At 40.9% G+C, this 57,671-nt stretch carries 51 protein-coding genes (2 of these 51 only partly in view); 17 read left to right on the top strand and 34 right to left on the bottom strand.

Annotation, left to right across the window (positions count from 1 at the left end; genetic code table 11):
- Both MTF66_RS13795 and fadR read right to left on the bottom strand, forming a co-directional pair.
- Positions 1–356, bottom strand: partial view of a peroxiredoxin C gene (locus tag MTF66_RS13795; protein WP_054561886.1) — the 5' portion only. 250 nt of this gene lie to the left of the window's left edge; 356 of the gene's 606 nt are visible here — the first part of the coding sequence; it begins with the start codon at positions 354–356; its stop codon lies off the left edge, out of view.
- A 284-nt stretch (positions 357–640) separates the two neighbouring features.
- The gene (fadR, locus tag MTF66_RS13790; RefSeq protein ID WP_054561887.1) at positions 641–1,354 is read right to left on the bottom strand and encodes a fatty acid metabolism transcriptional regulator FadR; all 714 of its coding nucleotides are present in this window, start codon (positions 1,352–1,354) and stop codon (positions 641–643) included.
- 233 nt (positions 1,355–1,587) lie between these two features.
- Between fadR and nhaB the strand changes: the two genes are divergently transcribed.
- The gene (gene nhaB / locus MTF66_RS13785; RefSeq protein WP_054561888.1) at positions 1,588–3,168 is read left to right on the top strand and encodes a sodium/proton antiporter NhaB; all 1,581 of its coding nucleotides are present in this window, start codon (positions 1,588–1,590) and stop codon (positions 3,166–3,168) included.
- A gap of 73 nt (positions 3,169–3,241) precedes the next feature.
- Here nhaB and tyrA read toward each other — a convergent pair whose 3' ends face one another.
- From tyrA to ffh, 6 genes are all read right to left on the bottom strand, one after another.
- On the bottom strand, positions 3,242–4,375 hold the full coding sequence (gene tyrA / locus MTF66_RS13780) for a bifunctional chorismate mutase/prephenate dehydrogenase (protein WP_248527480.1): 1,134 nt from the start codon (positions 4,373–4,375) through the stop codon (positions 3,242–3,244).
- 258 nt (positions 4,376–4,633) lie between these two features.
- Positions 4,634–4,993, bottom strand: a complete 360-nt coding sequence (gene rplS, locus MTF66_RS13775) for a 50S ribosomal protein L19 (RefSeq protein ID WP_054551733.1) — start codon at positions 4,991–4,993, stop codon at positions 4,634–4,636.
- Between the two features lie 33 nt (positions 4,994–5,026).
- Positions 5,027–5,794 carry a tRNA (guanosine(37)-N1)-methyltransferase TrmD gene (gene trmD, locus MTF66_RS13770; RefSeq protein ID WP_054551734.1) on the bottom strand — a complete coding sequence of 256 codons (768 nt, stop codon included), beginning with the start codon at positions 5,792–5,794 and terminating at the stop codon, positions 5,027–5,029.
- The gene (gene rimM / locus MTF66_RS13765; protein ID WP_054561890.1) at positions 5,794–6,327 is read right to left on the bottom strand and encodes a ribosome maturation factor RimM; all 534 of its coding nucleotides are present in this window, start codon (positions 6,325–6,327) and stop codon (positions 5,794–5,796) included. The genes trmD and rimM overlap by 1 nt, the downstream gene beginning before the upstream one ends.
- Positions 6,328–6,344: 17 nt before the next feature.
- Positions 6,345–6,593: a 30S ribosomal protein S16 gene (gene rpsP / locus MTF66_RS13760; protein WP_054551736.1), complete on the bottom strand. Its 249-nt coding sequence runs from the start codon at positions 6,591–6,593 to the stop codon at positions 6,345–6,347.
- A gap of 240 nt (positions 6,594–6,833) precedes the next feature.
- The gene (ffh, locus tag MTF66_RS13755) at positions 6,834–8,210 is read right to left on the bottom strand and encodes a signal recognition particle protein (RefSeq protein WP_054551737.1); all 1,377 of its coding nucleotides are present in this window, start codon (positions 8,208–8,210) and stop codon (positions 6,834–6,836) included.
- A 243-nt stretch (positions 8,211–8,453) separates the two neighbouring features.
- Here ffh and MTF66_RS13750 point away from each other — a divergent pair, with 243 nt between their 5' ends.
- From MTF66_RS13750 to MTF66_RS13740, 3 genes are all read left to right on the top strand, one after another.
- Positions 8,454–9,257: an inner membrane protein YpjD gene (locus MTF66_RS13750; RefSeq protein ID WP_054551738.1), complete on the top strand. Its 804-nt coding sequence runs from the start codon at positions 8,454–8,456 to the stop codon at positions 9,255–9,257.
- 61 nt (positions 9,258–9,318) lie between these two features.
- A complete protein-coding gene (locus MTF66_RS13745; protein ID WP_130051057.1) occupies positions 9,319–10,587 on the top strand; it encodes an HlyC/CorC family transporter in 1,269 nt (422 codons plus the stop codon).
- A gap of 167 nt (positions 10,588–10,754) precedes the next feature.
- Positions 10,755–11,594 carry a mechanosensitive ion channel family protein gene (locus MTF66_RS13740; protein ID WP_054561892.1) on the top strand — a complete coding sequence of 280 codons (840 nt, stop codon included), beginning with the start codon at positions 10,755–10,757 and terminating at the stop codon, positions 11,592–11,594.
- A gap of 44 nt (positions 11,595–11,638) precedes the next feature.
- Here the strand turns inward: MTF66_RS13740 and MTF66_RS13735 are convergent, their stop codons facing one another.
- Positions 11,639–12,247, bottom strand: a complete 609-nt coding sequence (locus tag MTF66_RS13735) for a hypothetical protein (RefSeq protein WP_054551741.1) — start codon at positions 12,245–12,247, stop codon at positions 11,639–11,641.
- Between the two features lie 137 nt (positions 12,248–12,384).
- Positions 12,385–13,959, bottom strand: coding sequence for a glutamate--cysteine ligase (gshA, locus tag MTF66_RS13730; RefSeq protein WP_248527479.1), 1,575 nt, complete (start codon positions 13,957–13,959; stop codon positions 12,385–12,387).
- Positions 13,960–14,351: 392 nt separating this feature from the next.
- Between gshA and MTF66_RS13725 the strand changes: the two genes are divergently transcribed.
- Positions 14,352–15,899, top strand: coding sequence for a PAS domain-containing methyl-accepting chemotaxis protein (locus tag MTF66_RS13725; protein WP_248527478.1), 1,548 nt, complete (start codon positions 14,352–14,354; stop codon positions 15,897–15,899).
- 59 nt (positions 15,900–15,958) lie between these two features.
- On the opposite strand, the gene clpB is transcribed toward MTF66_RS13725, so the two are convergent.
- The 3 genes from clpB to rluD all read right to left on the bottom strand — a co-directional run bounded on the left by clpB (position 15,959) and on the right by rluD (position 20,339).
- Positions 15,959–18,535 carry an ATP-dependent chaperone ClpB gene (gene clpB / locus MTF66_RS13720; RefSeq protein WP_063530032.1) on the bottom strand — a complete coding sequence of 859 codons (2,577 nt, stop codon included), beginning with the start codon at positions 18,533–18,535 and terminating at the stop codon, positions 15,959–15,961.
- A gap of 98 nt (positions 18,536–18,633) precedes the next feature.
- Positions 18,634–19,356: a peptidoglycan editing factor PgeF gene (gene pgeF / locus MTF66_RS13715; protein WP_248527477.1), complete on the bottom strand. Its 723-nt coding sequence runs from the start codon at positions 19,354–19,356 to the stop codon at positions 18,634–18,636.
- A 5-nt stretch (positions 19,357–19,361) separates the two neighbouring features.
- A complete protein-coding gene (gene rluD / locus MTF66_RS13710; protein ID WP_058585463.1) occupies positions 19,362–20,339 on the bottom strand; it encodes a 23S rRNA pseudouridine(1911/1915/1917) synthase RluD in 978 nt (325 codons plus the stop codon).
- A gap of 129 nt (positions 20,340–20,468) precedes the next feature.
- On the opposite strand from rluD, the gene MTF66_RS13705 reads away from it, so the two are divergent.
- A complete protein-coding gene (locus MTF66_RS13705) occupies positions 20,469–21,227 on the top strand; it encodes an outer membrane protein assembly factor BamD (RefSeq protein WP_054561898.1) in 759 nt (252 codons plus the stop codon).
- Between the two features lie 210 nt (positions 21,228–21,437).
- Here the strand turns inward: MTF66_RS13705 and MTF66_RS13700 are convergent, their stop codons facing one another.
- Positions 21,438–21,776: a P-II family nitrogen regulator gene (locus MTF66_RS13700; RefSeq protein ID WP_054551748.1), complete on the bottom strand. Its 339-nt coding sequence runs from the start codon at positions 21,774–21,776 to the stop codon at positions 21,438–21,440.
- A 138-nt stretch (positions 21,777–21,914) separates the two neighbouring features.
- Between MTF66_RS13700 and MTF66_RS13695 the strand changes: the two genes are divergently transcribed.
- Entirely contained in the window at positions 21,915–22,463 is a 549-nt protein-coding gene (locus MTF66_RS13695; protein ID WP_248527476.1) for a GspH/FimT family pseudopilin, read from the top strand.
- A gap of 72 nt (positions 22,464–22,535) precedes the next feature.
- Positions 22,536–23,075, top strand: a complete 540-nt coding sequence (locus tag MTF66_RS13690; protein WP_058585465.1) for a GspH/FimT family protein — start codon at positions 22,536–22,538, stop codon at positions 23,073–23,075.
- A 6-nt stretch (positions 23,076–23,081) separates the two neighbouring features.
- On the opposite strand, the gene MTF66_RS13685 is transcribed toward MTF66_RS13690, so the two are convergent.
- The 15 genes from MTF66_RS13685 to murJ all read right to left on the bottom strand — a co-directional run bounded on the left by MTF66_RS13685 (position 23,082) and on the right by murJ (position 42,165).
- Positions 23,082–23,507, bottom strand: coding sequence for a type IV pilin protein (locus tag MTF66_RS13685; RefSeq protein ID WP_058585466.1), 426 nt, complete (start codon positions 23,505–23,507; stop codon positions 23,082–23,084).
- Between the two features lie 152 nt (positions 23,508–23,659).
- Complete coding sequence (locus MTF66_RS13680) at positions 23,660–26,863, bottom strand: pilus assembly protein (RefSeq protein ID WP_248527475.1); 3,204 nt, start codon at positions 26,861–26,863, stop codon at positions 23,660–23,662.
- A gap of 12 nt (positions 26,864–26,875) precedes the next feature.
- Entirely contained in the window at positions 26,876–27,388 is a 513-nt protein-coding gene (locus MTF66_RS13675) for a pilus assembly protein PilX (RefSeq protein WP_248527474.1), read from the bottom strand.
- 447 nt (positions 27,389–27,835) lie between these two features.
- Complete coding sequence (locus tag MTF66_RS13670) at positions 27,836–30,874, bottom strand: PilC/PilY family type IV pilus protein (protein ID WP_248527473.1); 3,039 nt, start codon at positions 30,872–30,874, stop codon at positions 27,836–27,838.
- Between the two features lie 15 nt (positions 30,875–30,889).
- On the bottom strand, positions 30,890–31,372 hold the full coding sequence (locus tag MTF66_RS13665) for a hypothetical protein (RefSeq protein ID WP_058585470.1): 483 nt from the start codon (positions 31,370–31,372) through the stop codon (positions 30,890–30,892).
- Positions 31,360–32,349: a PilW family protein gene (locus tag MTF66_RS13660; RefSeq protein ID WP_248527472.1), complete on the bottom strand. Its 990-nt coding sequence runs from the start codon at positions 32,347–32,349 to the stop codon at positions 31,360–31,362. The genes MTF66_RS13665 and MTF66_RS13660 overlap by 13 nt, the downstream gene beginning before the upstream one ends.
- Before the next feature lies 1 nt (position 32,350).
- Positions 32,351–32,905, bottom strand: a complete 555-nt coding sequence (gene pilV / locus MTF66_RS13655) for a type IV pilus modification protein PilV (protein ID WP_062564361.1) — start codon at positions 32,903–32,905, stop codon at positions 32,351–32,353.
- A gap of 181 nt (positions 32,906–33,086) precedes the next feature.
- Positions 33,087–33,797 (bottom strand): LytTR family DNA-binding domain-containing protein, encoded by a 711-nt coding sequence (locus tag MTF66_RS13650; protein ID WP_282454101.1) that lies wholly within the window; start codon positions 33,795–33,797, stop codon positions 33,087–33,089.
- Positions 33,794–34,819 (bottom strand): sensor histidine kinase, encoded by a 1,026-nt coding sequence (locus MTF66_RS13645; protein ID WP_248527471.1) that lies wholly within the window; start codon positions 34,817–34,819, stop codon positions 33,794–33,796. The genes MTF66_RS13650 and MTF66_RS13645 overlap by 4 nt, the downstream gene beginning before the upstream one ends.
- A gap of 38 nt (positions 34,820–34,857) precedes the next feature.
- The gene (ispH, locus tag MTF66_RS13640) at positions 34,858–35,787 is read right to left on the bottom strand and encodes a 4-hydroxy-3-methylbut-2-enyl diphosphate reductase (RefSeq protein ID WP_062564284.1); all 930 of its coding nucleotides are present in this window, start codon (positions 35,785–35,787) and stop codon (positions 34,858–34,860) included.
- On the bottom strand, positions 35,787–36,227 hold the full coding sequence (gene fkpB, locus MTF66_RS13635) for an FKBP-type peptidyl-prolyl cis-trans isomerase (protein ID WP_058585475.1): 441 nt from the start codon (positions 36,225–36,227) through the stop codon (positions 35,787–35,789). Before fkpB ends, ispH begins: the two co-directional genes overlap by 1 nt.
- Entirely contained in the window at positions 36,224–36,724 is a 501-nt protein-coding gene (lspA, locus tag MTF66_RS13630; RefSeq protein WP_054561910.1) for a signal peptidase II, read from the bottom strand. The genes fkpB and lspA overlap by 4 nt, the downstream gene beginning before the upstream one ends.
- A 9-nt stretch (positions 36,725–36,733) precedes the next feature.
- On the bottom strand, positions 36,734–39,559 hold the full coding sequence (gene ileS, locus MTF66_RS13625) for an isoleucine--tRNA ligase (protein ID WP_248527470.1): 2,826 nt from the start codon (positions 39,557–39,559) through the stop codon (positions 36,734–36,736).
- 25 nt (positions 39,560–39,584) lie between these two features.
- The gene (gene ribF / locus MTF66_RS13620) at positions 39,585–40,511 is read right to left on the bottom strand and encodes a bifunctional riboflavin kinase/FAD synthetase (RefSeq protein ID WP_054561912.1); all 927 of its coding nucleotides are present in this window, start codon (positions 40,509–40,511) and stop codon (positions 39,585–39,587) included.
- A 73-nt stretch (positions 40,512–40,584) separates the two neighbouring features.
- A complete protein-coding gene (murJ, locus tag MTF66_RS13615) occupies positions 40,585–42,165 on the bottom strand; it encodes a murein biosynthesis integral membrane protein MurJ (protein ID WP_308199987.1) in 1,581 nt (526 codons plus the stop codon).
- Between the two features lie 243 nt (positions 42,166–42,408).
- On the opposite strand from murJ, the gene rpsT reads away from it, so the two are divergent.
- Positions 42,409–42,669: a 30S ribosomal protein S20 gene (gene rpsT / locus MTF66_RS13610; protein ID WP_054561913.1), complete on the top strand. Its 261-nt coding sequence runs from the start codon at positions 42,409–42,411 to the stop codon at positions 42,667–42,669.
- A gap of 95 nt (positions 42,670–42,764) precedes the next feature.
- Here the strand turns inward: rpsT and MTF66_RS13605 are convergent, their stop codons facing one another.
- Positions 42,765–43,148 carry a response regulator gene (locus MTF66_RS13605; RefSeq protein WP_054561914.1) on the bottom strand — a complete coding sequence of 128 codons (384 nt, stop codon included), beginning with the start codon at positions 43,146–43,148 and terminating at the stop codon, positions 42,765–42,767.
- Positions 43,149–43,298: 150 nt separating this feature from the next.
- Here MTF66_RS13605 and MTF66_RS13600 point away from each other — a divergent pair, with 150 nt between their 5' ends.
- The 3 genes from MTF66_RS13600 to smrA all read left to right on the top strand — a co-directional run bounded on the left by MTF66_RS13600 (position 43,299) and on the right by smrA (position 45,060).
- Complete coding sequence (locus MTF66_RS13600) at positions 43,299–43,742, top strand: hypothetical protein (RefSeq protein WP_248527469.1); 444 nt, start codon at positions 43,299–43,301, stop codon at positions 43,740–43,742.
- 100 nt (positions 43,743–43,842) lie between these two features.
- Entirely contained in the window at positions 43,843–44,088 is a 246-nt protein-coding gene (locus tag MTF66_RS13595; RefSeq protein ID WP_054551958.1) for a hypothetical protein, read from the top strand.
- A 390-nt stretch (positions 44,089–44,478) separates the two neighbouring features.
- On the top strand, positions 44,479–45,060 hold the full coding sequence (gene smrA, locus MTF66_RS13590) for a DNA endonuclease SmrA (protein ID WP_054561916.1): 582 nt from the start codon (positions 44,479–44,481) through the stop codon (positions 45,058–45,060).
- 62 nt (positions 45,061–45,122) lie between these two features.
- Here smrA and MTF66_RS38515 read toward each other — a convergent pair whose 3' ends face one another.
- Together MTF66_RS38515 and MTF66_RS13585 are read right to left on the bottom strand one after the other, a co-directional pair.
- Positions 45,123–45,257 (bottom strand): hypothetical protein, encoded by a 135-nt coding sequence (locus MTF66_RS38515; protein WP_258535966.1) that lies wholly within the window; start codon positions 45,255–45,257, stop codon positions 45,123–45,125.
- 97 nt (positions 45,258–45,354) lie between these two features.
- Entirely contained in the window at positions 45,355–46,275 is a 921-nt protein-coding gene (locus MTF66_RS13585; protein ID WP_248527468.1) for a glyoxylate/hydroxypyruvate reductase A, read from the bottom strand.
- Positions 46,276–46,398: 123 nt separating this feature from the next.
- On the opposite strand from MTF66_RS13585, the gene MTF66_RS13580 reads away from it, so the two are divergent.
- Entirely contained in the window at positions 46,399–48,117 is a 1,719-nt protein-coding gene (locus MTF66_RS13580) for a lysophospholipid acyltransferase family protein (RefSeq protein ID WP_062564279.1), read from the top strand.
- Positions 48,118–48,170: 53 nt separating this feature from the next.
- Here the strand turns inward: MTF66_RS13580 and dapE are convergent, their stop codons facing one another.
- Together dapE and MTF66_RS13570 are read right to left on the bottom strand one after the other, a co-directional pair.
- Positions 48,171–49,349, bottom strand: coding sequence for a succinyl-diaminopimelate desuccinylase (gene dapE / locus MTF66_RS13575; RefSeq protein WP_248527467.1), 1,179 nt, complete (start codon positions 49,347–49,349; stop codon positions 48,171–48,173).
- Between the two features lie 70 nt (positions 49,350–49,419).
- A complete protein-coding gene (locus tag MTF66_RS13570) occupies positions 49,420–50,838 on the bottom strand; it encodes an MATE family efflux transporter (RefSeq protein ID WP_248527466.1) in 1,419 nt (472 codons plus the stop codon).
- Positions 50,839–51,073: 235 nt separating this feature from the next.
- Between MTF66_RS13570 and MTF66_RS13565 the strand changes: the two genes are divergently transcribed.
- The 4 genes from MTF66_RS13565 to MTF66_RS13550 all read left to right on the top strand — a co-directional run.
- Positions 51,074–51,727: an OmpW family protein gene (locus tag MTF66_RS13565; protein WP_054561921.1), complete on the top strand. Its 654-nt coding sequence runs from the start codon at positions 51,074–51,076 to the stop codon at positions 51,725–51,727.
- A 333-nt stretch (positions 51,728–52,060) separates the two neighbouring features.
- Positions 52,061–54,274, top strand: a complete 2,214-nt coding sequence (locus MTF66_RS13560; RefSeq protein ID WP_248527465.1) for a CapA family protein — start codon at positions 52,061–52,063, stop codon at positions 54,272–54,274.
- Positions 54,275–54,283: 9 nt separating this feature from the next.
- Entirely contained in the window at positions 54,284–56,176 is a 1,893-nt protein-coding gene (locus MTF66_RS13555; protein ID WP_248527464.1) for a hypothetical protein, read from the top strand.
- A protein-coding gene (locus tag MTF66_RS13550) for a poly-gamma-glutamate biosynthesis protein PgsC/CapC (RefSeq protein ID WP_248527463.1) crosses the window boundary here: on the top strand, positions 56,176–57,671 show its 5' end (the start). The gene runs 1,618 nt beyond the window's last position; only the first 1,496 of its 3,114 coding nucleotides appear in the window; it begins with the start codon at positions 56,176–56,178; the stop codon falls past the right edge of the window. Before MTF66_RS13555 ends, MTF66_RS13550 begins: the two co-directional genes overlap by 1 nt.

Genomic DNA, 57,671 nt, shown 5'->3' with positions numbered 1-57,671 from the left:
TGCTCAACGTCGTATGCTTGACAGATTTCGTGTTTAACGTCTGCAACTAGTGCATATTTAACTTGACCAATACCACCGTCAGCAACGGCAGTGTTACGCCATGCATTGTGTGAGAATTGTGAATCGATAGAAACACCGATTACTTCAACGCCACGCTTTTGGAACTCTTCAAAACGCTTGTCGAAAGCGATTAGCTCTGAAGGACAAACGAAAGTGAAGTCTAACGGGTAAAAGAAGATAACTGCTTTTTTACCTTTGATAGTTTCTTTTAGGTTGAAGTTTTCAACGATTTCACCGTTACCAAGAACAGCTGCTGCAGTAAAGTCTGGTGCCTGACGGCCAACTAATACACCCATTTTTATCTCCAAATATTTGAGTTTATTTCCAATTGCCTATGCAATACTCACTTAGATATGGTTACTAAAAATCAAAAACCAAGAGTAAGTATTGATAATTTGCAAGATAGTTTAATGAGGTTACAGACAAATGAACAATCGAAAAAAACGATATGCTTAATCGGAAAAATTGATTCGCAATAAACGGGGTTTGAGATAACTCTATATTAGTGTGCAAATTGACCCACAGAACACAAAAAACCCAGCTTTTAGCTGGGTTCTTAAATGAATATCAATACAGACGCTTAGTCCATAATATCTTCTGGCATATCACCACGGATTTGCTGCCAGATTTCACCTGTTTGATGACCATATTTACGCATCATAGAAATCGCACCGTCATGCTCACGACGCTCAGCAAGCTCTGTTAGGTCTTTATAAAACTGACGCGCTAATTCACGGGTACGAGAATCAGAGAAGTAATGGCAGCCAATTTTTGAGTAGAAACCTTTAAAACCATTTAAGATAAGTACATAGATACGATTATTACCTGCTACTGCTAATTCATGGTGAACTTTATAATCGTAATCAGCAAATGCTTGAGCACTGTCTTCAAGTTCTTCACTTTGCGATAAAATTTCAATTACACGCTCTGGGGCAAGTTTAATAGCCGCACGGGTATAAATTGCGCTGATATTAGTGCGAGCAGAAAGTAATTGGTCTGTAAGCTCTGGCATTTTGTCTTCATCAAGACGTGCTAGCGTCTCTAGAATGTTAAGACCCGAGGTTTCCCAGAAGTTATTTACACGGGTAGGTTTACCGTGTTGAATCGTTAGCCAGCCATCACGGGCTAGACGCTGAAGTACTTCACGTAAGGTTGTACGTGTTACACCAATCAGCTCTGACAATTCACGTTCAGCAGGAAGAATTGAGCCAGGCGGAAAGTCACCATTCCAAATAGATTCAACAATGTATTCTTCAGCAAAACCTGCTGGGCTTTTCGCTTTAAAAATTCTCATCCAATTTCCACTTGAGTTAGCAACTACTTTTACCGCATTTGGTGTTCAACTCACTGATTGTACCAGATGATCAGCAACTAACAAGTAAACTAACTCCGCAGTGCATAAAAATCTGTAAAATCTCGATAAATAAATGACCTTTTGGATTAAAAGTACACCAAATAACAATACTTTCGGTATATTCAATTTCCAAATATTAACAATAACAACCAGCACTATTAAAAGGTACGGCCATGCAGCAGCGCGTTTTACCAGCAATATTTAAAAATTTTTTGGGGACTTCACCACAATGGTATAAATACACCATTATTGCGTTTTTATTAATCAACCCGGTGTTATTTCAACTTAACCCTTACCTGGCAGGATGGGTGTTAGTGCTAGAGTTTATTTTTACACTCGCCATGGCACTTAAATGTTACCCGCTACAACCGGGAGGCTTATTAGCAATTGAGGCCTTATTTATCGGCATGACAACCGCAGGCCAAGTTGAACATGAAATAGTGCAAAATATCGATGTGATCCTGTTACTTATCTTTATGGTTGCCGGCATCTATTTTATGAAAGACTTGCTTTTGTATATCTTCACAAAGCTGGTTGTTTCGGTGCGAAGTAAAACCGTATTGTCGCTGTCGTTCACGATTGCTGCGGCTTTTTTATCTGCTTTCTTAGATGCGTTAACGGTGATGGCCGTTGTTATTGCCGTTGCGATGGGCTTTTACAGTATTTACCACAAGGTTGCATCAGGAAAAGACTCTAGCAGCGAGCATGATATTAATGACGATAACCAAGTTCGCCCTGTGAATCGTCAAGAGCTTGAAGAGTTTCGTGCTTTTCTTCGTAACTTATTAATGCATGCATCAATTGGTACTGCCTTAGGCGGTGTTTGTACCATGGTAGGCGAGCCACAGAACTTGATCATTGCTGAGCGTGCTGGCTGGTTATTTGGCGAATTTTTCTTCCGAATGTTGCCTATTACTTTACCCGTTATGATTGCTGGTATTGCCACTACTTTCTTACTCGAAAAAACTAAAGCCTTTGGTTACGGCGCAAAACTCCCTGCCCCCATCCACACGATTTTATCGGATCATGCTAAAAAGCTTGAGAAAAAACGCACCACACGCGACAAAGTGAACTTAGCGATTCAAGCTTTCATTGCTGTTTGGTTGATCATAGGTTTAGCCCTTCACTTAGCCACTGTTGGTTTAATTGGTTTGTCTGTAATTATTTTTGCCACAGCCAGTGCTGGTATTATTGAAGAGCACCAATTAGGTAAAGCATTTGAAGAAGCCCTACCATTCACAGCATTACTTTGCGTATTCTTCTCAATTGTTGCAGTTATTATCGACCAGCACCTATTTACACCTGTGATCGCATGGGTACTTACCTTTGAAGGTCAGCTGCAACTAGTGATGTTCTTTATTGCCAACGGTATTCTGTCGATGGTCAGCGATAACGTTTTCGTGGGGACTGTGTATATCAATGAAGTGGCTGCTGCGTTACAGGCAGGTCAAATTACCCGTGATCAATTTGACCTATTAGCGGTGGCAATTAACACAGGTACTAATTTACCAAGTGTAGCGACTCCTAATGGACAAGCTGCCTTCTTATTCTTGCTTACATCAACATTAGCCCCTGTGTTAAGACTATCTTATGGACGCATGGTATACATGGCGCTACCTTATACCATAGTGTTGACAATTGTTGGCTTGAGCATGACCTTATTCAGCCTTTCAGATATGACTGACTTGCTGTATCAATGGGGCTTAATCAATCACCACAGCGGTGCGTTACCTGGCTCATTAGGTGGTCATTAAAACGATTATTTGCAACAAAAAAGCCCGCTTGATGCGGGCTTTTTTGATAGTTTTTTTGCTAGATAAGAGCTGTTTAATCAAGCACTTTCGCGTCGTTTGCTTTATTGAGTAAGCTGCGACTTTGCGTTAAGAAGTGCGCTGTCGCATCCGAGAAATATTCTTTCGCATCAGCAAATGCGGCAATCAATGATGCTTTATCCCCAGCTTTTAGCTTTTCGAGCGTGTCTGCAAAAGTATCTTGGTAGTTGGCAAGCAGTGCTTCTACATCGTCGAATTGCGCAAGCATGATGTCAGAGTAAAGCTCTGGAGATTGAGCAAATAAGCGCCCTACCATCATTAACTCTAATTGATAAATGGGTGATGAGCAGCTTCGAAGCTCTGCAAGAGTATGGCTTTGCTTGGCAAGAAACTGGCCGTATACAAAGGTTGTTAAGTGGCGCATAACCTGAATGATCTGCATTGCTTCATCGTGTTTTTTAGCATCCATCTCAACCACTTGGCAGCCCCAAACTTGTAGTTGCGCCATTAACCCTTTAGCCACTTCATGATCTCGCCCTTCACACACGACGACCGTTTGCTTTACCCAATGTGAAATATCTGGGCCAAACATGGGGTGTAAACCAACTACAGGGCCGCTATGAGCCGCCATAAGTGCTTTTAAAGGTTTTTGCTTAACAGAGGTAATATCAACCAGCAAACAGTCATCATCAAGTGTTGGTAACGCTGCGACGACTTGCTCAAGCGCATTAATTGGCACACTGACAAGAACTAATTTTGCCCCTTTTAATATCGTTTCACTTTGTGCTTGCTGTGCTTTATCTAAAATACGCACTTCATAACCTGAACGAGTAAACTGTTGTGCAAATAGCTGACCCATTGCACCTTCACCACCAACAATTACAATGGGTGATAACTGAGGCGCAACACAAGCAAGGCTACCTTGCTGATTCTGATAGGCTTCACGCATCATACGGCGCAGGATGTCCTCAACTAATTCAGGGTTAACCCCTTGTGCGATTGCTTCTTGACGACGTGCCGCGAGTAAATCAGCCTCGCGATCTGGGGCATGTAATGGTGCACCGATTTGTTGCTTAATTGCGCCTATTTTTTCTGTAATCCCATTACGCTTTGCCAGTAATGCCACCAATTGCGCATCACATTCATCTATTCCTGCTCTTAAATCAGCTAGATCATTTACTGTTACCACGTTACTACACCTCAAACCATAAAAACGTAAATATTTATATACAAAAAAGTAAAGCTTTTAATACAAATTATATTAACAGGATAACAGCCAAAGCACAAAGCCCTAACGTGCATGTAGCATAGCTCATAAAGGGATAACAGATAATTTAGAAGGGAGTATTTCTCAGGGGGAGGGAAATTTTTTTGTGCTATAAAAACCAAAACGGGTTGCAACCTAAGGCTGCAACCCGTTTTATTTTGCGTTGTAAAACAGCGCGTATTAGTTAAGTTTTTCTCTAATACGTGCAGATTTACCAGAACGCTCACGTAGATAGTAAAGTTTCGCACGGCGAACTGCACCGCGACGTTTAACTGAGATACTATCGATAAGAGGGCTGTGCGTTTGGAATACACGCTCAACACCTTCACCGCTCGAGATTTTACGAACTGTGAATGCTGAGTGAAGACCACGATTACGCTTAGCGATTACAACACCTTCAAAGGCCTGTAGACGCTCTTTGTTACCTTCTTTTACACGTACCTGTACAACTACTGTATCACCAGCGCCGAATGCTGGTACGTCTGTTTTAAGCTGCTCTTCTTCAAGCGCTTTAATAATATTTTGGTTTACTTTTGCCATTATATTTCTCACTTTCCTAGGTGTAACTGTCTTCTAGCCACAAGCTTGTTGGTACTCTTGCTGAAATTCAGCAAGGAGTGCCGCTTGCTCCTCAGTCAGAGCTAGGTTATGCAACAAGTCAGGACGACGAAGCCAAGTTCTACCAAGTGATTGCTTTGTGCGCCACTTAGCGATTTCTTGGTGGTTTCCGCTGAGTAATACAGCAGGCACCTGTTTATCATCCAATGTCTCTGGCCGTGTATAGTGAGGACAATCAAGCAAGCCATTCGAAAATGAATCCTGCTCAGCTGACTGGTTATGACCTAACACCCCTGGTACTAATCGTGCTACTGCATCAATTAGCGTCATCGCGGGTAGTTCACCACCACTTAAAATAAAATCACCAATTGACCATTCTTCGTCAACGTATGATTCTATGATTCGCTCATCTATACCTTCATAGCGACCTGCAATTAAAATCAGCTTTTCTGATTGTGCAAGCTCGCTTGCACCTTGCTGATCTAATTTGCGCCCTTGCGGGGACATATAAATTACTTTTGCACCATCACCTGCCGCTTTTTTGGCGTCAAGGATAGCTTGTTTCAATGGTTCAACCATCATTAACATGCCAGGACCGCCCCCGTAAGGACGATCATCCACAGTTCTATGCTTATCAGTAGCATAGTCACGTGGGTTCCAACAGTTAAAGTCGATTAGACCATTTTTAACTGCGCGACCTGTTACCCCTTGGGTGGTAATCGCATCAAACATGTCCGGGAAAAGGCTTATCACCCCTACCCATAGCGAACTCGTTTGTGACATTAAAACCCTGGGTCCCAGTCTACGGTAATTTCTCTTGCATCATGTTTAACTTCTTTAATAACAGAATCTGTTAAGAAAGGAATTAAACGCTCTGCTTGGCCAAATGCATCTTTTTTGTTTGCTTTCACAACCAAAACGTCATTTGACCCTGTCTCCATTAGGTCATCAACAGTGCCTAAGTTATAACCTTTATCAGTTACAACAGACATGCCGATCAGATCTCGCCAATAGAATTCACCTTGCGGTAATTCTGGTAGCTGCGCTGCATCTACTGAGATTTCTGCATTGGTTAAAGCCATTGCTTCGTCTCGGTCGTTTACTTGCGCAACTTTAGCGATAAAGCCTTTGTTGTGGCGACGCCAGTCGACCACTTCTAAGGTCTGCCATTTACCTTGTTGCCCTATCAACCATGGGCTGAAATCGAAGATCCCTTCGGGATCATCAGTAAATGAATGCACCTTAAGCCAGCCCTTTATACCATACGGGGCACCGAGCTTTCCTACTGTAATATACGAGGTGTTCTCTTGACTCATGGTTACTCTTACGCCTATTAAGCCGCTTTACGAGCGTCTTTAACTAACTTAGCTACGCGATCTGAAAGAGATGCGCCTTGACCTACCCAGTGATCAACACGAGATAAATCTAAACGTACTTTTTCTTCCTGACCAGAAGCGATTGGGTTAAAGAAACCTACTTTCTCGATGAAGCGACCGTCACGCGAGAAACGGCTATCCGCAACCACAATTTGATAGAAAGGGCGTTTTTTAGCGCCACCACGTTGCAAACGAATAGTTACCATACCGTCCTCTACATTAGATTGACTGTTTTCATTAATAAGATTTACTCCCCAGTACGGGAAGCTGGGGAATTGTACGAGTTTTTTGCAACATTGCAAGTAAGAACTGCTGCAAAATGTAAGTTTAGTTGATTAAACACTGATCTGGGCTTTAAATCTTACATGCAGCTAACAACTACGCATAAATTATCTACAAAAAAAGGAGCTATATGCTCCTTTTTATACACTTAATAGACAGCACTATTAAAATTTAGGGCCGCCACCCATCATACCTGGTGGTAACATGCCTTTCATGCCGCGCATCATTTTCTTCATGCCACCTTTGCCTTTCATCTTCTTCATCATCTTCTGCATTTGCGTAAATTGCTTAAGCAGTTTATTGATTTCTTGGACCTGAGTGCCAGAACCTGCAGCAATACGTTTTTTACGTGAGCCTTTGATGATTTCAGGACGGGCACGCTCTTTTGGCGTCATAGAGTTGATGATGGCTTCCATTTGTACGAAAGTTTTATCACCCATCTGGCCTTTTACAGCGTCTGGTAGGTTTTGCATGCCTGGCAGCTTATCAAGCATCGACATCATACCGCCCATGTTCTTCATCTGACGAAGTTGCTCAGCAAAGTCATCTAATGTGAAACCATCACCTTTAAATACTTTTTCGGCAACTTTAGCAGCTTTCTCTTTATCTACTTTCATTTCGACTTCTTCGATTAATGAAAGTACATCACCCATACCTAGGATACGAGAAGCAATACGGTCAGGGTGGAATGGTTCAAGAGCATCAGTGCGCTCACCCACACCCATAAACTTAATTGGCTTACCGGTAATATGACGAATCGATAATGCAGCACCACCACGGGCATCACCATCGGTCTTGGTTAAGATCACACCACTTAAAGGAAGCGCCTCATCAAATGCTTTTGCAGTGTTTGCCGCATCTTGACCTGTCATCGCATCAACAACGAATAAGGTCTCGATTGGGTTAATCGCGCTGTGAAGTGCTTTGATCTCGTCCATCATGTCGTTATCGACGTGTAAACGACCTGCGGTATCAACTAATACCACATCAATGAATTTCTTCTTCGCGTGCGAAATCGCATTGTTTGCGATATCAACCGGCTTTTGTGAAATGTCACTTGGGAAGAACTCAACACCTACTTCATCAGCCAGTGTTTCAAGCTGTTTGATTGCTGCCGGACGATAAACGTCGGCACTCACAACTAATACAGACTTCTTTTTACGCTCTTTTAAGAATTTAGCTAGTTTACCAACACTGGTCGTTTTACCAGCACCTTGTAAACCCGCCATCATCACCACCGCTGGCGGCTGTGCATTAAGGCTTAGCTCTTCGTTAGCTTCACCCATGGCTTTTTCAAGTTCTTCACGAACAATCTTAATAAAGACTTGGCCTGGGCTTAAGCTTTTTGTTACTTCAACACCTACGGCGCGTTCTTTAACTTGCTTAACGAACTCACGAACAACCGGTAATGCAACGTCCGCTTCCAAAAATGCCATGCGGACTTCGCGTAATGTATCTTTTATATTGTCTTCAGTTAGGCGTCCGCGGCCACTGATATTTTTTAAGGTTTTACCTAAGCGTTCTTGGAGATTCTCAAACATGTAAAGGTTCCGATAAAACGTGTTGCACCTGCAATGTACATAAATCAAACAAGTTTGGCGACAATACAGGCAATATTAAAATTTAATTCCTAGCAGTATACCGTAAATGGTGGTCGACAATACAGTGTTCAAGTGTGCAGTTTGAGTTTCTTTTTACAAACTCTATGCTTTTGCCTTGCTATAAAATACAATGGCATCAAAGAGACAAGGATTTATCGATATAAATTAAGTGGCCAAAACACGATGATTATTAGTTTAACTATTATTGCTAGTTTGTTTTATGTGTTAGCAACGTCACATGTGCTATCACGCCTTTTTCACAAACAAGGTCCAAGCCAAAAACTCACAGTCATTCTTAGCACTGTGGCTATCCTTGCTCATATGCTATTACTGGTTAATTCAGTTTTTCGTGCTGACGGCCAAGATTTAAGTATCGTCAACGTTGCCTTATTAACCTGTTGGGTCATTGTGGTGTCGGTGACTGCTGTGTCTCTCAAATTCCCCGCGACTTTATTGTTGCCAGTTGTTTATGGTTTTGCAGCCTTACTGACCCTTGCCAGCTTGTTTATACCGCATCATGTGATTTTGCAATCAATCGATGTCGAGCTTGGTTTAGTTACTCACATATCGTTATCACTGCTAGCCTATTGTGTTTTGATAATCTCAACACTTTATGCGGTCCAGTTCTACTTTATTGATAAGCGCCTCAAACGCAAAGACTTGGCAATTGTACACAGCCACCTCCCTCCTTTAATGGTGGTTGAGCGTCAGCTTTATCAATTACTCACGCTGGGTACTATCTTACTGACTTTTGCTCTCCTTTCTGGGTTTATCTTCTTAGAGGGAATGTTTGCCAGCGAGTTTATCCATAAAACGGTTTTATCGTTAATTGCTTGGCTAATTTTCACCGTGGTCACTGTAGGTCACTTACGCCAAGGCTGGCGTGGTAAGCCTGTGGTATTTTCGATCATGATAGCCGCTTTTATCTTGTCACTTGCTTATTTTGGCAGCCGTTTCATCCAAGAAGTGGTTCTAAATAAGTTTTAACTTGACTCAGCAAGCTGTCTCTAGCTTAATATGCACTGATTTATAAAAAAAGGATCCATCCTTGGACGACATATCGACTAGTACCCTGTTTATTATATTGGGATTATTGATACTTATTTCTGCTTATTTTTCTGGTTCTGAAACTGGAATTATGTCAATCAACCGTATTCGCCTGCGTCATCTTGCTAAAGAAGACCATCGTGCAGCGAAGCGCGTCAGCAAACTATTAAGTCGCCCTGACAGACTCATTGGTCTGATCTTAATTGGTAATAACCTTGTAAATATCGCTGCAGCACAGGTTGCAACGATTATTGGTATTCGTTTGTATGGTGATCTCGGTATCGCTATTGCAACCGGCGCGCTAACGCTGGTTGTTTTAATCTTTGCCGAAGTAACGCCAAAAACACTTGCTGCGCTATACCCAGAGAAGGTTGCTTTTCCAAGCTCAATTGTGCTCAAAGGCCTATTGAAAATCCTTTTCCCGTTTGTGGTTATCGTAAACTGGATGACCAACGGCATGTTACGCTTGTTTGGTATTACTACCGCACAAATTGAAGAGCACAGCTTAAGTAAAGAAGAACTAAAAACTGTGGTGAACGAATCAGGTGCACTATTACCTGCTCGCCACCAAAGCATGCTCACTTCAATTTTAGATTTAGAGCAAGTCACTGTTGAAGATATCATGATCCCACGCAACGAAATTGTTGCTATTGATATCAATGACGATTGGAAGCTTATCAGCCGCCAGCTTACTCATGCACAGCACACCCGAGTACTGTTGTATCGTGACCAAATTGATGATGCTGTTGGCTTTATTCACTCACGTGATGCACTGCGCCTATTAACTAAAGAGCAGTTTGATAAACCATCACTACTGCGTGCGGTACGTGAAATCTACTTTATTCCTGAAGGCACATCACTGAACACGCAACTACTTAAGTTCCAGCAATCAAAAGAACGTATTGGCTTAGTTGTTGATGAGTATGGTGATATTCAAGGTCTAGTAACACTTGAAGATATTCTTGAAGAAGTGGTGGGCGATTTCACTACAACGCAAACGCGTACACCGAGTGAAGAAGTAACAGAGCAAGATGATGGCTCAGTACTTGTTGATGGCGGTGCCAATATTCGTGATTTAAATAAAGAAATGGGTTGGGAGCTACCGATTGATGGCCCGAAAACGCTAAGTGGTTTAATTGTTGAATACTTAGAGGACATCCCAGACTCAAACCTAAGTTTACGTATTGCCGGATACCCTATTGAAGTTATCGAGATAAAAGAGAATATGGTTAAGTTAGTTAAAGTTATTCCAAGTAAACGCACAGAATAATTTTCTATACCACCTAAACAAAAAAGGAGTAGCTTGCTACTCCTTTTTTGTTACTTATAGCTGAATTACCTCTGAAGATTCACATTTTATTAGCTATCCCGCACAACCAAACACGAATTCCTCTACTATTATTTTCTTTTGCATATATTGATATAAAAGGGAAAATAATGGACGAAATATCAATCGAGAAAATCTATAACCAAGCTATCGAATTGCTGATGCTTTACGGGCCAAAGTTTATTCTAGCAATACTGGTTTTAATTATAGGTTGGTGGTTAATTGGTAGAATTGCCAATATGGCCGAAAAATCAATGAATAAGGTCAAGTTTGAGGTTGGCCTTACGCACTTTTTAGTCTCCTTTATCTCGGTCATTTTAAAAGTACTGTTGCTGATATCTGTTGCTTCTATGATTGGTATAGAAACCACATCGTTTATCGCAATGCTTGGTGCTGCTGGCCTTGCGGTGGGCATGGCACTTCAAGGTAGCCTTGCTAACTTTGCAGGTGGCGTGCTTATTCTGTTCTTTAAGCCTTTTAAAGTTGGCGATGTAATCGAAGCGCAAGGCTACATGGGTACAGTTGTTGAGATACAAATTTTTGTCACTGTTTTACTCACCTACGACAATGAAAAAATCATTATCCCAAATGGCACGCTCTCAAATGGCTGCGTTAAGAATAAGTTTTCAGAGCCAACACACCGCGTAGCTATCGAATTTGGTATCAGCTATGGCGATAATGTTCATAAAGCCCGTGATGTGCTTATGAGCGTGCTTAATGACTATGATTTGATACTAAAAGATATAGAAGATAAAAAACCATCGGTTCATGTTAGTCAGCACGGTGAAAGCCATATTGGCATGTTGGTATGGGCATGGGTTGAGTCTGATAACTACTGGCCAGTGTATTTTGGCTTATACGAACGCGTTAAAATTGCCTTTGACGCCGCTGATATCACTATTCCATTCCCGCAAAGGGATGTTCACATTCACCAGTTCCCTGGTAAATAGCTAACAAAAAGCCCGCTAATTGATGCGGGCTTTCTATTTATGCATTAACTAAATAAGCGTTCAAACCAGTTTTTGTCTAAATCAGCTTCACACTTTTTAAGTTGTGCGCCATAGCGGCTAGCTCGATGTTTAACTTTATTAGCAACGCTCATTAGCCATTTTTTACTTTTATAAGTGCCTCGCTTATAGCCGCCCCACCCTTCGTGGTAATTTAGGTACTGCGCGTAGGCGTCCCATTTCGATATACCATTTACTTTATGAGTTTTGTAAACGAACCAAGCCATAAAGTCGATAGCATCATCAAAATCATCTCTGTCTGCACCGCTGTTACCTGTTTCGCGAATGTAATCTGACCATGTTGGGGTTTTCGCTTGAGAGTAGCCATATGCAGAGCTAGCACGTCCGATTGGAATTACCCATAAGAAGTATTCCATTGGTGGCGCTGCATCATGGCGGAATGAGCTTTCTTGATACATCATGCTCATTAGCACATGTTTTGGCGAACCCCATTTTTCTTGTGCATCACGAGCATCGTAATACCAGTCAGGTTTTTCTTCAAAAATCTTACATATATCATGAGGTTGCTCAGGGGGAGCCGTTGCACAACCAGCCAAAGATGCGGCCAGCGATAAAATAATTATACTTTTTTTCATTTTTTTTATGGATCTCGCTGAACTTTTTCTCATCAGGTCAGTCTGAACTTATGAATGCAGCAGTATAGCATTGTTTCATCCCTGAAGAATCTTTGACGCAGCCTCCCTAGGCTGCGTTTTTTTATGCCTTCACAATACTAAGCTTTAGCAAAATAGTCATCTAAAAATGCAGTGAAAGATACACTGTCTGCTGCTTTAACTTCACGCTCTTTAAGTACAGAGTCAGTCGCTTGCTTTGCCAAAAATGCTTGATCATAAAATTGGTAATCAGCATCAAGGTGGCTTTGCTTGTACTGCTGTGCAAGTGCTAAAGCGAAATGACCATTATCTTGGTTCTCTTTTGCCAGCGCACTAACATATTTGCCAGAGAAAGTTTTACTTGGATTGTTCACCCAAGTTGCAAGCTCAGCAATGGTTTCGCTGTAATAACTCACGCCATATGCATTATCCATGTAACGGGCAACTTCAGATAGCTGAGTAAAAATTGTCTCAGCCCAATCAGTTAGACGCACCATCTCACCCTGCTTGTTAAGCAAAAGTTCTGGATCTCGACCTTCATTGACAACAGCATCAAGGTTAGTGGTGCTTAATTTTTGCTCTTGCCAATCCATTTCTGGCGAGTCATTCAATAAACAATAGGTTAAGAATACGTCTAAGAAACGAATTTGCTGTAAATCGATACCCGTTTCACTAAACGGGTTGACATCAAGCGCACGTACTTCGATGTATTCTATACCGCCGCGTAGTAATGCATCGGTTGGTGTTTCGCCCGATGCTGCATTGCGCTTAGGACGAATTGGCGAGTAAAACTCGTTTTCGATTTGCAGAATATTTTTGTTCAACTGCTTTGGCTCAGCACTCGTGTAGTCATCTATATGACCATAAATATCTGATGGTGTATGAATCGCTTCTTTTAAGCCTGCTACATATTCTTCTAGAGAGTTATACATAACACGTAAAGACGATTGTGCACTGTTAGTGTAACCAAGATCACCTAAACGCAGCGCGGTACCCACTTCTAAATAAAGAGTACCCTTACCTAATTTTTTAAATGGTAAATCAGTTTCGCGCCCTTGCAAAAATGAACTACACAATGCAGGTGATGCGCCAAATAAAAAGCTGATCAACCAAAGCTCACGCTTAAAGTTACGAATAAGCCCTAAATAGCCAGTTGAAATAGACTCAGCTAATGTGCCTTGGTTACCGTTTAAGCTATATAGGCTTTGCCATAAGCTCTCAGGAAAAGAGATATTGAAATGCACACCAGCAATGGCCTGCATCATGCTGCCATAACGATTTTTTAAGCCTTCACGATAAAGTGTTTTCATGCGGCCAATGTTTGAGTCACCAAACTGTGCGAGTACAATGTCATCTTGATGTTCAATAAAGCATGGCATACTAATAGGCCATAAGAGCTCATCGCCCATCTGCGATAAGGTGAACTTTTGCAAGTCTTTTAGCTGTGCGAGTGTTTGCTCTGCAGACGTACTAACTGGAGTGATAAATTCTAAAAGTGATTCTGAAAAATCAGTGGTGACATGATCATTCGTTAAAGCGCTACCCACGCCTTGTGGATGACCTTGCTGTGAGATAACACCACTTGGTTTAATCCTTAATGCTTCTCGCTCGATACCACGTTGAATCCCATTAATTGCGTTAGGAAATTGTGCCGTTAACGCTTCTAGCGTTTTATTTAAATCATGTTTTATCAAAAATGCTTCCTCGAGCCGCGTGGCTGTAATCCTAAGTGTATGGGGGCAAAAAACAATTACTCAAGAGAGAAAAATAACTTTCATTATGTACCCCTACACTTGAAGTTCAATCTTGCCATTGTGAGTCACAATATACAATTGCTTTGGTGGCACTTCATTGTTGCTTAAACGGTTAAAAATACAATTTAGGCTTTTTTCTTGAGGATGTTAGACCTTTTAACTAATATAAAAGACTGAGGCTAAACATAATAATTCAGGCAAGATATTGTTTTAGATCAAAGGGAAGATGAAATTATTAAAAGTTTCACAGTTAACACTACACCCCCTCTTCCCTTACATTTTTCTGAGACTATAATCCGCACACCATAAAAAAGTATATTTCGAGGACTCATATGCGTCGTGGGCAAGAAATCGTCAATCAAGAAGTGACATACTCAGATAACCAAGAGCTTGTCTCTACCACAGATTTACGCGGTGTAATCACATACGTAAATAAGGAATTTTGTACTATAGCAGGTTACACCGAAGAAGAGCTTCTCGGAAAAAATCATAATATTGTACGCCACCCTGATATGCCTAAAGCGGCATTTAAAGAGATGTGGGAAAAACTTAAAGAGGGCCACTCTTGGCGTGGCATGGTAAAAAACCTCTGTAAAGATGGTCGCTACTATTGGGTCGATGCGTTCGTTACGCCTATTTATGAGCATGGCCAGCTAGTTGGCTATCAATCAGTGCGTACCAAGCCATCTGAGCAATTAAAAACCCGTGCGATGACACTGTACACTAAAATTAATGATGGAAAATCAATCTCATCATTTCGTGAGAATGTTTCACTCAGACAAATAATGTCTGCGATTTTATTGGTTGCAGGTATTGCTGGGTTAGCTGTGGCCGCCTCATGGATGGTTGCTTTAGTCGCATGTGTCCTTGTAGCATTACTTTTTGCGCTAAATTATGACGAACTTGTAGTTACGCCAAGTCACTTAAAGCAGCAACGTGCAGAGTTTGATTCAGTCTCACGTTATGTATATTCAGGCTCTCATCCATTTAGTATTGCTGCCTATAATCAGCAAATGTTGTTCGCTAAGCTTAGAACTGTGTTGGGTCGCATGAAAGACTCTACTTACTCATTCAAAGACATTGCTACCAACTTAGATAAACAATCGTCACTAACCGAGCAAGGTATTGCTGCACAAGGCCAACGTTTAAGTGATATTGCTACGGCAATGACACAAATGAGTGCAACTATCGGCGAGATTTCAGCTAATACCCATCACACTGCTGATAAGGTTAAAACCACTTACCAAAGCTGTAACGATATCAAACTGCATATTGAAGATAATAGCAGCATGGTGACTGATCTAGCTAACCAAGTAGAGCAAGCAGCCACTACCGCTAATTCTCTTGCTAGTGAAGCCGACAAAATAGGCCAAGTAATGAGTGAGATTGAAGGCATTGCTGAACAAACAAACTTATTAGCGCTGAATGCAGCAATTGAGGCAGCACGTGCAGGTGAGCATGGCCGTGGTTTTGCGGTTGTTGCAGATGAAGTACGCGCACTTTCTTCACGTACTCAAAATGCGACAGCACAAATTCATAGCTCAATTAAAGAGATCCAAGATACGTTATTTAGCTGGTCTAAAGTGATGCAATCAACTAAAGCGCAAGCAGATAGCTGTGTTGATACGACTGCTCACACTCAAACTGAGCTTGCGAGCATCTTCGCACAAATTGATGAAATATCAGGCCTTGCGACTGAAATTTCGACGGCTGCTGAGGAACAACAAGTTGTTAGCACCGATATACGCGAAAATGTAGAAAGCATTAAAGGACACAGCGAAGAGAACTTAAAGCTTAGCTACAACGTGGCTAAAGATGCAGCGGGGCTTGTAGAAGGCTCACGCAAAGTTAACGATATGCTGTTAACTTTTAAAGTTTAAACTTAACTGATACAAAAAAGCCGCATCATAATTGATGCGGCTTTTGTTTTTAGGGCTAATTAACGACTCGAGAAAACAAGTCCATTCTCATCAGCATCAATATGGATGATGGCACCTGGTTGGTAATCGCCACCGAGCAGGCGCTGTGCTAATGGGTTTTCAATGGTATGTTGAATAGCACGTTTTAAAGGCCTTGCCCCATACACAGGATCAAAACCACTTTCAGCGATGCGGTCTAAAGCTGCATCCGTGACTTCAAGAATGTAGCCTTTTTCAGTTAATCGCTCACGTAGCTTACTTAACTGAATGTCAGCAATTTCCTTAATGTGCTCATTAGCAAGTGGATGGAATACCACGGTTTCGTCGATTCGGTTAATAAACTCAGGACGGAACTGACTGACTAATACGCCCATCACTTTTTCTTTTAACGTCGCATAATCATTTGAACCTGCTTGCTCTTGGATAATATCTGAACCCAAGTTAGAGGTCATGATGATCACCGTATTTTTAAAATCAACGGTACGTCCCTGACCATCCGTTAAGCGGCCATCATCAAGAACTTGCAGTAAGATGTTAAATACATCAGGGTGCGCTTTTTCGACTTCATCCAATAAAATGACGGAATACGGACGACGGCGTACCGCTTCAGTTAAATAGCCACCCTCTTCATAGCCAACATAACCTGGAGGTGCACCGACTAAACGTGCCACCGAATGTTTCTCCATAAACTCCGACATATCAATGCGCACCATGGCATCTTCAGTGTCAAACATGAAGCTGGCTAGTGCTTTGGTCAGCTCAGTTTTACCCACCCCTGTTGGGCCTAAGAATAAGAATGAGCCGATTGGGCGATTTGGATCAGCAAGCCCTGCGCGAGAACGACGAATTGCATTTGCAACAGCTACAACAGCTTCATCTTGACCAATCACTTTGTGGTGTAATTGATCTTCCATTTGCAGTAGCTTTTCACGTTCGCCTTGCAGCATTTTCGATACCGGAATACCTGTCCAACGCGATAAAATCTCCGCGATTTCGTCTTCACCCACTTGGTTTTTAAGCAAGCTCATTTCTTGCATTTCAGCTTGTGAAGCAAGGTCGAGTTTGCGCTCAAGTTCAGGGATACGACCATATTGCAGTTCAGACATACGCTGTAAATCGCTGGCACGGCGTGCCACGTCTAAATCAAGGCGTGCCTGCTCAAGCTCTGCTTTGATAACTTGCGTGCCTTGCAGTGAGGCCTTCTCAGCATTCCACACTTCATCTAGTTCGCGGTATTGCGCTTCAAGTTCAGTGATCAGCTCTTGCATTTCGGTGCGACGCTTTTGACTTGCTTCGTCTTTTTCTTTCGCCAGTGCATTGTCTTCCAGTTTTAACTGAATAATACGACGTTCTAGCTTATCTAGAGACTCTGGTTTTGAGTCAATTTGCAAACGAATTGAAGAACCTGCTTCGTCAATTAAATCTATTGCCTTATCTGGTAATTGGCGATCGCTGATGTAACGGTGCGATAACTGCGCCGCGGCAACAATGGCCGGATCGGTAATATCAACCGAGTGATGCAGCTCATAACGCTCTTTTAAACCACGTAAAATCGCAATGGTGTCTTCAACCGATGGTTCATCAACAAACACCTTTTGGAAACGACGCTCAAGTGCCGCATCTTTTTCGATGTATTGACGATACTCATCAAGGGTTGTGGCACCCACGCAATGTAACTCACCACGGGCAAGTGCAGGCTTTAACATATTACCCGCATCCATTGCACCGTCTGTTTTACCTGCGCCTACCATAGTATGGATTTCATCAATAAAGAGGATGACTTGGCCTTCTTCTTTGGCAAGCTCATTCAATACTGATTTTAAACGCTCTTCAAATTCACCACGGTATTTTGCGCCAGCAACCAAAGCACCTAAATCGAGCGATAATACGCGCTTGTTTTTTAAGCCTTCAGGTACTTCACCATTGATAATACGTTGTGCAAGGCCCTCAGCAATCGCTGTTTTACCTACACCTGGCTCACCAATTAACACCGGATTATTTTTAGTGCGTCGTTGTAATACTTGGATAGTACGACGAATTTCGTCATCACGACCAATGACTGGGTCAAGCTTACCTTGCTCTGCTCGCTCAGTTAAATCGATGGTGAATTTTTTTAATGCCTGACGAGTTTCTTCAGCATTTGGGTCTTCTACTTTTTGGCCACCACGAATGGCTTCAATTGCAGATTCAATCTTGCTAGAAGTAATATTCAACGCTTTAAAAATGTCGCCTAATGGGCCTTTATCATCACACGCGGCAAGAACAAACAACTCACTCGAAATGAATTTATCTTTTCGTTTTTGAGCATATTTATCACATAAATTAATTAACGAAATCAGGTTATTTGACAGCTGAACATCGCCACCAATACCTTCAACTTTAAACAGTTTTTCGATTTCTTGGGATAACTTAGTATTTAACTCATCAGCACTGACACCTGCTTGTGCAAGTAGCGCACGCACACTTGAACCATTTTGCTGAAGCAATGAATACATTAAATGCACAGGCTCAATAAATTGATGATCGCGCCCAAGTGCTAATGACTGCGCATCTGAAAGCGCAGATTGAAATTTACTTGTAAATCTATCTAAACGCATAAGGGTTTACCTATTAAAAAATCTAATTGCTTAATTAATGGGTATGCTTAGTGATTTGTTCAAGTAAAAGAAGAAAATTTAATCGCAAAAAAGGCGTATTAATTGCGCCAGATCAAGCTCGCCATACGGCCTGTTTGTCCGTCGCGGCGATAAGAGAAAAACTGTGATTTTTCAGTGACGGTGCAGTGCTCACCACCATACATTTTGACCACACCTAATTGTGCCAATTGCTGGCGTGCTAGTAAGTAGATATCAGCCATGTATTTTTCGTGCTTGGCTGTAAAGGCTTGTTGATGCACAGGGTTTTGCGAACAAAAACACTCTTTTACTTCTTGCCCGACTTCAAATTGCAAAGGACCAATAGCTGGGCCTAACCAAGCAATAATATCGCTTGCTGGCGCTTGAAAGTGCGAAACCGTGTTTGCCAATATACCTTTCGCTAAACCACGCCAGCCACCATGAACAGCAGCGACTTCATCCCCTGAACTCGAGCAAAGTAATACCGGCAAACAGTCTGCGGTCATTATCGCCAGCGGCTGCTTTACTAAACGGGTGTAAAGCGCATCAGCAGAGCGTAGTTCGCTTAAATCAGAGTGCTCATCAATCACGACTACATCGCTGCTATGTGTTTGGTTTAACCACACAGCAGGATTAGGCAGCTGATTTGTAAGTAAGGCGCGATTTGCAAGCACGGCTTGCTCATCATCACCAACATGTAAACCCACATTAAAACTATCAAAGGGTGCAACCGAAACACCGCCCTGTCGGGTGGTACTCAGTGCGCTAACAGAGTTTGGGGCAGTCCATGCTGGTGTGATCATAACGCTTAAAACTCGATATTTGGGTTTGCTTTAGTATCAGCGCGTAAAGCTTCTGTCATAGCTGCCATATCATCTGGAATTGGCGCTTGCCAAGTCATTAGCTCACCAGTGATTGGGTGCGCAATTGATAGCTTAACAGCATGCAATGCTTGGCGTTTAAAGTCGCGTAGCATTTGAAACAGCTCAGGTGTAGCACCTTTTGGCGGGCGCGGACGACCACCATACAGTTGATCGCCAACTAATGGATGGTTTAAATAAGCCATGTGTACACGAATTTGGTGAGTACGACCTGTTTCTAGGCGTAAACGTAGGCGTGTATGTGCACGGAATTTTTCTGCAACACGATAATGCGTAACTGCTGGTTTGCCCATTTCATGCACGGCCATGTGAGTACGTTTTGTCGCATGGCGACCAATTGGTTTTTCAACCATGCCACCTGCTGTCATTGTGCCATTACAAATTGCTTCGTATTCACGGGTGAAGTTTTCACGCTTTTGTAAAGCAGAAACTAAATGAGTTTGTGCCGGAATTGTTTTCGCCACCACCATTAAACCTGTGGTGTCTTTATCTAGACGATGCACAATACCTGCACGAGGCACATTAATGATGTCAGGATAATGATGTAGCAAAGCATTTAATACCGTGCCATCTGGGTTACCCGCCCCTGGATGTACTACTAATCCCATAGGTTTATTGATCACCAAAATATCATCGTCTTCATAAACGATGTTTAATTTGATATTTTGTGCCTCGTATTCACGAGGGGCTTCGATGGTTGTTTCTACACTCACCACTTCGCCACCGAGTAGTTTTTCGCGCGGTGTGTTTAATATTTCGCCGTTTACAGTGATTTTATCATCCAAAATCCACGTTTTTATACGTGAACGAGAATAATCAGGGAACAATTGCGCTAATACTTGGTCTAGACGTTTACCGCCAAGGTCAATTGGAACCTCGGCTTGGAGAGAAATTTGCTCTGACATTAGTAACTTTACCCAATTTACCAGTGCAAGCTGTGCTCGACTGGGTTAGAATCGCTTTAATATAATACGTATAGTTTACTCGGTTTTCCTCACTTGGCCTAGCCGAAGACATCGAAGGTAAGAAATAAAATGATAAATAAAATAGGGAAACGTGCGTTCGCCATAGTTTTTTCAGTATCTGTACTTGGCTTAGGTGCCTGTTCATCAGCACCAGATCAAGAAGATATCCAACGCGTTCCTAATAAATCTGCGCAAGCTTTATACGAAGATGCAAAACAAACATTAGATTCAGGCTTGTATGCTCGTGCAATTGAGCTATTAAGTGCTATTGATTCTCGCTACCCTTTTGGTCCTTTATCAAAACAAGTACAAATGGACTTAGTGTTTGCGCATTATCAAGCAGGTAATACTGAACAAGCACTAGCAACTATCGACCGTTTTATTCGTTTAAACCCAAACCACAAAGACTTAGACTACATGTACTATATGCGTGGCTTGGTAAATATCAAAGCGGATGAAAACGCATTCCAAGAATATTTCGGTGTGGACCGTGCCGACAGAGATGCAAACCGTACTCGTGTCGCATTTACTGATTTATCAACGCTTTTAAAACGTTTTCCTAATAGTGCCTACGCACCAGAAGCGAAAAAACGTTTAGTGTGGCTACTGAATAAAATGGCACGCTACGAGTTAAAAGTTGCTGAATACTACTATGAGCGTGAGGCATACCTTGCTGCTGCAAACCGTGGTAAATATGTGGTTGAGCACTACTCACAAAGCAGCTACCTTGATCAAGCACTAGAGATCATGGAAAAAAGCTACAACAAACTTGGCTTACCTGAGCTAAGTGAACACGCTAAAGCGACGCGAGAAGCTAACAAGCGTTAAAATAGACTAATAGCAAAAAAGGCGCCTTAGGCGCCTTTTTTAATGTTTGCGATCGAATATACCCAAACCAACCCTATGGGCGCTCACAGGCACTTACTCTCATCGTTGTTACTTCTTAAAAGGGACTACCATTCTTGCAAAGTAACGCCTTGGTATTAAGCACCTGTGAAACGCTGAATTCTGCATCTTGAGGTGGCTTGGGTATACTAATTAAATCGCATCTTCATCTTCTTCGGCAGTACGAATACGTACAACACGCTCAACATCAGTGACAAAGATTTTACCGTCACCAATTTTACCTGTTTGCGATGTTTTAACGATAACATCGATAGCACGGTCAACATCTTCGTCGCTTAATACGATATCTAGTTTCACTTTAGGTAAAAAGTCCACCATGTACTCAGCACCGCGATAAAGCTCGGTGTGCCCTTTTTGACGGCCAAAGCCTTTTACTTCGCTTACCGTCATACCTGTGATGCCCACATCTGATAATGCTTCGCGTACATCATCAAGCTTAAATGGTTTAATAATTGCTTCGATTTTTTTCATTTTCGGGTTACTTATTATTTCTCTATTGCCTCGATTTTAGACAATCCCATTGCTGATGGCAAACAAAGCTATGAATTACGGTGATTAAATCAGCAATCATGATATTATTAAACAAAGTGATTCAAAATAGAGACAACAATGAAATCATTACAACGGGGTTTTACATTATTAGAGCTGATGGTCACGCTTGCCATTGTTGGTATCGTTGCTCTAATAGCACTATGGGATAGCTCAGACATGCTTGAAAATGATCGAGCTGAGAGCTACTTATTAGAGTTAAAACGCACACTTAGTTTTGCTCGCGCAAAAGCAACAAGTAGTGATGCAATTATTGTTGTGTGTAGTGGTAATACCAACAGTATCGAAACCAATATACGCACTCGTTGTTTATTTAATTGGGATAATGGTAGTGTATTTGTATTTTTTGATTCAAACCAAAATGGTGTTTACAACCCAAAGGTTGGCGATATCATTTTAAGAGTCATGGAAGAAGTGCCTGAGAACAGTCAGTTAAATTTCACTGGCGATAACTTTATCACATTTGATACCAGCGGTATGCTCACTTCAGATCCAGGAAAATTCACTTATTGCCCTTCAAAAGCTGATAACGATAATAACAAACAACTAGAAGTGTCTGCCTCAGGGACTGCTTTATATATTGGTACTACGACAGATGTCTGTAATTAAGCTTAGTAAATTGACAGCCCCCACTCTCGAATTATAGTTAAATAAACAGTCGCAAATTTGGAGTCTTCAAGGATGAAGGCATTTACAACTCTGCGCAGCCTCAATGGGGCGACGTTAATTGAAAGCCTCTTAGTGCTATCAATTTTATCACTCCTGCTGCATATCGCTTTATTTGAATATAAGCCACTTCTGGCTACAAACCGTTTAGAAAGCAACATGCAAACGGTGAAAAGAGCGCTGCAGTTTACTCGCCTAAAAGCGCAAACAAATGATGCCTATGTCACCTTCTGCGCCTTAAAACACAACAGATGCAACAAAGCTATATGGCACAAATCGTTAACCGTTTTTGTAGACAGAGGCGTGCTAGGTGTATTTGAAAGTGGTGATACTAAACTAATGGAAATCGAAGCTATAAGTAAGTTTGACATGCTAACATACCCGCGTCGTGCAGTTACGTTTAGTCCAGCGGGTATGCCGATGGGATTAGGCAATGGTACATTTATCTACTGCCCAGAATACATAAAAGCAAGCCTCAAAGGGCTTGCAATTAGAGTCAGCCCGATAGGCCGAGTTAGATTAATTGATACAGATAGATGTCAAACTGATAATTAATAAAGCTTATTTACCCCAACAGGTGCTTGAGTCAGCAGAACCTGTTGACGTTTTTAAACCTGTATCAGAAATAGACAATGTTTCACATTCAGCATCTTGTAATGGTGGGCCAGATTTAGGTGTTGCCTTAAATGTAAATGTACCTGCATCATTATCTACCTTTACACTAATGGTATAAAAGTTACTTTCTGTTGTCGTAGAAACACCTAAATCAGCAATTGTGCTTGTATATTCTCGGTTATCGACAAAGTATTGCTCTTGTTTATTAGCTGCATCTAATAACGAAGTAATTGCCTCAGTTCGAGCGGTACGTTTTACGTGCTCAAAATAACTAGGAATAGCAATGCTAGCGATGATCCCCAAGATAGCTACGGTAATCATCAACTCGATTAGCGTAAAACCGTTATGACTCTTTGTTCTTATAAAGTTCATTTTTTAAAAACCTATATAACTGTTTTTAGAGGAATTACCTCTATTTTTTCTTATCTTAGATGGCTGACAATAATTATGCAATTAAGGCGGGTACTTAAATAGCTACCATATGCTCTGCCTAAACATGTAAGGCAGAGCATTCACTTAGTGCTTTATTGGCTATTATCGTTTCGCTCTTGCTTATAAATGAAAGTTTGTTGTGTTTTAAAGCCAAAACCAATAGGCACTGCATCACTAACAAGTTTAATTTTACCATCTTCAATAACTAAACCTGGGCCTTGGATCTCCTGTACTTTCAGTGGATTTTGCTCACCTTTGATACCTGGACCAATGGTTAAAAACTGGCTTTGCTCTTTAACCTTTTCATCTGTGTTGTCATCACAATAACCATCGCTATTACCATCAACACAGCTGTCACCTACACCGAAATAAAGTTGAGGAGTATCAGGAACATCATTCGAGGTAGTAAATTTCAAGCTGTCATACACTTTTGTACCGTAATGTAAGTGGAAAGCGTATAAACTTCCTGAACCACCAGTTAGTGAGCACTGATTCGCTGTTTCTGTAGATGAAGCTGGTGTATAGGTTGTGAAATAAGCGACACCACCGATGACTGTACTTGCTGCAAGGGACTTTTCACCTGCAGAAGCTAAATTGTAATACCAACCGTGATACTCACCTAACTCAATTTCTAAGTCAGTAAATTTATCCACGTCGTCCAGAGCATTTCCAAATGGATCAGAATCCATATTCATCAAGTCTGCTTGTGTAATTGCTGCTGGTACATCACTACCAAGGAATGGCTGAGTTACAGTATTGATATCACGGATCATGAATAGCTGATCGTTAGTAACAGTGCCCGTTGGTTTAGAGCGGTTACCACTACCTATTAGCACAGCATCAAATGGCGTATCAATTCGTGTAGTCACTGTTTCACCATTGACGGCCGTTTCTGATACTTTGCTGAACATAGTTCTAGCAATCAAAGGTTTATAGAAAAAGCGGCGATCTTGGGTTGAAAGTGCACTCCCTAAGCTTGCTAATTTAAAATGTGTCCATGGGTTTTCTGAATCTGTGGGGCTGTCAGAAGGCATATCAACACGCCACACATCACCGCCTGTATCCGTTGCATACAGCCTATCAATATAACCATCATAGTCAGAATCTAAGATACTAATATCTGACGCAATACTATGCTTACCTAAAAAGCCATTCTCACTCGGCGTTAATGCCCACACTTTTTTGCCCGTTTGCGCGTCAACAATAAAAATACCACGTCCATGGGTATCATCTGTACGAATAACATTGTCTTTGTTTGTATCGTAACCCGCACCAAAAATAAGCACGGGCCTGTCTTTATAACCATCTAGATTCACATACGTCACTGTAGGTTTAGACCAAGTTTGCCCTAATTCTTTAAAGTCACCTGTGCCACCTACAATTGGTTGATCCCACAGTAAACTTGGCGAGTCTGGGTTAGTTACGTCGAGTCCGTAGTAGTAATTTCCACCGCGTCTTAAGCCAAAGAATGCCCAAACTCGGTCTGAGCCATTTACTACTCCATCACTATTTTTATCATCAAAGAATACAGAGATTGGCCCGTCAACACCATAAACCTTGGTATCTGCTTGGTTATCACGAAGCGGCTTTATTATTTTATACACGCTTTTAGGAATAAACGCCCAGCTTTCACTTAATACATCATTTTTATCTTGGAACATGTGCAAGTAACCAGCATTAGTGCCTATTAAAACTCGGATATCATCATTACCATAATCAATTGTTACAGGTTTTGAATGCAGAGGATCACCGAAAATATCTTTTCGGGGATCAGATGTGGATCCATCTTTGTCCTCGTCATAAACATCGATGCCTCTTGACCATTTAACGGTATCAACCAACTCGGTTTTATCAATATCAAAATAAACTGCAGCCTTTTGATTACTACCGTATTCGCGAGCTAAAGCGTATGCCCAAAAATTAATTAATCGGCCGCCTGAAGCATCAGTGTAAACTTTACGACTATCTAAACCTGATAGAAATAAGTTAACTCCTCCGAGTTCAACAGAATTACCATCTGCAGTCTCACCGCTCGGTAACCAAAAGGTTTTTGCATCTTTATCGATTAACCCATCTTCATTTAAAGCAGGTTTACCACCCTTATCGATTATCTGATCGCCAGATACTTTTAGCTTTTTCAGATTTCCGCGCCAACGGGCCCCTGTTTTTGGATAAAACATCGCATAATAAATTGATTCGCGACTACGAGTTTGGTCTACGTTATTACTTGCTACAGAGGGGGCTGTAAACGTATCGTTCACTTCTCGAATTTGAGTAATCGTATTTTTAAGGGCTTCAGAAAGTTGCTCTGCAGTATTGGCATGTAGGTACTTACCACCACCCTCAGCTGCTGTTTCTGATAGTAAGCGCTTACCATTGTCACTCATACCAGAACCAAAACCTATGGTATAGACACGACCTGTTTCGTGGATGTCTGTCGTCGTTGGCCTTAAATCAACTTCAACATCTTCAGTACCGTGAATGATTTTTGCGAGCTTATGTAAGTAAACACCAGCGATTTTATCATCACTTGATAGAGAGCTACCAAAATACGACTTGTGTAACGCGCTAATATTAGAGTCTTGTTCATTATCAGAGCCAGCTGATGGGTCACCATCTGTCATATAGATAATGTTAACTGAGTTATCACAGCGCTTTATTTCTTCTGAATTATCAAACGGGGAAATGTATGAGCTGTTATAAGCAATGCGGGGTTCATCCCAACAAACATACCTCCACCCCCTGTTATAGCGCCATTCACATACCTCCTCCATATATGTACTTGTTTCGGTCTTCTCTATGGACGTATCACGTAGTGCGGCATTAACTTTTTCACCGTAGAAAAGACTTTGCCCTGTTATATAAAGGTAGGCTTCCCATAGTGTTTCAGTCAGTGGTGTCCCGCCATCGGCTGGCAGCCCCGCAATTGTGGTTTTTAAGGCTGATATTTCTGAACCAATGCCTGCAAGCACATAGCCACCATTGGTACTGTTAAAACGCATTAAGCCAAAATCAATGTCATCGTTACCATCAACCAGTTTAGTAATAGCATCCTGGGCAACGCCTAAACGGCTATCACTACATAAAATATAACCACGTGAGTAACCACAACTGTTACCGGAACTAGTCGAAAAAGCCATACTACCTGAGGTATCGAAAACGATAAGAACACGAGGCTTTTCATCTAGATTGGCATTGTGATTGACATATAATTCAATATCTTCCGCGTGACCCAAAAAACTAAATACTGCTAAAGAAGTTAGCAGTATAAGCTGAGTTATTTTTTCTAAATTCATCACTTTTCTCCACTAACCACCGGTATTGAGGCTAGCCATTTCTTGGGCAACGCCTGTGCTGATCGTTAAGGTATGTTTACTTTTAGTGCCATAAGTAATAGTGGTATCTACTTGGACCATGTTACATGACACACCGGCGGTAAAGTTAAATTTACGTGGGCATGGTAAATCTAGCGCACCATTATTTAGATTTGTCATAGTATTAGATGCACCATCCATATCATCCATACCAAAACCGCCCTCAGGTATTTCAGATGCCTTCATTAAAAAAGCACTATTGCCACCTGCTGCTGCTTCATTTGCGATAACTTTTTGCACTGTACCAATTAAGCTATTTTCAGCAGTCTCACGCTCTTGAGCTGAATTTGTAATTTTTATATCTACACTGCTGCTATTCATTAAAGTCACAGCTATACCTGTCACAGCAACGACCATAATCAAAGCAATAATAAGCACTATGCCTTGTTGTTTGCGTATATTAGGAACACTGTATTTTCTATTCCGACTAATTGAAAAATTTTTCATAGCAAACCTTCGTGTTGATATTTCATCTACATTTCGCCTAGTAATACCTAAGTCAGAAAAATCAGGTAAAAAGTGTTTTTAAATTTAAAAAACACAACCTATTAATGCTAACTAATTAGTATTATAATAAATACACAATATCATTCCAGTTATTTATTGAAAAATTTAAAGATTTAATTAAAGAAAATATAGGAAGGTAAAAAAGAAAATTCCAATCAATTTAAAATGTTACAAACCGCCTAGTGTTAAAATAAAAAAATAAAGATATTACAACAATTTAAGTGTAAACCTTTCATTACAAAGTTACTACAAGAGATTATAAAGTTAGATAATTAGCATGAAAAAGTGATTATAAAAAAGCGTTAAACCCAGAAAAAATTCCGGGTTGAAAAACACAAGTTAAATAAAGAAAATTTAAAAATAAAAACTAATTAATGAAAATTTTAATCATGAGCTATTATCATTTTTTTCTTGCTTATAAATATAACTTTGATGGACTTCTAATTTAAGAGGTTCTTCATCATAAAGCTGAACATTGCCATTTTCATCGACGCTAGGGCTAGGCCCATTAATTACTTTTGGTGCAGTTTTCTTACAGTTAGTTGTACAATTAGAATCTTCATTTGGTAACTGTAAAATAAATACTTCCCCATCTTCAACATACATAGTTGGTGTATCTGGTAGTTCTGCCGCTGTTGGGGTCCTTCTCCAGTCATAAACTTTGGTCCCATAGTGAAGATGAAATGCATAAAGATAACCTTGCCCTTCTGCAATCGAGCACTGTGAATCCGATGATGAACTGGTATCGGGTTTATATGTAGTAAAGTAAGCAACGCCTCCTAACACAGTAGCCTTCGAAGTTGCCTTTTCACCCCAGCCTAAATTAAAGTACCAACCATCTTTTTCAGCTAAATCAGCTTCTAATTCAACAAAGTCTTTCAAACTGTCGGTCACTTTGGCAAACGGATCACTATCTACATTCATTAAATCTGATTGCCAAATTAAATCTGGTATTTCATCCTCTTCAAAGCTTCGAGTTACTGTGTTTACGTCACGAATCATATAGAGCTTATCATTTACCTTTAAATTAAAAGGATCTGTGCGATCACCACTGCCTATAAGCACCGCATCAAATGGAGTATCAATTCTTGAGTAAGTTTTTTCACCATCAAGTGTTGTTTCTGTTACTTTACTGAACAGAGTTCTTGAAACATATGGCTCATAAAAAAAGCGGCGGTTATTATTGCCTAATTTTGCAAGTTGAAAATGCGTCCAATTTTTTTTGTTGTTTGTTGCTAAGTCAACTCGCCAAACTCCACCACCTGTATCACTTGCATACAGTCTGTCAGTGTAACCATCGTAATCAGAATCAAGTAAATGTATGTCTGACGCTATACTATGCTCCCCTTTAAAGCCACCTTCTGAGTTTGTTAACGCCCATAGTCTTTTGCCTGTTTGAGCATCAACGATATACAAACCGCGCCCTTTTGAGTCAGCAGAAATAGAATTATCTTTATTCGTGTCGTAGCCGGCACCAAATACTAATAGAGGTCTATTTTCGTAACCTTTGAGATTAATATAAGTAACCTGAGGTTTAGACCAAGTTTGTGCTAATTCTTTAAAGTCTCCTGTACCGCCAACAAGAGGACCTCCCCACATTAGTGCAGGTTTGTTGGGGTTTGTTATATTTAGTGCATAATATTCATTACCACCTCTTCTTAACCCAAAAAAAGCCCATACTCGATCAGAACCATTAACTACACCGTCATTATCCTTATCATCGAAGAATATTGAGATAGGCCCGTCGACACCATAAACTTTTGTGCGCTTTTCTTTATCCCGCAATGGCTTAATAATTTTATATAAGCTTCTTGGTATAAAGGCCCAACTTTCCTTTAAGACATCATTTTTATCTTTAAACATATGCAGATAGCCTGCGTTGGTACCAATGAGGATCCGAACATCACCTTTTCCGTAGTCAATAGTGACAGGCTTAGAATGAAGAGGATCGCCAAATACATCCTCTCGCGTTTCCCGTCGATCTCCATCACCATCTTCATCATAGATATCAATTCCACGAGACCAATTAGAAAGGTTATAAATATCAGAAACTCTCAAACTTGGATCACCAAAAGCGGCTGCGGCTTTTCCAACAGTTCCGTAAAACGCCATAATACTTAAGCCTCTAAAGTGACGTATAATGTCATCTTTAAGGTTTGAAATAATCTTTCTAGAACCACGTGCAAGAGCGATGCTATTTTGTTTTGCTAAGTATGCATTCACTCCCCCTGACTGCACGATATTACCGTCTGGTAGTGCCGTATCCTCGGACCAAAAGGTTTTAGCTGTAGATAAAATTGCACCATCACTATCTACTGCGATTTTTGAGTTAGCATCAACCACGCTACCACCTGACACCTTCAACTTTTTTAGGTTCCCTCGCCATCGAGCATCGTTAGAAGGTAAAAACATAGGAAAATAAACTGCATCGCGATGTGATAATTTATCTGAATTATTTGATGCTACCGATGGCGAAGAAAAAGTTGAGTTGACCTCTCTGATATCGGTAAGAACATTATTAAATGCCTTACTTAACTCTTCTGGAGACTCTGCGAAAATATAATCACCACCACCATTATCAGCAGTTGCCTGTAAAATATCTCCTGCGTTTTTAGATAAACCTTTACCAAAACCAATCGTGTAAACATTCGCGCCATCTATAACACTTGTTTCAGGATATATATCCCTATTTTCATTCTTTTTACCATGAAGAATTGTTGCCATTGAGGGTAAATGACTCTTACCAACTGCTTCAGGTTCAGTACCATAAATACTTTTGTACAAGCGTTTAATATAGTCATCTTGACCAACATCCCAATAAGGCTCACCGTCTGTCATCAATATGATATTAACGCTATTATCACAACGAATTGGATCACCTGAGTACTGCTTGAATGGAGAAATATACTTGCCACTTTGTTCTATAGAAATATCACGTTCCATGGGGTCTACTAAATTCGCATAGGATATTTCATCGCCCGTTAGGTACCGCCATCCTTCTGTAATGGTTTCAACAAGGGGTGTTCCTGCCTGTAACGACGTTACATCCCAGTTTCTTATGGTATTTTTTATCTTTTTATGGCTTGTACCAATCCCATGAATAACATATCCACCCGTCCCCTTAATAAGCCGCATTAAACCAAATTCAATATCACTATTGTCGTTAATTAATGTAATCATCGCTTCCTGTGCGACTTCTAAACGACTTCCTTCAGGACATAGTGCGAGTTTCCCCTTACTTCTACAGACTTTGCCCGTCTCTATCGAGAATGCCATGCTATTTGATGTATCAAAAACAAGTAAGACTCGTAATTTTTCGTCTTCCGCTACGTCATAATTTACATATAGATCTATATCTTCAGCATAAAGGTTTTGGCAAAATACACATGCAAAAATAAAAAATAGGCTGTTTAACTTCATTTTCATACTCGCCTTACTCCATTAATTTCCACTATTTAAGCTCAGCATTTCTTGAGCAATCCCTGTTGTAATAGTGAGGTTATGCTTACTTTTAGAGCCATATTCAATCACTGAATTAATCTCAACCATATTGCATCTTAAGCCTGCAGTATCATCAAAACGTCTTGGGCACCTTAAAGCCATAGGGCCTTCATTTTTGTTAAACATGGTATTAGATGTGTCATTCGTATTACCTAGATCAAGGCCTGTTTCAGGAACTTGCCCTCTACTAAAGAAAAACCGGCTGTTACCTAATTTTTTTGCTTCATTAGCAATGACGTTTTGTACATCACCAATTAATTCATTCTCTGCCGCTTCTCTCTCTTGAGCGGCATTTGTGATTTTAATATCTACACTACTGCTGCTCATCAAAGTCACAGCAATACCGGTTATCGCAATAACCATGATCAAAGCAACGATTAATACAACACCTTGTTGCTTATGCATCATAGTTAAATGCGCCATAAGTTTGCCCCAACATTGTTCAAGCGGATAGTGGTCGTAAATAGTGCGCGTCGGTAGTTATCGTCAAATGTAAGAACGCGGCTATTTGCGTCTTCACCCAATGTATAAGTTTGATTTTTTAACTTAAGGTTTGAATCTGGTAAAAGCGATCTCACAAGTAAGAATACTTGCACTGTCAAAATACCACGGCGATTTTCCCAATCAGTGTTGGTCATCTGGCTGATACTTTTATATGTATCAACACGACTGTTATTTGTAGTATCAAGACCAAACACAAAGTGCATATTTTCTACCCCTTCCATAACCGTTTCAGTTGTCATGCCCCCAGAAGGAGTTAAGCGTTTACGTCTAAGTAAAGGAACAGACACTCTTTGGTCATTAATAGTGTAGGTTTGCTTTGTTATGTAATAAACATGATGTCGATAACGCCAAATCGTAGCATTACCATTTACAGCTGCTGCCGCGATAGGGCCGCGCTGAAACTCAGCAAGCTCTTGCTCGGCAATAAAATAGTAATAGTTATCGCTAGTATCGGCAGGTTGAATTTGTAAGCCTTCTAAAAACTTAATTTGCAGTACATCTGTATTTTTCTCAACGTTGTTAATACACCCAAGGGCTGAGTTACTGGTTGTTTGCACTGCGTAAACCGAGCGAAAGTTACTGGTTGCAGCTGTATCTGGAAAGCTGCCATTATTAAGGCCTTCTGAACAATCATTCCCCGGATTTCCTAAACTGTTTGTATTTGCATCCGAAAATGAGTCTTCATAAAACGTGCCCCAAAAACCAATCTGTTCAATATCACGTTGCATGATATTCATAGCCAGTCTACCAGTTTCTTGTAGCTCACCAATTGTCATCGTGTCACGAGTTGTTGATTTCATGCTTATATAGGTAAACATCACCCCGCCGAGCACCACACCTCCGATGAATAAAGCAACCATCATCTCGACGAGAGTAAATCCATTATGCTTTTTCATATCAAGACCTTAAATAAATATAGCTTTGTAGAACAATCAAACGTCGCTTATCGCCTTTAGAACCACAATCAATTGCAGCTGTATCTTTATTAGCACTAAGTTCTTGACGGCCTTGCCAACTGATCACAACCTCAATATTGAATTCGCTGGCATTGCCTGCAGCAACGGGAGTACTACTAATGCACACAGTTGCATCGTCTAAAGCGCCGGTGTTTTCACGAGCCTGAATTGCACGCACCCACTGTTGTTTATCTAATTCTGCCAATTGCTGAGCACTACATGCTGAGTTATAGCAACTCAAACTCGTATTTAGAGCTGTATCACTATCGAAAGTGCCATTATATAACGCTGCAAAGCCAGGTGAGTCGTTCGCTCGCATACGCTGGATAATGTCATTACCAAGTGCTACAGCAGCTGCACGCTGCATAGAATCAAAGCTTGCCTGCTTCGCTTTTGCTTGCAGGGCCACAGCGCCTAATAAACCAAAGCTTAAAATAACAAAGGCAATAAGTACTTCTATAAGGGTAAAGCCTTGCTGCTCAGAATGTTTAATCATGGTAAGTTTCATGGATACTTTTACATACAGTAAGAGTATTACGGCACAAATAAATAACAATCTGTATATGGACGAGCGGTCAAAATGCGCGATAAACGGTACTTAAACTTTGCTCAAAGTTAGATAATGACTACTAAAGAAAGTAATTATTGAAGATAAGATGCTGCAATGAAGATTGTTATTATTTACCCATTACAGCTTTAACATTTTTAAGCTCTCGGCGACTAACTGCCAAAGGCTCCTCAAACTGCTTCATCGTAACTGTATGCCCACCTGAAGATGGGCTATTAAGGCTAACAATATGTTGCTTATTCACAAGTGTATTTCGGTGAACTCTAAGTAGCTGCAGCGGGTAGGTTTGCTCTAGTTGCTTTAAACTTTGCTCAACAAGTGCCTCACCTTCAAAAAACACTACTCGGGTATATTTTTGCTCTGCGATACAGCAAATCACATCATCTACATTGACTCGTCGTATTACACCTGCAAGTTGATAACTAATGTAGTTATTTTCGGGGGCGGTTACTTGAGTACGGTTTAATTTACTCAGTTGCGTCATTGCTTTGGTTAATGCCTGCTCAGACACAGGTTTAACCAAATAGCCATCAACAGCGAGCTCAAATGCCGTTAGAGCATGCTCTGAATGGGCCGTTAAAAACATAACTGCAGGCGGGATCGAAAACTGTTTTAGCTCTGCGGCCACTTCAAGGCCAGACTGCTTAGGCATATTAATATCAAGCATCACTAAATCGGGCTGTAGTTGCTTACAAAGTTCAATTGCTTGCTCACCATTACTTGCTTCACCAACAATAGTGCAACCCTCGTTTGCAGCTAATAAACGTTTTATACGTGCCCTTGCTAGTGGTTCATCATCAGCAATCAAAACTTTTATCATGCATCCCTCTGCTTTGGTATTACCAGCTTCACTCTAAATACATCATCACGAATTGTGGTCGTCAGCTGTGCTTTTTGTTGATAGAAAAGCGCCAAACGTTGGCGAATATTATCCAGTGCCATCCCATTTCCTGTTCGTGAGTTATTCACTTCTGCAGCTACAGGGTTCGTTATAATAAAGGTATAAGCTTTATCCGATTGATGCATTTCAACAGAAATATTGCCTTGTTCTGCTGGCTCGACGCCATAAAATACCGCATTTTCAATAATTGGCTGTATTGTTAAACACGGAATATCAATGTCTGGCAACTCGCCAGGTAATTGCCAGCTTAATGCTAGGCGTTCGCCATAGCGCCAACGCTCAAGGGCTACATACTGTTGGCACAAAGTAATTTCGTCAACAAGCTTTATGGCTTTACCACTGCGCATAGCAGCCTGTGACAGCGCCGCCAGCGCTAAAATTGCTTGTTCAGCCGCGTCAGCATCGTAATGTGTAAGCTCAGCAGCAGTGTTCAAACTATTAAACAAAAAGTGAGGACGAATTCTTGCTTGTAAGGCATCAAGCTCAGCCTGCGCTAACGCTTTAGTTTGCTGCTCTTTTTGATTATGAATAAGCAAAAATTGGCTGAATAGCGCCGTTACCAAAAATATGATCAGTAAATTGCTGACAATAAAGTTAGTCCTCGACTCCATAGCGAACACATCTGAAAACACTGACAAAAACAGCCAACTAAAAACATACGTTAATGCCAGTAATGTGAATATCAGAATGAATAACTGCTTTGAATGTGACAGCTCTGTAAGTAAGGCTCGGCACACATACAGTAACGACAAGCTTGATAGAAAGATTAGATGTAAAAAGCAGCTAAATATAGCAAGGCGTAACCAAACATCACCTAAACTCATGGGTGAGAAGGCGAGCAAAATAGCAATGACTTGGCTGACGATGAGTGTGGCAAGGACACCGCGAGATTGAAAAAGAGCCGCAATCAGCAAGCCGTTTGAATTTGGCTGTTTGCTCATGGGCTCCTCTTTTAACTGTTGACTACTATTTGCTTAGATTAGCGTAGCTCAACAGGAACGGCAAATACTATGTTCTCTTCTTCACCTGGATTTTCAACAACTTGATTACCACCCAGTTCTTTTAGACGAGCAATAACCTGTTGAACTAAAACTTCTGGTGCAGATGCACCTGCAGTTACACCCACTGCATTTACACTGTTGAACCAATCCGCTTCAACATTACTCGCATCATCAATTAAATAAGCAGTGGTGCCCATTTTGTCAGCAAGTTCACGTAAACGATTTGAGTTAGAGCTATTTTTAGCCCCTACTACAAGCAGCACATCCACTTTATCTGCTAAATCTCGAACTGCATCTTGACGGTTCTGCGTGGCATAACAAATGTCATCTTTACGCGGGCCATCAATTGCCGGAAACTTAGTACGAAGTGCATCAATCACATCTGCCGTATCATCTACAGATAACGTCGTTTGACTACAGTAAAACAGGTTTTCAGGGTTTTTAACCGTTAGGCCCGCAACATCTTCAGGGGTTTCTACTAAGTAAATACCACCCGCTTCGTTGTCGTACTGCCCCATTGTGCCTTCTACTTCAGGATGGCCATGGTGACCAATTAACACGCACTCAGTGCCTTTACGGCTTGCGCGTGTAACTTCCATATGTACTTTTGTTACCAATGGGCAAGTTGCATCGAACACTTTAAGGTCGCGACGTTTTGCTTCACTACGTACCGCCTGCGATACACCATGCGCACTGAAGATAACAATACTGTCGTCAGGAACCTGATCTAGCTCTTCAACAAACACAGCACCGCGATTTTTTAAACCATCAACAACATATCGATTGTGAACGACTTCATGGCGCACATAAATTGGCTTTTCAAAGATATCCAGTGCACGCTCCACAATACTAATTGCACGGTCTACACCTGCGCAAAAGCCACGAGGATTCGCTAATAAAATATCCATTAACCTGTTACCTCTAAAATATCAACTTCAAAGGTTAGACGCTGTCCTGCTAGTGGGTGGTTGAAGTCAATCGTGACCGAGTCACCTTGGACTTCACGAACAAGACCTGGAAGCTCAGTGCCATCTGGTTGAGTAAAGGCAATAATATTACCTACTTCAGCTGGAGTATCTGCACCAAACTTGCTGCGATCAACATAATAAATGTTATCTGGGTTTGGCTGACCAAATGCATCTTCAGGCTCTAATGCAAATGACTTACTGTCACCAGCAGATAAACCAAGTAAACACTTTTCAAAATTTGCTGTCAGGCTGCCATCACCCATTCGCAATTTTGCAGGTTTATTATGTACTTTAGTTGAGTCGGCTGCAGAGCCATCTTCTAACTTAATTGAGAAATGAAAGATCACTTCAGAGTTTTCACCAATTACAGCTTGGCTCATGCTTGTTGCTCCTTAGGACTTTCGCCTGTGAAGGCATCAAATAAAAGTAATGCGGCACCGATACAAATCGCACAATCGGCAATATTGAAAACAGGAAAGTGCCAGTTTTCGTAATATACATGCAAGAAGTCAATAACATAGCCATAAGCGATACGGTCGTATAAGTTGCCAATCGCACCGGCTAATACTAACGCATAAGCAGAACACAATACTTTGTTAGACGCTGGCAAGCGTTTCAACCACCACACTAAAAGCACACTGATCGACACTGCAATTAAACTAAAGAACCAACGCTGCCAGCCACCTGAATCACTTAAAAAGCTGAAGGCTGCACCATAATTATGTACATAAGTGAAATTAAAAAATGGCAGAATATCAATCGACTCTTCGTAGGCCATGGTACTAACGACAAGTGATTTTGTCGCATAGTCTACTACCAAAAGTAGTAGACTAAGCCATAACCAAACCAAGCCACTTTTTCCGGCTAGTTTGCTCACAAACAACTCCTATGCGAACTGACGCTGTTCACCATCGCCATCAACATTGCTTACACAACGGCCACAGATCTCAGGATGAGCAGGATCAGCACCTACATCATCACAGTAATGCCAACAACGCTCACATTTTTCAGCGGTTGTTGCAGCAACTTTAATGTATAAGCCATCAATTTCTGTAGCTTGCGTATCTTCTGGCTGTGCTGTCACAGTTTCAACGGTTACGCCTGACGTTAATAGTACAAAGCGCAGTTCATCACCTAATGCAGCTAATTTCGCGCTTAGCTCTTCACCTGCATAAATGTTTACGTTTGCTTGTAGAGTTGCACCAATAACTTCTTCTTTACGAGCAGCTTCTAGTACACGGTTTACTTCATCACGCACGTTAAGGATTGTTAACCAATCATCGTTGCTGAATTTACCTTGTGAAGAGGCTTGCAAGCCATCGTACCATACTGAAGTGAATACAAATTTGTCACGCTCACCTGGTAATGCTTCCCAGATTTCTTGTGCGGTGAAGCTTAAGATCGGTGCCATCCAACGCGTCATTGCTTCAGCAATATGGTAAAGCGCAGTTTGACATGAACGACGCGCGTGGCTGTCGCTTTTCGCTGTGTATTGACGATCTTTGATTACGTCTAGGTAGAACGAACCAAGCTCACCAGTACAGAAGTTCATTAGCTTTTGCGTTACAAGTAGCATTTGATACTTGTCGTAAGCCGCTAAGATTTCATCTTGAAGTTCAGCTGCACGGCCCACAATCCAACGGTCAAGCTCAACCATGTCTTCAATAGCAACTTGATCAGTTTTTGGATCAAAACCATTTAAGTTCGCAAGTAAGTAACGGCTCGTGTTACGAATACGACGATAACGGTCTGCTGAACGCTTAAAGATTTCATCAGATACCGTCATTTCAGCTGTAAAGTCAGTTGATGCAACCCATAAACGTAAGATGTCAGCACCTAGCTTGTTCATCACGTTTTGTGGCGAAATTACGTTGCCTAATGATTTAGACATCTTGCGGCCATTTTCATCAACCGTGAAACCATGTGTTAGCACTTGCTTATATGGCGCATGACCATTAATAGCAACCGATGTCATCATTGACGACATAAACCAACCACGGTGTTGATCAGAACCTTCTAAGTAAAGATCAGCAGGACCGGTTAAATCTTCACGTGCATCAACCACACATGCGTGAGTCACACCTGAGTCAAACCATACATCTAGCGTATCTTGTACTTTCATGTATTGCTCAGCATCATCGCCAAGTAAAGTAGCTGGGTCTAAGTCATACCAAGCTTGAATACCTGATTTTTCAACCAATTTCGCAGCTTCTTCGATAAGCTCTTCGGTATTAGGGTGAAGCGCACCAGTGTCTTTATCAACGAATAATGCAATTGGCACACCCCATGTACGTTGACGTGAAATACACCAATCAGGACGGCCTTCAACCATGTTTGCAATGCGGCTCTCGCCCCACTCAGGTAACCACTCAGTCTTTTTGATTTCGCTTAATGAATCTTGACGAAGGTTAGCTTGGTCCATACTTACGAACCACTGTGGCGTAGCACGGAAGATAATAGGAGTTTTATGACGCCAGCAATGTGGGTAGCTGTGCGTAAGTGCATGATGATGCAATAACGCATTGTTTTCAGTTAATACGTCAATAACGCTCGCATTCGCTTTAAATACGTGCTGACCTGCAAACATTGGTGTGTCAGGTAAGTAAACACCGTTAGCACCAACCGGATTAGCTACTTCTAAACCATAAGCAAGACCTGCCGCGAAATCCTCTTGACCATGACCAGGTGCAGTATGAACAACACCAGTACCAGAATCAGTCGTTACGTGATCGGCAACAATCACAGGCACTGTGAAGTCATAGAATGGGTGAGCAACCTGTAAGTTCTCAAGTGCGGCACCTTTTACATAACCGAGTACGTGGTAATGTTTGAAGCCATAACGGTCCATAGCATCTTTAACTAGCTCAGAACCTAAAATTAGACGTTGCTGTGCACCTTCATCATCAATTTGAACAAGGGCATATTCAAGCTTTTCGTGAACCGCTACTGCACGGTTCGCAGGTAATGTCCAAGGTGTTGTCGTCCAGATTGCTGTGCTAACAGCACCAGTGCCTTGATGACCATCTGCTAATTCAAAAGCGTTAATAGCTGCATCTTGATCAGCAAACTGAAAACGTACATCGATCGCTGGAGACTGTTTATCTTGGTATTCAACTTCCGCTTCAGCAAGTGCTGAACCACAATCTGTACACCAGTGAACAGGTTTAGCACCTTTGTGTAAGTGACCATTTTTAATGATGCGACCAAGTACGCGAATCGCGTTCGCTTCAAAGTCAAAGTTCATTGTTAAGTAAGGCTTGTCCCAGTCACCAAATACACCAAGACGTTTAAAGTCTGTTTTTTGACCTTCGACTTGTTTTTTAGCGTATGCGCGACACTTTTCACGGAACTCAGCAACCGACACTTTCACGCCTGGCTTGCCTACTTTCTTTTCAACCATTAATTCAATTGGTAAACCGTGACAGTCCCAACCCGGCACGTAAGGTGCGTCGAAGTCAGACAAAGTTTTTGACTTAACAATAATATCTTTAAGAATTTTGTTTACCGAGTGGCCTAAATGGATATCACCGTTTGCATACGGAGGACCGTCATGCAAAATGAAGGTTTTTTTACCTTTTTTAGCGCTGCGAATTTGACCGTAAAGATCGTCTTCATACCATGTCTTAAGCATCTTTGGTTCACGTTGTGCCAAATTGCCGCGCATTGGAAACGCTGTTTCCGGTAAATTCAAAGTATGTTTGTAGTCGCTCATTAATCCTACTTTCCGTATCGGCTACCTAATTTAAACCAAAACACTGCTTAGCGGCGGTTACATCATCTGCAATCTGCGCCGTCAGTTGTGTTAATGTCTCGAATTTTTTCTCATCGCGAAGCTTTTTAATTAGCTCCACGTGCATAAATTGTCCGTAAATATCTTGCGCAAAGTCGAAAAGATGGACTTCTAACAATGCGCGTGTCCCATTAAATGTGGGTTTGTTGCCAATATTTGCAACCCCATATAATTCTTTATCACCAACTTTAGCTCGTACCGCAAAGACCCCATTTACAGGGCATACTTGGCGTTTTAGTGCTATGTTGGCAGTTCTGAACCCTAATTCACGACCTTTCGCCCAGCCATGAATAACACGTCCAGAAATCGCATAACCATGACCTAACATGGTTTTTGCATCTTCTAATTGCCCTGCAGCAAGCGCATGGCGAATAAGGGTACTACTTACTCTATCATTGAGTCTGCGAAAACTTGCAGTACTTTTCACATCCATGTTCAGCTCAGTGCCCATGGTTTTTAGTAACGCAAAATCGCCACGACGACGTTTGCCAAAACAAAAGTCATCACCAACAGTTAATGCTTTAACGCCTAGCTTTTCAACCAGTACTTGGCTGACAAACTGTTCTGCTTCCATGTTGGCAAATTGCTGATTGAAGCTAATGCAAATCACTCGCTCCACGCCTAATTTAGCAAGCAAACTAAGCTTATCACGTAGTCGAGTTAAACGCGCGGGTGCATTATCTTTAGCAAAAAACTCTTGTGGCTGAGGCTCAAATAACATCACGGTACTTGGCAATTGATGCTTTTCTGCGTCTTGCAGCAAGCCTTTAATCACTTCTGCATGACCTAAGTGCACGCCATCAAAATTACCAATGGTCAACACACAGCCATAATGCTGCGCGCGAATATTGTGAATACCTCTAATTAACTCCATGCCACCTTTTTGCCTTTATCAGCGAGCCCAAAACATTGATATCGGGCTTGAAGCGCCGATTATAATCTTTTTTTTAGTTTGATTCAGTAGTTGCAACACTTTTTATCGTATTTAGTCGCACACCTAAAATGAATAAGGCCGCAAAGTAAACAAAAACCGCCAGCACTAATAACCCACTCAACAGCAGTACTTGTTCAGTAAAGTACCATGTTTTCCACGCAAATTGCTGGCCAACATACCACACTGCAGCAGCCATTAATAAACTTGAAAACAAACACTTAAAGGTAAAACCAAGGCTCATCGCAGAAAACTGATAAACGCCTTCTTTACGTAGTTGATGATACAACAAATAGGCATTACAACTGGCCGACATCGCGGTTGCTAACGCTAACCCCAAATAGCCAATAAATGGAGCTAGCATAATGTTAAACACCATATTTAACACCAGTGTTTTAATGCCTATTTTTACCGGAGTTTTAGTATCTTGACGTGAATAAAAACCTGGAGCTAACACCTTGATTAACATAAAGCTAACCAGTCCCACAGAGTAGGCCATCACACCGTAACTTACCGCTTTTACATGATCAATTTCACCGTTTTGAAACGCACCATGATCAAATAAAACCGTAATAATGAGCGGGCTTATCACCATTAAGCCAAACATGGCTGGCAAGCCTAAGAAAATAACAAACCTCACCCCCCAGTCGAGGGTTAGTTGAAAATCTTTTGTGCTTTTGGTGCTATGTAGCTTAGACAATGCAGGCAGTATGACCGTTGCTATACCGATACCAAATAAGCCAAGAGGAAACTCAATTAAACGGTCAGAGTAATAAAGCCACGCGATAGAGCCGGTCATCAACATCGAGGCGATCATAGTGTCGAGTAACAGGTTTATTTGACTGATAGACACGCCAAACAAGGCTGGTAGCATGAGTTTTCGGACTTTCTTAACGTTTTCATCTTGCCAGCCCCATTTAGGGCGGCTCAACATACGGGCACGATACAAAAATGGCAACTGGAACAATAACTGTACTAAGCCCCCTACAAACACGCCGATGGCAAGCGCGTATGCCCCCACCGAAAATTTATCGTGTAGAAAAACAGCACAAGTGATAATTGATATATTCAACAGCACAGGGGTAAATGCCGCCACAGCAAAGCGATTATATACGTTCATAACCGCACCACTTAGGGCAACCAAACTCACGAAAAATAAATAAGGGAAAGTCAGTTTTAACAGTGCACTAGCCAGTACAAACTTTTCTGCATTTTCGCCTCCTTGCCACCAATCGATAAACCAACCAGTACCAAATAAAGCAGCTATGACTGGAGAGGCAACCACCCCAAAAATGGTAACAATTAATAAAATAGTTCCTAGGGTGCCGGCTGCTTGAGCCACAAACAGCCTGACTTTATCATCGCCTTGTTGTTCTTTTATCTCAGATAAAACCGGCACAAAAGCTTGAGCAAAGGCTCCTTCGGCAAATAACCGTCTTAAAAAGTTAGGAATTCGATTGGCAAATAAAAACACATCCGCAGCAGCACTGGCACCTAGCAGATTTGCCACAACAGCATCTCGTACTAACCCTAAAATACGCGAGATCATCGTCATTGCACTAACAATCATCCCAGAACGAAATAATCCTTTTGCCACCTTAAACCCATTATCAAAAAACTTCTAAGATGGGCGATTATGCCTAAAATATCCTTAAAGCACTAGGCTCGAACCCGACCCTTTGTTACAATAGCGATATTAACTGCTAAAGCGGCAAATTGATGTTCGTTATAAGGAGCAGTTTTTCTTGAGATGTCAAAATTTCGTTGACATTCATGATAAAAACAGGCATATTCCACGGCCTTTAAATTAAGCTTATTTTAAGATTGTTAGGAGCAAACCTTGGCTAACATCAAGTCTGCAAAAAAACGCGCTATTACGAGCGAAAAAAATCGTCAACATAACGCAAGCCGTCGTTCAATGATGCGTACTTACTTCAAAAAAGTAGTTACTGCTATTGAAGCGGGCGACAAAGAAGCTGCACAAGCGGCATTCGCTGTTGCAACACCTATCCTAGACCGTTACGCAACTAAAGGTCTAATCCACAAGAACAAAGCAGCTCGTCATAAGAGCCGTTTAGCAGCTAAAATCAAAGCGCTATAATTTGTTTTTGATGAATATGAAAAAACCGGCTTTTGCCGGTTTTTTTTTACCTGTAATTTAATTAGGCACTTTCTAAATGCCCAATAATTAATTAGCTAGACAATTTCGAGCTCAGGGTAGAACTTTTTCAACATTGCGGCAATTTTCTTAGGTGTGAAAGGTTTAACCACAAAGCCTTTAGCGCCCTTCTCAATCGCTTCTTTAACGTTTTCTACTGTTGAATGAGCCGAAACCATTACTACGTTTGCTTCAGGCGAGATTTCGTTGATTTGCGAGATAATCTCTTTACCATCCCCATCGGGTAATTCAATATCTAAAAAGATAATATTAAACTCTTTTTCTTTACATGCGCTTAAACACTGCGCGGCCGTAGAAGCCTCACGCACATTGTCGATACCTAGGTGCATTAATGTTTGATTTAAAAAACTGCGAACCGTGCCTACGTCGTCCACAATAAGAATTGAAAGCTGCGTATCCATACTATTCCTCTTAACTATGAAGATAAACACTCATTGCACTTAAGAGTGTAACGCATTTAAGCTATAAGTGATTTGAATTTGACTATTATATCAAAAACTTCGTTATAATCTCATTATAGAGACCTATATTAAAAAGGCCAGATAAGCTTTATGTCTAATAAAATAAAAAAACAATCTTTGCTTGGTAAAACTCCCGAACGAAAAAAACCTACACAAACAAAGCGCCAAAGACCAGCCCGCCAACAACAAGCACGCGCGCAAGCTGCGCAGCAAAGTGCACCTGAAATTGAGCTTAAAAAAAGCAAAACACGGTGGTATGCGCTCGCAGCAGTTGTATTAATTCTGCTAATTACGCCCAAACCAGTGTTAATCACTTATGAAAAGCTAGGTATGGTCTCGCAAAGTGTATTTTGGCCAGGGGTTTTTGGTTATGGTGCAAACTTATTTGATTCAACCCTTAGCCCCCGTGCAGACCTTAGCCGCAACGTTATTTACCTGTGCCAAGATAAGCGTAAACCAGATACCTGCCAGAAGTATCGTGTGACAGAGCAAAGTGGATTTTTTGCTGCCATGAAAAAGCTAATAATAGATTAAAAAATCTAATCTGAAAATTTAAAATTACTTGGTTGAAAGCTGTGTAAAAGATCACCATAATGGCGCTCCTTTTTCAACACAGACACGATCAGATACGACCATGCTAAACGAGCTAGATTGGCTTTTAAACTTAACGTTACTTGCACTAGGACTAGGTGCATTTTTTATTAACCAGCTTACATTACTGCGTTTTGCAGCAATTAGCGCGTGTAGTTTATTATTTTTATCGTTTAGTTTAGATCTGATGTCATCAAGCGTTATCTCAAATATGAGCTTGGTGTTGATCAACACATTTTATTTATTCAAGGTCTACACATTTGGCCAATTGAATATCAATCAAGGTTAATCTTCTCCTAAGATAAATTGATAGAATAGGCTATCCCATCTATCAGCTTTTATGCCCAAGCAGCCCTCTGCTTGGGCTTTTTTTTACTTACAAAATGATTGAACTGAGATACCATAAACGGCGTATATATAGAATTCAGCGTTTCACAGGTGCTTAATATCAAGGCGTTACTTTGCAAGAATGGTGGTCCCTTTTAAGAAGTAACAACGATGAGAGTAAGTGCCTGTGAAACGCCCAGAGGGTTGGTTTAAAAGCGATTTATACTGCGTTATTGATTTTAACAATAGAACCACTATTATTTGCAATCAATGCCTTGCCTAAATCGCTTTTAATTCCAACTGAAACTCGCACCTTGAGGTGGTTTGGGTATTGATAATTTGGAGGTACATTATGTCATTAAACGACTTCGACTTATTTCTCTCATCAATGGAAGACGTAAAACCTCTTAAGCATGACACTGTTCAATTTGATTCTACGAAACAGGGCCCTTCTTTAGCGCAACAAGAAAAACGTAAAGCAGCTGAGTGTGATTTAGCAATTGATGAAAACTATTTACGTACTGAATTCGTTGAGCTGTTAGATCCTCATGCCATATTGGCATTTAAAAAAGATGGCGTACAAGGCCAAGTATATAAAAATCTGCGTTTAGCTAAATATCAACTCGATGCCACGCTTGATTTGCATGGTCAGCCTCTTCAACGAGCGCGCAGTACGCTTTTTAATTTTATTGATGACTGCCATAAAAGAAATATTCGTGTCGTACTTATTCGCCATGGTATTGGCATCAAAAATAAATCACAGCCGGGTATCTTAAAAAGCTATACCAATAAATGGCTGCAAGAAATTCCAGCGGTTTTAGCCTTTCATAGCGCCCTTAAGCATCATGGTGGTAGCGGTGCAACGTATGTGATGATTAAAAAGTCAGACGAGAAGAAACACGAAAACAGAGAAATTCATTCAAAAAGAAGTTAATAAAATAAGTGATAAAAGTGCAGCATAAAAACATGCTGCACATATTTACTGTGATTGGTTGGTTATGATTGGCTAACTTCAATAGCCTGAGCTGGCTGCTCCGATGCATTCGCTTGATTAAACCATGCTGAAACACCAAGAACGATTACTGACACGACGACTAGACTAAATTTAGCTCCACCTTGATTAGATTTCATAACGCCTCTTTTTTATTATTGTTTTTTTATTGAGCAACAACAGAATAGCAAAGTTACAGATGTTAACAAGGTGTATATTAAACTAATTTGTAATGTGTCAATAACCTTTTGTTCTATCAACCTGATTTATTAGACTTTTACCTTCAATTAATCTTTTGACATTACCCGCAATTTGCAAAGTCACAGTCTCTAAATCTGACAATGCAGCACAGTGGGGTGTTAAGGTCACCTTTTCATGAGACCAGTAAGCATGCGCCTTAGGTAAGGGCTCTTCTGTGAACACATCAAGGGTAGCGCCGCGTAATTGCTCACTATCAAGTGCTTCAAGCAAGTCTTCATCGACAACATGCTTGCCTCTGGCAACATTAATAAGCACCGCATGATTTTGCAATTTACTTAGCAGTGATTTGTTAATGATACCCTGAGTGTGTTGGTTAAGTGGCAGCAAGCACACGAGATAATCAATTTGACCAAGCATGTCATCTAACCCCTGCTGTTTGAAATAGGTACTTACTTCAGCATCGTGTTTTTCACTATTAGACCAGGCACTCACTCTAAAGCCATTTGCGAGTAAACGCTTAGCACAGGCTTTACCTAGTTCACCATAACCCAAAATACCCACATGTTGATGTGAATACGCTCGCTTTGGCTTCCAAGTACTGGCTGATTGTTTTAAGTAATATTCTTTGAGTCTCAGCTTGTGTGCCAACACATGGGTCAACACGTACTCTGCCATATCATTTGCAAGATTATCATCGACAATTCTAACAACGGGGACGTGCGCCGCTATCTTCGTTAAGTCGATGCTATCAACGCCAGCCCCAAATGAAGAAACTGCTTTTAAATTTACCAGCTTAGGCCATAAGTCAGCAGGGGCATTCCAAGCCAGTACAAACTCAACGGCTTGGTAATCAGTGCACTCAGACCAAAGCTGCACGTCAACCTCTGGTAATAACGCTTGTAATCGGGCAATTAATTGGCTGCAATCTCGGCCTGTAACAGCTACAAGTAAAATCATTGTCTTCTCCATTTTGCCTCGTACTCGAAGCGCTCTTTAAAAAGTCACACAACTGCAACCTAACTGTCATAGCGAACTCTTACCCTAACCTCATCGCTGAATGCGTTTATGTTTGAGGTTTGTATGATCAGTGTTGATAAAGTAATAGAAGCAAATTTACCACAGTTAGAAAATTCACCAAAAGTAAAAGGCTTAGTAAAGAAAGGTTTGGGTTATTTATTACATGAGCAAGAGTTTGTTGCCTTTGGTGATGCATACCCACACTTACAAGGACTTGAGTTTGTAGAGCAAGTACTTGATGAGCTAGACTTTGACACGCGCTATAAGCCAAAGCAAATGGAACATATTCCTAGTGAAGGTAATGTCGTTATTGTCGCTAACCACCCTATCGGCTCTCTTGATGCATTAGCGCTGATAAAAGTCTTATCAAGTGTACGCCCTGACTTAAAAGTCGTTGCAAACCGCATGCTGATGTCAATCACTCCGATGCACTCGTTACTCCTTCCCGTTGATAACCTCTCTGGTACAAGTAAAAAGAAAGAACTTGCTAATATCCAACAGCATTTAAAATCAGACGGTGCGTTATTAATCTTTCCTGCAGGTGAGGTGTCACGCTTAAGTCCAACGGGTATTAAAGACTGTAAATGGAATACTGGCTTTTTACGTATGGCAAAGAAAGCCAACGCACCTATTTTGCCTATTTACATTAAAGCGAAAAACAGCCCATTATTTTACGGCACCTCAATGATCTACAAACCCTTAGCCAGTTTGCTGTTAGTCAAAGAGATGTTCAAGCAGCGACAAAAATCATTAGAGTTTGAAATTGGCGCGTCCATCCCACCTGAGTCATATTTAATCGAGAATTTAAAAGACAAAGAAATAGCTCAGCTGATAAGAAAGCAGTTGTATCGACTGATCACAAAAAAGCCTCTGCCGTTAAAAACGCAAACCCCTATTGCCAGTCCAGAAGCAACGAAAGACCTTAAAAAAGCCATTGAAGAGTGTGAGTTATTGGGAGAAACCTCTGATGGTATGAAAATTTACTTATATCAATACTGTGGTAGCTCACCGATTTTCCGTGAACTGGGGCGACTACGTGAAATTGCGTTTCGGGCAGTCGGTGAAGGCAGTGGCAAACGCCGAGATATAGATAAATACGACATGGATTATCAACACCTTGTACTGTGGGATGCTAAGCAACTTGAACTAGTCGGCGCATACCGACTTGCCTGCGCACAAGACATTATAGAAAAACATGGCCGCAAAGGTTTATATACTGACAGCCTATTTAGCTACAGCGATGATATGGCGCCGTATTTTGAAAAGGGCATTGAGCTCGGTCGCAGCTTTGTGCAACCCAAATACTGGGGTAGAAAGAGCCTAGACTATTTGTGGTTTGGCATTGGCGCATTTGTGAACCGCTACCCGCAATACCGCTATTTGTTTGGCGCAGTTAGCGTATCTAACGCACTCCCCGAGCAAGCTAAATCACTACTCGTTCATTATTACCAGCATTATTATGGTGCTAAACAAGTGTTAGCTATCCCCAATAATGAATATCGCCATACCGAATCACAAAAAGAACAATGTGCTCAGCTATTTGCTGGGGATGATATTAAAGAAGACTTTGTTGAACTTAAGCATGTACTTGCCAATATCGGCGCGCAAGTCCCAACCCTATTTAAACAATACACAGAGCTTTGCGAACCTGGTGGCGTACAATTTTTAAGTTTTAGCATCGATCCTGAGTTTAATAACTGCATTGATGGTTTAGTGCTTGTCGACTTAGATAAAGTGAAAGCAAGTAAGGCTAAACGATACTTAGGGCAGACACGCGAATAGTCGTTATAAAATAGCTAAAAGAAAAAGTCGGCACGCTCGCAGACTTTTTCTTTTTAATTAAAGATATTTCTAAGCGCAGCTAAATATATTTGCTCAATAGTTTTTAAATCTGCGATAGGAACATGCTCATTAACTTGATGAATGGTATGGTTTCGCACGCCACATTCGATCACTTGCGTGTGCTCATTTGCAAAAAAGCGGCCATCTGATGTGCCACCACTGGTACTTAGCATAGGGAAGCTGCCAGTTACTTCATGCACGGCTTGTTCAAGCTGCTGCAATAAGCAATTGCTTGCTTGATGCAAGGTATAAAATGATTCACACGGGCGTTCCCAAACAAGCGTTAGCTGGGATGCTAGATCTGCCAATGCAAACTGAATTTCTTCTTTGATGTCTTTACTTTTATAGCCATGACTATAACGTACGTTAAACGTGAGCTCACATTGAGCAGGAACAAGATTATCTACCACATTAGCAATATTAATTCCGGTCACTTGCAGTGTTGTAGCCGAACTGGCTTCATCTTTGTGCCAGCTAATTGCCGTTAGGCGCTTCACAACCTCTGCACTTAAATGCGCTGCGTTTATAGTGTTTGCTGGATAGGCAACATGCCCAGCTTTACCTTGAATAGATAATCGAGCAGACAAAGCTCCCCTTCTGCCATTTTTAATGGTATCACCCACATGCAAATGACTCGTCGGCTCGCCTACTAAGCAACCATCTAGCACAACACCTTGTTTGGCTAACCGCTCAGCAATCAGTAAAGAGCCGTATTCAGCCTCGCCCTCTTCATCTGAGGTAATTAACCAGTAAAATGTGCCGCGTTTATTGCTATTTTGCGCTAAAAAGCGTTTGGTTGCGCAAAGCATAGCAGCAACGCCGCCTTTCATGTCTGCCGCGCCACGGCCATAGATATTGCCATCGACTATCTCAGCGCTAAATGGATCAACTCGCCAATTACCTTCTGCAGCAGGTACCACATCAATATGACCAGAAAAAGCAACGATAGGGCCATCACCAAAGGTGATTTTAGCAATTAAATTAGTAACATGATTAAAGCTAAATACTTCACAGTCAAAGCCGAGCTGGCTTAAGTTATCTTCAAGCCAATCAATTGCACCAGCTTGAGCAGGCGTAACCGATTTAAATCGGATCAAGGTTTGTAATGTTTCTACCACATCTGATTGCACCGAGAAGTGCGTTGCTAACTCTGCATTTGATATCAAACTCATAATAACCCTAGTCAGTTAGAAAGCTTAGGTTATTACAACGAGAGATTATGACCGCAGTGTGAAACTTAAATTAATGATTTCCTTCTTCAATGAGGGTTTCTTGGGTTACTTTGGCAATATCTTTGTCTTCTTTGGTTAATTGTGTTCGCTGCCAACGACCAGCTGCGAACCAAAGATAAGTAATAATAGCCACAAGTACATTAGTAATAGCAAACGAATACCATATGCCCTGTGGTCCAAGTGAAGTATGCTTTGACAAAATATACGCGGTAGGAAATTGAATAACACATTGCGAAAGTAGTGACACAACCATAGCATTGAGCATGTTTCCTGAAGCCCTAAATGCAGCAACCACACAAAGCTGCACGCCTATTCCGCCCCAAGTTAAACACATAACGCGAATGAACTCTGCGCCACCAGCAATCACAGACTCATCATCAGGAATGAAAAAAGCCACAAAGTATTCAGCAAACAGATAAGCAACAACGCCCACTAATGTAAGGCCTAGTAACCCCCAAAGCGAAGCTAAACGTGTAATTTGTGCTGCACGCTGTGGATTTCTTGCCCCCATGTTTTGACCAACCAAGGTTGAAACAGCCATTGAAAGGCCCATTGCAGGGATCATCACCATTTGTAAAATATTAGAACCAACACCATAAGAGGCAATGGTGTGTGTACCAAAGCTTGCCACCAAAAACGACATAATGATTAGACCAAAGGCTCTTGCAGAGAGTTCAACCGAGCCAGGAGCCCCTAAAAAGAAGGCTTGTTTCATATATTGCCAGTCTGGTTTAAAGCTAGAGAGTTTAAGTTGGATGCCGTGGCGGCCTCGCAAAAATACCCATACCCCGATTGCAGCCGCTAAGCTTTGTGTGATTAGTGTAGCTAATGCAGCCCCCATTACGCCAAATCCTGCAAAGTCACCAAAACCAAAAATCAGTAAAGGGTCGAGCACAAAATTGAGTAACACAGTACCACTTACAATATAAAGCGGCACCTTGGTTTGCCCTATGCCACGCATTAAGGCTTGAAACATGGCATAAATAAACACAAACACAACGCCAATAAAAGATACATGCATAAATTTAAGTGCATCACCATACACTTGATCTTCAACACCTAATAAAGTCAAAAAGTAAGGAGAAAGCACATAGCCTATTAAACCAAGTATGGTTGCGGTAATTGTCACCATTAACATGGTTTGCGCAGCAACATGGTTTACCTTATCTTGCTGACCAGCACCCATGTATTGAGCGGATAAAATAGCGCCCGCCATTGCCAAACCTGAGCCAATAGCAATCACCAAAAAGGTTACTGGCATACTGACAGAAACGGCAGCCACTTGTTCTGCCCCTAAGCGCCCTACCCAAAATGCATCGGTCAACTGATAAGCAGACTGCAAAATATTGATTAAGATGATCGGGATACCTAATTTAAGTAACGCTTTTGAAATCGAGCCATGAAGAAATAAGTGCTGCGGATCAGCCATGAAAAACACCTAATTAAGCAAATAACCCTGTTAGTTTACCAGCCGCAACTGAATATAGAGTCAATAAGAGTCAATCTTTTTTTTGCTGTACCTGTTTAAAAACTTAATCTAAATCAATAAATGGCTTCACTTAGTTCAAACATTTTTGAAACTTTGATCTAGAACAGGTTTTGTCCGCTTCAAGTTAGTAATAATAGCCTCAACCAAATAAGACAAGTAGTTCGCGGAGAACAACATGAAAACTAAATTAAGCATTGCATTACTTACTTCACTATTAGCACTCTCTCCTGTTGCAAACGCAAACTTAAGCGTGAACGTAGGTGCAATTAATGTAAACCCTGATAACGACAGCTCAAAAATCAATGAAGCACCAACATTAGGTCTACGTGCAGATGATGATACTCAGCTAGGTATTACCGTAGATTATGCGCTTGATGACAATTGGGTAATTGAATTAGTAGCAGCAACACCTTTTAGTCATGATGTTCAAGGTGCAGGTGGTTTAGCAGGTAACAAAATTGCGAAAATCAAACATTTACCACCAACACTTTTAGCGCAATACCACTTCTTAGACTCAACTTATAAGTTCCGTCCATTTGTGGGTGTAGGCGTAAACTATACTGTTTTCTTTGATGAAGAGCCTTCAGCTGCACTAAAGGCAACACTAGGTACTGACGATGTAGAAGTTAAACTAGATGATTCATTTGGCTTTGCAGCTCAAGCTGGTTTTAACTACATGATGAGTGAAAACTGGGGTCTTCATGGCATGGTTTCACTAATCGACATCGATACAGACGCTACCGTTTATGCTGACGGCGCAAAAGCACTAACTTCAACTGTAGAAATCGACCCAGTTGTTGCTATGTTCGGTGTGAAATACAAATTCTAACTTTCATTTTGTGAAAGCCCATACGCACAAAAAGGCCATTTATTGGCCTTTTTTATTTCCATTCATTTCCTAATACCAAATTGCTATTTGTCTAAATTTTAAGACAAATTCTGCCAACCAATAAATTTGAACTACACTTAAAACTTAAGCTACACCTTTATCATTGGTTATTAAGTCACCAGTACAAAATATCATCGAAACTATGCCCAAGAGCATGCAATATCTGAATTTTCAGAGCTGGTCAATTGTTGTCCCTATTAGCCAGCAATTATAAAATAACCATAATAATTTTGACGTATAGAATGTAAATTGCGTGATAACGAGGGGCGTTAGTTGAAAATATTTTTTAATTCTTTAGTTCTGCTTACGTGTCTTAATTTAACTGCATGTAAAGTAAAAGACCCGAACGAAGATAAACCAGATGAGCAAACGCAGGTCGCAATCAGCGATCGCGAAAAGCTGCTTGCTGGTAGTGCAAATATTTCTTTTACGATCACCGATGAAAATCAAACACCTCTAAGCAATATCAGTGTTACCTTAGCTGGGCAAAGCTATCAGTCTGATAGCGATGGTACTATAAGTGTTAGTAACCTTGCTTATCGCAATCATGCGATTATGGTTGAGCAAACGGGATATTTTCCGCGTGCAAGTATTGTCGTTAATCAACCAAACTCATCGACAACTACCGTTCAACTCCAAACTAAAGCATCGAGCAGTAAAAGCCTCTTATTTGCTGGCGATACCATGTTTGGCCGTCGTTATTTAGATCCCAATTTAAAAACCATGGGCACGTCTATTCCCGATGTAACTGATGCCTTGATCCATCCAGATACAGCAGGGGCAGACAGCATTGCAATTACTGCTGATGTCGCAGCCCTATTTGAAAATGCTGACTTTGCATCAGTTAACCTAGAATCGCCAGTGACGACTAATCCAGCAACTGTCCATCCAACCAAAGAGTTTAGCTTTTTTAGTCTACCCGATTCACTGCAAGGGCTAACCGAGATAGGCATAGATTATGTTGGTCTTGGTAATAACCATATCTACGATTACTTGCAATCCGGCTTAGAAGATACCCTCATTGAAGTAAGCAATGCTGGCTTACTACATAGCGGTGCAGGACTTGATGAAACCCAAGCAATGACCACAGTGAGTAAAACACTTGAAGATGTAACGCTCGTGCTTTTTGCCGCCACTTCAATCACAGGGACAGAACACGAATACAGCTACATTGCTGATACTGAAAAAGGCGGGGCTGCAAATTTAACCAACTCGGATACAGTTAAATCTTCACTAGAAGAACAGGATTCTTCACAATTTATCATTGCCCAAATGCATGGAGGTGATGAATACACCTATTCTCCTTCAAGCTATATTGGCAGCCGCTTTGAAGCATTATCGAAGCAAAATACAGATCTCCTTATTGCTCACCACCCCCATGTAGCGCAAGGCTTTGCTGTCTATAACGATATTCCTGCTGTACTCGGTCTTGGTAACTTCGTATTTGACCAACCTCGCCTTGATACCTTACTCGGTGTTGCTGTGATGATCGATTTAAACACTGAAACGCAAACCGTCAACCGGGCTTTTGCTTATCCTATTTTTGTTGAAGATTATAAACCACGCTTTACAACCGGTTTTTTAACTCACTACTTATTAAGACGCCTTGCTGAGTTTTCTGATGACAATATCACTTTAATTCCTCGTGATAATTATGGTGAAGTCTATTTTAGTCAAAATCAGGCAACCAAGAGCACGACAGACGTCACTATTGAGGTAAATAGCAATAGTGACATTATTGACTTGCGACAATACGCCCCTTCATCAGCCGCATTCGTATCCAAGATCGAAGTAACCAGTGGCGAACTCAGTAGTATGGTCTTTGGCCGCGACATAATGGTGTTTGGTGATTTTGAAGATTGGGATAACGACAGCGAAGCGTTTGAAGTAAGCCGCTGGGATCACACCAGTGACAGTGTTTTTCCATGTACAGACCAACCTTATGCTGGGATTCAAGCACTGTGCTCAAGTCGTGACGAGTTCGACAATACGCCATCGATAATACCGTTTAGACATACAATGCGAGTGATGGAACTAACAGATGAAAATGGTGACCCACTTCTGAGTAAAGACTTCTCATTTTATGGTTATTTACAATCAGAAAATGGTGGAAAAATTGATGCACTATTAAGTTATACAACCGAAATAGACGATCTTACTTTTTCACAACATAAAATAGATGTAAGTGAAGGCGGTGACCAAGCATGGCATGCATTTAGTCATGACTTTAGTTTACCGTCAGATGAGTTCACTTTAGGACCAAAAGAACTTCCACCAAGAGGTGTGAAACTGCAATTTAGACATTATGCACCAAGTAAAGGTGAAGCAATCTCTCGCTTAGATAATGTTGCACTAATTAGCTGGCAAGATGCTATCAGCTTAGATAATGGACTATGGCAAACCGAGAAAATGCACGGTTTTGACTTTTTAAAAATCTCAGCAAGTGATGATACGAGTGTAAAAATTACGTTCACATTACTTGATTAAGGAGGAGATGTGTCTGCTGTTCAACAATTGTTGCGTTTAAAAAACTTGCGCGCATTTTGGCTTACCTTAAGCTTATTTTGTGTGGTCTTGTTAAGCAATATGTTCAACCTCTTTCAGGCGAGCAATGCTTTTTTCTATCAAAATTTAGAGTCACTAAGTCACATTCAACAAACTAATGTTGTACTTATTACCAGCGACCGCTTAACAGACAACCACCAGCAACTCGTTGAAAACTTGGTTGGTTATCAACCTCGCGCGATTGTAGTGCTGGCTAATGAAACATTAGTCGCACCAAAACTAGAAAATGTCTATTACCCATACGCTGAGGGAGAATATTGCGTACCACAAATTGATAATTGGGCTACTTATCAAATGCGCATTCCTCAATCAAATGAGCTTGAATGCAAAAGTATTTGGCAGCAGATATTTAATTATGATGCAGAACACGTACAACTTATTGACTTTGATTTAGCTGTCACTGCGCTGCCAAAATTTAGTGCTGAACGGGTGCTAAATGTTGACGTAATGAGTGAGCAACTTGAAAATAAGATTATTATCATTGGTCAAAAAGCGGCCGCTTTTAATGTCTTTATTCATGCCCCAAAAGTCGACGGCTTAAATGACCCTTTATTACTGATAGCCTATCTCGCTGACAGTATTGATAAACAAACGACTGTAAAACAACTGAATAGCTTACTGACTATTTTTATTGAGCTTGCGCTTGTTTTTGTACTGCTTTTTAGCTTTCAAAAACTGTCGCTCATATATTCTTTTATTATTGCCTTAAATAGCGTGCTGCTATGGTGCTTATTGGGCTATTTTTTCATTGAATTTAGTCAACTTTTCATCCCGATCGGACAATACATAGTATTGACATTTATCACCTTATTTTGGGTGATTGTTGTTCGAAAGATGTCTGAAGATAACGAGCTGAACACTGTTGTGAACAATATTCAGCAAAAAATGATGGGCCGTTTTATCCCACAAAGCTTTATTGAGCAAGCCTCGCCGTGGGATCCAATCATTCAATTAATTAGCCAGCAGCTAGACTTAGAAAAATCAATTTTCCTTGCTCGAAAAGAAGACGATCATCGTGTTGTTGAAATTCGTGCGATTAATTGTAATTTAGATGATATTCAAGAGATGCGCCGTGATTACAAGCGCACTCCTTACAGCAAAGCGTTAAAATCATTAGGGGTTGTACAAATTACCCGCCCCTTCTTTACACATATTAAAGAAGGTGAAATCGAATTTATGGCGCCCTTGGTTTATGCCGGTGACGTCCGCGGCTTTTGGGCACTATCTGTTATCCCCAACAAATACTTCAATCAGCAAGCGTTTGAAAAAAACGTCAATAAATTCGCAGCTCAAGTTGCTGAATTGCTTTTCCATTATCATATATTTAAAACGACTCAAGCGAGTAACAATAGCTTATTAAATCAATTACTAACCTTAAAGCTTCATGAGCCGATTAGTGAGCAGGTTAAACAATCTATTAATGAAATGGAGCAAAAGCTAACAACCTTAGAAATGGTGTTTAATCACACCCGCTCTGCCACTGTTTTATTTAATTTGTTTGGTCAAGTAATTCAAACAAACGCATCCCTTGAACAATTTGCCAAGCAGCACCAACTTGCGATTTTTGAAATGACGGCACTAGACCTACTTTGCAAGAGCTGTGATTTAGACGCTGAAATTGCTAAAGGGAAATTGCGTTATATCACTCTAAACAAAGCAGAAGTAGCCTTACCAGCTAAGTTTGGCGAACAAGACTATACCTTAAATATTAAAGCCCTACACACTGACAGCTCACAAGCGGCATCCGGTGAGCCTTTTCAAGTATCAGGTATATTATTTGAATTTATCGATAACCATGTAGCTCGTAATGAGGGGCAAGGTTAATGGATTTTGTGTTAGCACTCTTCCCTGCAGGTAGTGGCCTTGGTCAATCTGTTATTACAACAGTTTGGGTAGGCACTGCAGTTGTATGCTTACTTAACTTACGCTTCGGCTTTCCATTAACTGGCCTTGTAGTACCCGGTTATATCGTTCCTTTGTTAATAATTAGTCCGACCTCTGCGGCAGTTATTATCATTGAAGCTATTGTTGTTTATGCCTTAATGCGTTTCAGCGCACATTATATGATGGAAAAATTTGGCTATAGCCAAATGTTTGGTCGTGATCGTTTTTTTGCCATCATATTGATAAGTATCCTAGTTCGAGTATGTATGGATACCTTGTTTTGGCCGTTAATTGCAAACCAATTAAGTCGCTGGGATATCACCTTTGATTATGCTTCACAGCTCTACTCTCTTGGTCTGATCATTATCGCTTTAACAGCTAATGTAATGTGGAACGGAGGCTTTAAATATGGCTTAAAAGTAACCTTTATTCAGTTACTTATTACCTTTATTCTCGTACGTTTTGTGCTCATGCCTTTCACAAACTTTAGTATTGCTAACTTGGGTATTATGTACGAAGCAGTAGCTGCGTCGATTATTGCGGCTCCCAAAGCCTATATCATCCTAGTTATTACCGCTTTTCTTGCCTCTCGGGCGAATATTAAGTACGGCTGGGAGTTTAACGGTATCATGCTACCAGCACTTCTTGCCCTGCAACTTACACAACCGAGTAAATTACTAACTTCATTTGCTGAAACAGCCATTATTTTGGCCATTGGCGGGTCACTTATTCACTTTACTAGGCTTAGACACGCCAATATTGAAGGTGCCAGATTATTGATGCTGTTCTTCACTATCGGCTTTATTTATAAACTGATTCTTAACTACATTGTGGTCTGGTATTTCCCTGCCATAAAAGTGACCGATACTTTCGCGTTTGGCTATATGTTAGCGACTTTACTCGCTTTAAAGATTTATCAAAAAAACGCGTTAGGTCTTGTCGTCAGAGCAACATTACAAACTTCGATAGTGGGTGGTGTACTTGCCATTATCGTTGGCTTTATTGTTATGCTAATTCCTTCGATACTATCTAAGCCGAACCTTAAACCCGAAACTGAAATTCAGCATGTTATTACGCTTAATCAGCAAGTTAGTCAGTATAAAAGTTACCTTTATACCAGTCGTAGTAATAAAGTTAGTGTAAGTAGTTATAAAGCAAATCAAGCCGTTGCTGAGTTTAAGTATGCTGTTTATCAGCTTAATAAGGCAATCATTGAACAGCAAGATACCGCAGAGCTCTCAGCTTTATTTTCTAGCATTGGCTTTTTACTGCAAGGTGATGAAAACTATATTTATCTGATTGATACAATTGAAGATAGGCAACGCGGACTGTTTGTTTTAAACAAACAACCTAAAACCCCTTTATTAGTCACCGTGCCATTTCCAATTACTGAAAGTTTAGCCAGTGATTCTGCGGCCCTGATTTTCGAACAGCT

The sequence above is a fragment of the Pseudoalteromonas sp. 2CM39R genome (assembly GCF_023161845.1).
Note: the sequence above shows the minus strand (reverse complement) of the source record. Positions and strands in the feature narration are given on the sequence as shown.

Bases quoted from the DNA above. Each gene is read 5' to 3' on its own strand.
- fadR (WP_054561887.1), bottom strand. From the start codon at position 1,354: ATGAGAATTTTTAAAGCGAAAAGCCCAGCAGGTTTTGCTGAAGAATAC.
- nhaB (WP_054561888.1), top strand. From the start codon at position 1,588: ATGCAGCAGCGCGTTTTACCAGCAATATTTAAAAATTTTTTGGGGACT.
- rplS (WP_054551733.1), bottom strand. From the start codon at position 4,993: ATGGCAAAAGTAAACCAAAATATTATTAAAGCGCTTGAAGAAGAGCAG.
- trmD (WP_054551734.1), bottom strand. From the start codon at position 5,794: ATGTCACAAACGAGTTCGCTATGGGTAGGGGTGATAAGCCTTTTCCCG.
- rimM (WP_054561890.1), bottom strand. From the start codon at position 6,327: ATGAGTCAAGAGAACACCTCGTATATTACAGTAGGAAAGCTCGGTGCC.
- rpsP (WP_054551736.1), bottom strand. From the start codon at position 6,593: ATGGTAACTATTCGTTTGCAACGTGGTGGCGCTAAAAAACGCCCTTTC.
- ffh (WP_054551737.1), bottom strand. From the start codon at position 8,210: ATGTTTGAGAATCTCCAAGAACGCTTAGGTAAAACCTTAAAAAATATC.
- MTF66_RS13750 (WP_054551738.1), top strand. From the start codon at position 8,454: ATGATTATTAGTTTAACTATTATTGCTAGTTTGTTTTATGTGTTAGCA.
- MTF66_RS13740 (WP_054561892.1), top strand. From the start codon at position 10,755: ATGGACGAAATATCAATCGAGAAAATCTATAACCAAGCTATCGAATTG.
- MTF66_RS13735 (WP_054551741.1), bottom strand. From the start codon at position 12,247: ATGAAAAAAAGTATAATTATTTTATCGCTGGCCGCATCTTTGGCTGGT.
- MTF66_RS13725 (WP_248527478.1), top strand. From the start codon at position 14,352: ATGCGTCGTGGGCAAGAAATCGTCAATCAAGAAGTGACATACTCAGAT.
- clpB (WP_063530032.1), bottom strand. From the start codon at position 18,535: ATGCGTTTAGATAGATTTACAAGTAAATTTCAATCTGCGCTTTCAGAT.
- pgeF (WP_248527477.1), bottom strand. From the start codon at position 19,356: ATGATCACACCAGCATGGACTGCCCCAAACTCTGTTAGCGCACTGAGT.
- rluD (WP_058585463.1), bottom strand. From the start codon at position 20,339: ATGTCAGAGCAAATTTCTCTCCAAGCCGAGGTTCCAATTGACCTTGGC.
- MTF66_RS13705 (WP_054561898.1), top strand. From the start codon at position 20,469: ATGATAAATAAAATAGGGAAACGTGCGTTCGCCATAGTTTTTTCAGTA.
- MTF66_RS13700 (WP_054551748.1), bottom strand. From the start codon at position 21,776: ATGAAAAAAATCGAAGCAATTATTAAACCATTTAAGCTTGATGATGTA.
- MTF66_RS13695 (WP_248527476.1), top strand. From the start codon at position 21,915: ATGAAATCATTACAACGGGGTTTTACATTATTAGAGCTGATGGTCACG.
- MTF66_RS13690 (WP_058585465.1), top strand. From the start codon at position 22,536: ATGAAGGCATTTACAACTCTGCGCAGCCTCAATGGGGCGACGTTAATT.
- MTF66_RS13685 (WP_058585466.1), bottom strand. From the start codon at position 23,507: ATGAACTTTATAAGAACAAAGAGTCATAACGGTTTTACGCTAATCGAG.
- MTF66_RS13680 (WP_248527475.1), bottom strand. From the start codon at position 26,863: ATGAATTTAGAAAAAATAACTCAGCTTATACTGCTAACTTCTTTAGCA.
- MTF66_RS13675 (WP_248527474.1), bottom strand. From the start codon at position 27,388: ATGAAAAATTTTTCAATTAGTCGGAATAGAAAATACAGTGTTCCTAAT.
- MTF66_RS13670 (WP_248527473.1), bottom strand. From the start codon at position 30,874: ATGAAAATGAAGTTAAACAGCCTATTTTTTATTTTTGCATGTGTATTT.
- MTF66_RS13665 (WP_058585470.1), bottom strand. From the start codon at position 31,372: ATGGCGCATTTAACTATGATGCATAAGCAACAAGGTGTTGTATTAATC.
- MTF66_RS13660 (WP_248527472.1), bottom strand. From the start codon at position 32,349: ATGAAAAAGCATAATGGATTTACTCTCGTCGAGATGATGGTTGCTTTA.
- pilV (WP_062564361.1), bottom strand. From the start codon at position 32,905: ATGATTAAACATTCTGAGCAGCAAGGCTTTACCCTTATAGAAGTACTT.
- MTF66_RS13650 (WP_282454101.1), bottom strand. From the start codon at position 33,797: ATGATAAAAGTTTTGATTGCTGATGATGAACCACTAGCAAGGGCACGT.
- MTF66_RS13645 (WP_248527471.1), bottom strand. From the start codon at position 34,819: ATGAGCAAACAGCCAAATTCAAACGGCTTGCTGATTGCGGCTCTTTTT.
- ispH (WP_062564284.1), bottom strand. From the start codon at position 35,787: ATGGATATTTTATTAGCGAATCCTCGTGGCTTTTGCGCAGGTGTAGAC.
- fkpB (WP_058585475.1), bottom strand. From the start codon at position 36,227: ATGAGCCAAGCTGTAATTGGTGAAAACTCTGAAGTGATCTTTCATTTC.
- ileS (WP_248527470.1), bottom strand. From the start codon at position 39,559: ATGAGCGACTACAAACATACTTTGAATTTACCGGAAACAGCGTTTCCA.
- ribF (WP_054561912.1), bottom strand. From the start codon at position 40,511: ATGGAGTTAATTAGAGGTATTCACAATATTCGCGCGCAGCATTATGGC.
- MTF66_RS13605 (WP_054561914.1), bottom strand. From the start codon at position 43,148: ATGGATACGCAGCTTTCAATTCTTATTGTGGACGACGTAGGCACGGTT.
- MTF66_RS13600 (WP_248527469.1), top strand. From the start codon at position 43,299: ATGTCTAATAAAATAAAAAAACAATCTTTGCTTGGTAAAACTCCCGAA.
- MTF66_RS13595 (WP_054551958.1), top strand. From the start codon at position 43,843: ATGCTAAACGAGCTAGATTGGCTTTTAAACTTAACGTTACTTGCACTA.
- smrA (WP_054561916.1), top strand. From the start codon at position 44,479: ATGTCATTAAACGACTTCGACTTATTTCTCTCATCAATGGAAGACGTA.
- MTF66_RS38515 (WP_258535966.1), bottom strand. From the start codon at position 45,257: ATGAAATCTAATCAAGGTGGAGCTAAATTTAGTCTAGTCGTCGTGTCA.
- MTF66_RS13585 (WP_248527468.1), bottom strand. From the start codon at position 46,275: ATGATTTTACTTGTAGCTGTTACAGGCCGAGATTGCAGCCAATTAATT.
- MTF66_RS13580 (WP_062564279.1), top strand. From the start codon at position 46,399: ATGATCAGTGTTGATAAAGTAATAGAAGCAAATTTACCACAGTTAGAA.
- dapE (WP_248527467.1), bottom strand. From the start codon at position 49,349: ATGAGTTTGATATCAAATGCAGAGTTAGCAACGCACTTCTCGGTGCAA.
- MTF66_RS13570 (WP_248527466.1), bottom strand. From the start codon at position 50,838: ATGGCTGATCCGCAGCACTTATTTCTTCATGGCTCGATTTCAAAAGCG.
- MTF66_RS13565 (WP_054561921.1), top strand. From the start codon at position 51,074: ATGAAAACTAAATTAAGCATTGCATTACTTACTTCACTATTAGCACTC.